The following is a 57,671-nucleotide window of genomic DNA, read 5'->3' on the forward strand; positions in this document are numbered from 1 at the left end:
ACGAACACTTGATGCTGGTACGTGACGTGACCCGTATCCACCAGCTGGAACAGATGCGCAAGGACTTCGTCGCCAACGTCTCCCACGAGTTGCGCACGCCCTTGACGGTGATCTGCGGCTACCTGGAGACGTTGCTGGACAATGTCGATGAGATCAACCCGCGCTGGAGCCGCGCCCTGCAGCAGATGCAGCAACAAGGCTCACGCATGCAAACCCTGCTCAACGACCTGCTGTTGCTGGCCAAGCTTGAAGCCACGGACTACCCCTCGGATAACCACCCCGTGGCGGTGCAGAGCCTGTTGCAGACGATCAAGAACGATGCCCAGGCGCTCTCAGGCGAACGCGGGCAGCAGATCACGCTGGAGGCCGACCCAACCGTATTGCTCAAGGGCAGTGAAGGCGAACTACGCAGCGCCTTCTCCAACCTGGTGTTCAACGCGGTGAAGTACACCCAGGACAAGGGCAATATCCGCATTCGCTGGTGGGCCGACGAGCATGGCGCACACCTGAGTGTGCAGGACTCGGGTATCGGTATCGACGCCAAGCACCTGCCGCGCCTGACCGAGCGCTTCTACCGTGTCGATTCCAGCCGTAACTCCAATACCGGCGGCACCGGGCTGGGCCTGGCCATCGTCAAGCATGTGCTGCTGCGCCATCGGGCCCGCCTGGAAATCAGCAGCGTGCTGGGGCATGGCAGTACCTTTACCTGCCATTTTCCGCCGGCGCAGGTAAACCGTTCGCGAGCGGTCGAGGCCGATGATTAAGTGGAAGTGAGCACGGCCCACTGTGGGAGCTGGCTTGCCTGCGATGGCGGCGGGTCAGCCAAATTATCGGTAGCAGGCAGACCGCCATCGCAGGCAAGCCAGCTCCCACACGGGTTCTGCGACACGACTTTGCAGCCCCGCCCGGCAGCGGGCACTAGGCAAGCGCCCCGTCAGCCGCTACATTGGCCGACTTGCGCCTGCCTTTCAGGCCTACCTGTCACCCTTATTGAACACACGGAACCTGCAAAACCCCATCATGGACCCTTCCCCTGGCATTACCCTCGCGACACTCTTCGCCGATTTCGGCATGATTCTTTTTGCACTGATCCTGGTACTGCTCAACGGTTTCTTCGTTGCGGCGGAATTTGCCATGGTCAAACTGCGCGCCACCCGCGTCGAGGCCATCGCCCATAAGAACGGCTGGCGCGGGCAGATCCTGCGTACCGTGCACAGCCAGCTCGACGCCTACCTGTCGGCTTGCCAGTTGGGTATCACCCTGGCGTCCCTGGGCCTGGGCTGGGTCGGTGAACCGGCCTTTGCGCACATCCTCGAGCCGATGCTGGGCGCGGTCGGCGTGCAGTCGCCTGAAGTGATCAAGGGCGTGTCGTTCTTTGCCGCCTTCTTCGTGATTTCCTACCTGCACATCGTGGTCGGTGAGTTGGCCCCAAAATCCTGGGCGATTCGCAAACCCGAGCTGCTGTCGCTATGGACGGCCGTGCCGCTGTACCTGTTCTACTGGGCGATGTACCCGGCTATCTACCTGCTCAACGCCAGTGCCAACGCGATCCTGCGTATCGCGGGCCAAGGCGAGCCTGGCCCCCACCATGAGCACCATTACAGCCGCGAAGAACTCAAGCTGATCCTGCACTCCAGCCGCGGCCAGGACCCCAGCGACCAAGGCATGCGCGTACTGGCCTCCGCCGTGGAAATGGGCGAGCTGGAAGTAGTGGACTGGGCCAACTCCCGGGAAGACCTGGTGACCCTGGACTTCAACGCCCCGCTCAAGGAAATCCTCGCGCTGTTCCGTCGCCATAAATTCAGCCGCTACCCAGTGTATGACGCGGTGCGCAACGAGTTCGTCGGCTTGCTGCACATCAAGGATTTGCTGCTGGAACTGGCGGCCCTGGACCATATCCCCGAATCGTTCAACCTGGCCGAATTGACCCGCCCATTGGAACGCGTATCGCGACATATGCCGTTGTCGCAACTGCTGGAGCAGTTCCGCAAAGGCGGCGCGCACTTCGCCCTGGTGGAAGAGGCCGACGGCAAGATTATCGGTTACCTGACCATGGAAGACGTGCTGGAAGTGCTGGTGGGCGATATCCAGGACGAACACCGCAAGGCCGAGCGCGGCATCCTCGCCTACCAGCCCGGCAAACTGCTGGTGCGTGGGGACACGCCGTTGTTCAAGGTGGAACGCCTGCTGGGCGTCGACCTGGACCACATCGAAGCCGAAACCCTGGCCGGCCTGATCTACGACACGCTCAAGCGCGTGCCGGAAGAAGAAGAAGTGCTGGAAGTTGAAGGCTTGCGGATCATCATCAAGAAAATGAAAGGACCGAAGATCGTGTTGGCCAAGGTGCTGCTGCTGGACTAACTGCAGGCGCAGTGCTGCGTGTGGGAGCGGGCTTGCCCGCGATAGCGGTGGGTCAGCCAGCGCATCGTTGACTGAGAGATTGCTATCGCGGGCAAGCCCGCTCCCACATGGACTAAGCGTCGCCTTGAAGGGTCACGCACCCGGCACGAAATGCTTCTGCGCCGTGCCACGGGCGATCAGGCGGGAAATGTAGTCCAGCTTCTGCGCATCCTGGTCGATAAAGCGGAAGGTCAGCTGCAACCAGTCGCTGTCGGGCTTGGGCTCGTAGGCGACGATGGCGTGCAGGTAGCCGTTGAGCCGTGCGACTTCGGCGTTGTCGCCCTGCTCAAGGTCGAGCACGGCGCTTTCCAGCACCTGAGGCAAGACCTCGCCACGCTTTACCACCAGCAACGCTTCCTTGATGCTCAGGGCCTTGATCACGCATTGCTGGGTGCCGCTTGCGAGGCGCAACTGGCCCTGACCGCGACTGCCAGCCGGCGCCGCTGCGGCGGGGGCCTTGACTGGCGGTGTATTGAGCAAACCTTTGCTGGGCGCCGCCACCGGGGCCGGCTTGACGGCTTCGGGTTTGCCGCCGGTCAGGGCGCTCAGGGAGTCGTTGCCGAAGGCTGAGTTCATCTTGGTCGGCGCGCTGGCAATCAGCGCATCGAGGCGACCGATCTTGTGCAGGGCTTGCTTGACCTTGTTCAGCAACTGCTCGTTGGTGAACGGCTTGCTCACGTAGCCGGAAACGCCGGCCTGGATGGCCTGCACCACGTTTTCCTTGTCGCCACGGCTGGTCACCATCACGAACGGCATGGCCTTCAGGTGCGCTTGCTCGCGGCACCAGGTCAACAGCTCAATACCGGACATTTCCGGCATTTCCCAGTCACACAGCACCAGGTCGAAGGTTTCGCGCATCAGGATGGATTGCGCCTTTTTGCCGTTCACCGCATCTTCGATCTTGATTCCGGGGAAGTAATTGCGCAGGCACTTCTTCACCAGGTCGCGAATAAACGAGGCGTCATCCACCACCAACACACTGACTTTACTCATCGACCCTTCATCCTATAAAAACGTCTGCAAAACGCCTGACTGATGGCATTTTGCCAAAACTCGCGGGTCACAGAAGGACTTTATGGCGCCTGCTGTGCAAAAAATTCAGATGCCACAAACGAAAACGCCCGGCCAGAGGCCGGGCGTTAATTTCTCGGGCAACCTTACTTATCGTCAGATTCGCCCGAAACATTAGGGATTAGATCAGCAGTCCCTTCAACTTCGGCTTTCATGCGCTTGAGGCCCATGTGCCGCACATCGGTGCCGCGCACCAGATAAATCACCAATTCCGAGATATTGCGCGCGTGGTCGCCGATACGCTCCAGGGAACGCAGCACCCAGATAATGTTCAAGACCCGCGAGATCGAGCGCGGGTCTTCCATCATGTAAGTGGCCAACTCGCGCAGCGCGGTCTTGTATTCGCGGTCGATGATCTTGTCGTACTGGGCCACCGACAACGCCAGTTCGGCGTCAAAGCGGGCGAAGGCGTCGAGGGCATCGCGCACCATGTTGCGCACCTGATCGCCGATATGGCGCACCTCCACGTAGCCACGGGGGGCTTCACCCTCTTCGCACAGCTGGATGGCGCGGCGGGCAATCTTGGTGGCTTCATCACCGATGCGTTCCAGGTCGATCACCGACTTGGAAATGCTGATGATCAAACGCAGGTCCGAGGCCGCTGGCTGGCGGCGGGCAAGAATGCGCAGGCACTCCTCGTCGATATTGCGTTCCATCTGGTTGATCTGCTCGTCAATCTCACGCACCTGCTGGGCCAGGCCCGAGTCGGCCTCGATCAGCGCGGTGACCGCATCATTGACTTGCTTCTCCACCAGCCCGCCCATCGCCAGGAGGTGGCTGCGCACTTCCTCAAGCTCGGCATTGAACTGCGCGGAGATGTGGTGGGTAAGGCCTTCTTTGCTAATCATGTTGGCGTCCTTGGAGCGTCCGGTAAGGTGCGGAAAACCGCAGCGTCAGTGCAATCAGAACCACAGCTTCCTAGCCGTAGCGACCGGTGATGTAGTCTTCGGTCTGCTTCTTCGCCGGATTGGTGAACAGGGTGTCGGTGTCGCCGAACTCCACCAGCTTGCCCATGTACATAAACGCGGTGTAGTCGGAAACCCGCGCCGCCTGTTGCATGTTGTGGGTCACGATGACGATGGTGAACTTGGACTTGAGCTCGTAGATCAGCTCTTCGACTTTCAGGGTGGAGATCGGGTCGAGGGCCGAGCACGGTTCGTCGAGCAGCAGCACTTCCGGCTCTACGGCGATGGTACGGGCGATCACCAGACGCTGCTGCTGGCCGCCGGACAAGCCGAGTGCCGATTCGTGCAGGCGGTCCTTGACCTCGTCCCACAATGCCGCGCCCTTGAGCGCCCACTCAACGGCTTCATCGAGGATGCGTTTCTTGTTGATACCCTGGATACGCAGGCCGTAGACCACGTTTTCGTAGATGGTCTTGGGGAACGGGTTGGGCTTCTGGAACACCATGCCCACGCGGCGACGCAGCTCGGCCACGTCCTCGCCCTTGCGGTAGATATTGGTGCCGTAGAGGTTGATTGCACCTTCTACACGGCAACCGTCCACCAGGTCATTCATGCGGTTGAAGGTACGCAACAACGTCGACTTGCCGCAGCCCGACGGGCCGATGAAGGCGGTCACACGCTGTTTGGGGATGTTCATGCTGACGTCGAACAGCGCCTGCTTGTCACCGTAGTACAGACTCAGGCCCGGTACTTCGATGGCCACGGTTTCCTGGGCCAGGCTCAGGCTCTGCTTGTCGCGACCCAGGGCAGACATGTTGATGCCGTGGGATTGGGTTTCGTGTTGCATGGGATGCTCCCTGTGCTACCAATTCATTTCGTTGAACCGCCGGGGCGGCTTACTCAAATTCTGTGTCTGTGGGAGCTGGCTTGCCTGCGATGGCATCACTGCGGTCTTACTGATACACCGCGTCGTCTGCATCGCAGGCAAGCCAGCTCCCACAGTGGATCGCATTAGCTGTCCAGCGCTTTGTATTTTTCGCGCAGGTGGTTACGAATCCACACTGCCGACAGGTTGAGCGTGGCGATCACCAGTACCAGCAGCAAGGCGGTGGCGTACACCAGAGGCCGTGCCGCTTCGACGTTGGGGCTCTGGAAGCCGACGTCATAAATATGGAAGCCCAGGTGCATGATCTTCTGGTCCAGGTGCAGGTACGGATAGTTGCCGTCCAGCGGCAGCGACGGCGCCAGTTTCACCACACCCACCAGCATCAGCGGCGCCACTTCACCGGCGGCGCGGGCCACGGCGAGGATCATGCCGGTCATCATCGCCGGGCTGGCCATTGGCAGCACGATCTTCCACAACGTTTCCGCCTTGGTCGCGCCGAGCGCCAGGGAGCCTTCACGCACGGTTCGAGGGATCCGCGCCAGGCCCTCTTCGGTGGCCACGATCACCACCGGCACCGCCAGCAGCGCCAGGGTCAGCGAAGCCCAGAGCAGCCCCGGCGTACCGAAGGTCGGCGCAGGCAGCGCTTCAGCGAAGAACAGACGATCGACCGAGCCCCCCAATACATACACGAAGAAGCCAAGGCCGAACACGCCGTAGACGATCGCCGGTACACCGGCCAGGTTGTTCACGGCGATGCGGATGATGCGGGTCAAAGTGTTCTGCTTGGCATACTCACGCAGGTACACCGCGGCCAGTACGCCAAACGGGGTCACGATCATTGCCATGATCAGGGTCATCATCACGGTGCCGAAGATGGCCGGGAAGATCCCGCCTTCGGTGTTGGCTTCCCGTGGGTCATCGCTGAGGAATTCCCAGACCTTGCTGAAGTAGAAACCGATCTTGGTCATCGTGCCCATGGCGTTCGGCTGGTAGGCGTGCACCACTTTGCCGATGCCGATTTCCACTTCCTTGCCGTTGCCGTCACGCGCCGTCAGGGCGTCGCGGTTGAATTGGGCATGCAGGTCGGCCAGGCGCGCTTCGATGTCCTGGTAGCGCGCATTCAGCTCGGCGCGGTCGGCGTCCATGTCGGCCTGGGCGGCAGCGTCGAGCTTGCCTTCCAGTTCCAGTTTGCGACCGTGCAGGCGGATGCGCTCCAGCCCTGCGTTGATCGCGCCAATATCGGTTTTTTCCAGGCTCTTGAGCTGAGCGGCCAGCTTGTTCACGCGGTCCACGCGAGCTTGCAGCTCCGGCCACGCGGCCTCGCCTTCGGCAATCACCTTGCCGTCCTGCTTGACGTTGACCAGGGTGCCGTAGAAGTTGCCCCACTCACGACGCTCGATGGCCATCAGGTTCGCAGGCTTGCTCTGGTCCTTCAGCCACTCGCCGACAATCCAGGTGAAGTCGTTGCCGTTCAAATCGCGGTTGCCGACCTTGATCAGCTCACGGGTCATGAATTCCGGGCCTTGGTCCGGCACTGGCAGGCCCGCGCTTTTCAGACGCTCACGCGGCACTTCTTCTTTCTGGACCACTTCGCCGATGACGATGTGGTTGGCCTGGCCTGGCACGTTGTAGTTGGCCTGGATCAGGTCGGCCGGCCAGAAATGGCCCAGGCCCCGCACCGCAATCACAGCCAGCAAACCAATGGTCATGATGACCGCGATGGACACCGCGCCACCGCTGATCCAGACGCCGGGGGCGCCGCTCTTGAACCATCCATTCAGGGAGTTCTGTTTCACAGACTTCTACCTTTCTTAAAGCGACGAGTATTTCTTGCGCAGACGCTGACGAATCAGCTCGGCGAGGGTGTTCATGATGAAGGTGAACAACAGCAGCACCAGCGCCGAGAGGAACAGCACGCGGTAATGACTGCCGCCCACTTCCGACTCGGGCATCTCCACCGCAACGTTGGCCGCCAGGGTGCGCAGGCCCTCGAACAGGTTCATCTCCATCACCGGGGTGTTACCGGTGGCCATCAGTACGATCATGGTCTCGCCCACGGCGCGGCCCATGCCGATCATCAGCGCCGAGAAGATGCCCGGGCTGGCGGTGAGGATGACCACGCGGGTCATGGTCTGCCACGGCGTGGCGCCCAGTGCCAGGGACCCCAGGGTCAGGCCGCGTGGCACGCTGAACACGGCGTCTTCGGCGATGGAGTAGATGTTCGGGATCACGGCAAAACCCATGGCCAGGCCGACCACCAACGCGTTGCGCTGGTCGTAGGTAATGCCCAGATCGTGGGAGATCCACATGCGCATGTCACCGCCGAAAAACCAGGTTTCCAGGTACGGGCTCATGTACAGCGAGAGCCAACCCACGAACAGGATCACCGGAATCAGGATCGCGCTTTCCCAGCCATCGGGAACGCGCAGGCGGATCGACTCAGGCAAGCGGCTGAAGACAAAGCCGGCGACCAGGATGCCAATCGGCAACAGCATCAACAGGCTGAAAATGCCCGGCAGATGCCCTTCCACATACGGCGCCAGGAACAGGCCGGCGAAGAATCCGAGGATCACCGTCGGCATGGCTTCCATCAGTTCGATCACCGGCTTGACCTTGCGGCGCAGGCTCGGCGCCATGAAGTAAGCGGTGTAGATCGCTGCAGCAACCGCCAGTGGCGCCGCCAGCAACATGGCGTAGAACGCGGCCTTCAAGGTGCCGAAGGTCAGCGGGGCCAGGCTCATCTTGGGTTCAAAATCGGTGTTGGCGGCCGTGGATTGCCAGACGTATTTAGGCTCGTCGTAGTTCTCGTACCAGACCTTGCTCCACAACGCGCTCCACGACACTTCCGGGTGCGGGTTGTCGAGCAACAACGGTTGCAGCTTGCCACCCGCCTCGACGATCACACGGTTGGCCCGTGGCGACATGCCGAACAGACCCTGACCGTCGACCACCGGGTCGACCAGCAAGGTGCGGTGAGCGGTGCTGTGGAACACGCCGAACTGGCCAGCGGCATCCAGGGCGGTGAAGCCTTTGCGGCGCTCTTCAGCGCTGATTTCGACGATGGGTGCAGTGCCCATCTGGAAGGTGCGGATCTGCTTCAGGCGTTGCTCGCCATCCGGGTCACGGGCCATGAACCACTGGGCCAGGCCGCCTTTGGAGTTACCCAGGATCAGCGAGATGCCGCCGACCAACTGGGTGCTGGCGGTGATTTCCGTGTCGGCGTCTTCCAGCAGCTTGTAGCGCCCGTTGAGGCTCTTGTCGCGCAGGCTGAACACGTCGGCCAGGGCACGGCCGTTGATCACGTACAGCCACTGCTGGCGTGGGTCGATGAAGATCGCCTTCACCGGCTCTGTCATCTGCGGCAGCTCGACACGCTTCTGCTCGCTGGTGACCTCACCGGTCATCATGTTTTCTTCACGGCTCAGGGTCAGCACGTTCAAGTGCGAACCGGCGGAACCTGCCACCACCAGGGAGGTATCGGTGGCGTTGAGCGCGACGTGCTCCAGCGGGCGACCGGCGTCATCCAGCACGATCGGCGTTTCGCCGTAGGGGTACTCGATCGCTGGGGTGATGGTTTTCTTGCCGTCCGGGTACGACACCTTATAGGTGTGGCGGAACACCAAAGACTGGCCATTGGACAAGCCGAGAATCACCAGCGGGCTGCCCGGCTGATCTTCACCAATGGAAGCAACACTGGTACCGGCCGGAATCGGCAGGTCGACACGCTTGAGCTCGGCACCGGTGTCCACGGCAAAGAACAGCGCCTGGCCCTTGTCGGAAACCCGCATGGCGACCTGGTTCTGTTCTTCGAGGGAGATCATCAACGGCTTGCCGGCGTCCTGCATCCAAGCGGGCGTCAACGCGTCTTCCTTGGTCAACGAGGCGCCCTGGAACAATGGCGCAACCACATAGGCGAGGAAGAAGAAGATCAGGGTAATGGCGGCCAGCACGGCGAGGCCGCCGACCAGCACATACCAACGGGTGAAGCGATCCTTGAGCGCGCGGATTCGGCGCTTGCGTTGCAGCTCAGGCGTATTGAAATCAATGCGCTTGGGAGGGGAAGTCGTCGTCATGGTGGAATTGGCCAGATCATTCATGCGCACACCCTAGCGATCCTGTATGACAGAAAGATGACAGTGCAGTGACGCAACAAATCCGCCGCGAAGCAGGGCTGGCAGCGGATAAAAATTAGGGATGCAGACTGCTTATGTGGGAGCAGGCTTGCCCGCGATGGCATCAACACGGTTTCAACGCTAAACCGCGTCGCCAGCATCGCGGGCAAGCCCGCTCCCACAGAAAAGCATGCGTCTACATCAGGTATCGCAGGCTTAGTTGCCTTCTTTCAGACCCAGGTCAGCCAGGGCCTTGGCGGCGACTTTGGCTGGCAGCGGGATGTAGCCGTCTTTGACCACCACTTCCTGGCCCTGCTTGGACAGCACCAGTTTCACGAACTCAGCTTCCAGCGGCGCCAGTGGCTTGTTCGGGGCTTTGTTGACATACACGTAGAGGAAACGCGACAGCGGATACTTGCCGTTCAGGGCGTTTTCTTCAGAGTCTTCGATGTAGTCAGTGCTGCCTTTCTTGGCCAGTGGCACGGTCTTCACGCTGGCGGTCTTGTAGCCGATACCCGAGTAACCGATGCCGTTCAGCGAGGAGCTGATCGACTGCACGACCGAAGCCGAGCCCGGTTGTTCGTTCACGTTTGGCTTGTAGTCGCCTTTGCACAGGGCTTCTTCCTTGAAGTAGCCGTAGGTGCCGGATACCGAGTTACGCCCGAACAGTTGCACTGGCTTGTTGGCCAGGTCGCCGGTCACGCCCAGGTCACCCCAGGTTTTCACATCGGCTTTGGCGCCGCACAGACGCGTCGAGGAGAAGATCGCATCGACCTGTTCCATGGTCAGGTGCTGGATCGGGTTGTCCTTGTGCACAAATACCGCCAGAGCATCCACCGCAACCGGGATTGCCGTTGGCTTGTAGCCGTACTTCTGCTCGAAGGCCGCCAGTTCGGTGTCCTTCATCTTGCGGCTCATCGGGCCCAGGTTGGAGGTGCCTTCAGTCAACGCAGGTGGCGCAGTAGCGGAGCCGGCAGCTTGAATCTGGATGTTGACGTTCGGGTATTCCTTTTTGTAACCCTCGGCCCACAGGGTCATCAGGTTAGCCAGGGTATCGGAACCGACGCTGGACAGGTTGCCCGACACACCAGTGGTCTTGACGTAAGCCGGGATTGCCGGATCAACACCAGCGGCCACCGCGTTGGCGGTCGCAACGCCAGCAGCGACAAAAGTCATTGCCGCCATCAAACGTTTCAGTTTCATGCCTTGCTCCTAGCAGATAGGGATAATTGGATCGGGGCCAAGTATCGGCAGGCCGTGTGAACACTCTATGTCTGAAATATGACAATTAGATGAAAGGCCACTATCTGAATGTGCAGACTTCAGCGACCGCGTTTCCACAGATACCCGCCCACCAGCATCCCCATCACACACAGGACGGCCACATAGTAAGCCGGGCCCATCGGGCTCTCCTTCATCAGCAGCGACACCGCCAAGGGCGTCAACCCGCCGAACACGGCATAAGCAACGTTGTAGGAGAACGACAGACCGCTGAAGCGCACCACCGGCGGGAAGGCTTTGACCATCACGTAGGGCACCACGCCGATGGTGCCGACAAACAAGCCGGTCAGGGCATACAACGGGAACAGCCAGTCCGGGTGGGCCATCAGGCTGTGATACAGCGTCCAGGAGGTCGCCAGCAGCAGTGCGCAACCGGTGACCAGCACGCGACCGGCACCAAAACGGTCGGCCAGCGCACCTGCGGCGATGCAACCCAGGCTCAGGGTCACGATCGCCAGACTATTGGCTTGCAGCGCAACCGTAGGGCTGAAGTGGTAGATGGTTTGCAGCACGGTCGGGGTCATCAGGATGACTACCACCACGCCGGCCGACAATAGCCAGGTCAACAGCATCGACAGCACAATGGCGCCACGGTGATCGCGCAACACTGCGCGCAAGGGCAGTTCAGCGGCCAGGCTCTTGCGTTGCTGCATCTCGGCGAAGATCGGGGTTTCATGCAGCCAACGACGCAGATACACCGACAGCAGGCCGAATACGCCGCCGAGTAGGAAAGGAATCCGCCAGGCGTAATCAGAGACCTGTTCCGGTGTATAGGCGCTATTGATGGCGGTAGCCACCAACGAGCCCAGCAGAATACCGGCGGTGAGGCCGCTGGTCAGGGTGCCGCAGGCGTAGCCGATGTGGCGCGGCGGCACGTGCTCGGAGACGAACACCCAGGCGCCCGGTACTTCGCCGCCAATCGCAGCGCCCTGGATGATGCGCATCAGCAGTAACAGGACCGGCGCCCACAGGCCGATCTGCGCGTAGGTCGGAAGCAAGCCCATGATCAGGGTGGGCACGGCCATCATGAAGATGCTCAAGGTGAACATTTTCTTGCGGCCCAGCAGGTCACCAAAGTGCGCCATGATGATGCCGCCCAAGGGGCGGGCCAGGTAGCCGGCGGCGAAGATGCCGAAGGTCTGCATCATGCGCAGCCATTCGGGCATGTCGACGGGGAAGAACAGTTTCCCGACCACGGTGGCGAAAAACACAAAGATGATGAAGTCGTAGAACTCCAGCGCCCCGCCCAAGGCAGACAGCGACAGGGTTTTGTAGTCGTTGCGGGTCAGCGGGCGCGAGGGTTGCGCACTGCTTGCAGGCACGGAGGACATGGCAAGGCTTCTCTTATAGTAATCATCGTAAAGGACTGCACGCCCGTGACTTGCGGCGGGTTTGGCAAGATAGCAAATCGCCTGAAAAAGCACAGCGCCAGGAGCACAGTTGCGCGCAAAAGCCCCAATACAGCGTCTATTTACCGACCAAATGAGCGTCGGAAGGTCGTCGTGGCGCCAGGGTCTCGATATACTCGCCGGTGCAAGCGCCAGACCCGCTGTCTTGAGGGGCTGCTGTGCCAAAACGCTGTTGGGTACCATCCAGCCGATTTGGCAGAGTTTCCCTTTAGTTCGCCTTACGAGAAACGCATCGAGCGGTGTATGTTGGTGCTGAAACGTTTTTCTGAGAAGACGGCTATCCACTTGAAATACCCATGAAGCGTCACGGGTCAGAGGCACCCTCGGCATGATCGAACTCGAACAAGAAGATCCTATCCCGCAAGGCGATCTCGCCCTGCAAATCACCGCGCTTCCGCGTGAAACCAACGGTTTTGGCGATATCTTCGGCGGCTGGCTGGTCGCGCAGATGGACCTGGCCGGCACGGCAATGGCCAGCAAGGTCGCCGGTGGGCGCGTGGCCACCGTGGCCATTGATCGCATGGCGTTCCTGGTGCCGGTAGCCGTGGGCGCGCAGCTTTCCTTCTATACCCAGGCCCTGGAAATCGGCCGCAGCTCGATCCAGATGATGGTCGAAGTGTGGAGCGACGATCCGTTGTCCAGCGAATGGCGCAAGGTGACCGAAGCCGTATTTGTGTTCGTCGCCATCGATGGCAGCGGCCGCACGCGCTCGGTACCGTCACGGGCGCGTTAAACCTCGCCGGGTTTTAACGGTCAATTGCCCCATTGCCTGCCACTAAGAGAGCTTTGTCATGCCTACGCCCCACGTTGAGACGGTAAAAATCGACGAGCTGGACTGCTGGCGCATCCGCCACAACGGCGCCGAGTTGATGGTGGCCCAACAGGGTGCGCATATCTTCAGTTACCAGCGCGAGGGCGAACAGCCGCTGATCTGGCCGAACCCTGAGGCCGTGTTCAAGCAGGGCAAAGGCATTCGTACTGGCGTACCGGTGTGCTGGCCGTGGTTCGGGGTGTTCGACCGCAACCCGCAAAGCGTCAAAGCCATGCGTCAGAGTAATCAGCCTGCCGGCGCCCACGGTTTTGTGCGCACCGCCCGCTGGGAATTGGCCACCACCGAACTCGACGGCCAGACGCTGCGAGTGGACCTGGTTTTGCCGGTGCCGGCTGGCGGCTTTCCAGGCTGGCCCCATCAGGTAGACCTGACGCTGAGCCTGCTGTTGGATGACCAACTGCACATCCGCCTGACCAGCCACAACCGCGGCGCCGACATCGTGACCCTCAGCCAGGCATTGCACACCTACTTCGCCGTGAGCGATGTGCGCAAGGTTCAGGTCGAGGGCCTGGATGGCGTGGCTTACATCGATACCGCCGACGGGTGGGCCGAGAAACAACAAGCCGGGCTGCTGCACTTCAGCGCCGAAACAGACCGCATTTACCTGGATACGCCGGCACAGCTGAATATCGTCGATAGCGATTGGCAGCGCCGTATCCAGCTCACCAGCGAAGGCTCGAAATCCACCGTGGTCTGGAACCCCTGGACCGAACGCGCCAAGGCTTTCGACGATATGGCCGATGACGGCTGGCAGGGGATGTTGTGCATCGAGACGGCCAACGTGCTGGACGATGTGGTGAACCTGGCACCCGGGGAAAGCCACACCTTGGGCGTGAGCATCACGGCCCTGGCCTTGTAAACCCAACCCAATGTGGGAGCTGGCTTGCCTGCGATGCAGACAACTCGATGTGTCAGGAACACCGAGGCGCTGTTATCGCAGGCAAGCCAGCTCCCACAGGGGTTATGCTTTGGGCTTTAGAGATCAGACTCCTGCACCACCCGAACCTTCCCGGCCTCCAGCGCATACGCGGCATCCGCCAAGTCGTTATTGACCTTCTCCACCTTCAACGTGCCCGTGACCCACAGCGGCGTGTAGATATCATCCAGCTTCAACCCCTTGGGATAGCGCACCAGCACCAGTTGATTAGGCGGCGGTGGTGGCACGTGTATGCAGGCGCCCGGGTAAGGCACCAGGAAGAACAATGTGCTGCGGCCCTTGGCGTCCGTTTCAAGCGGCACCGGATAGCCGCCAATGCGGATATTTTTGCCGTTCATGGCTGCGACGGTCTTGGTGGAATACATCACCGCAGGCAGGCCCTTGCTCTGCTTCAAGCCACCCTTTTCGGTGAACGTGCCTTGAGCTTCGGGAGAGTTATGGTCGATCTCGGGCATGGCTTCGAGAGCTTTCTGATCCGACAGCGGCATCAGGTCGAGCCAGTCGGTTTCCGGCAGTTCGCCAGCGTGCGCCAGGCCAGAGCCCAGCAGAAGAAGCGTTAACAGAAGACGGCGCATGGAGAGGCTCGGCAAATACAAGTGCCGAGCATTCTAGCCCTCTGCGCCTGCGCAGCGCAGAGGACTTTGTCGGCTGATTACTTCTTTTTGATCAGGCCGTAGATCACCAGCAACACGATGGCACCCACCAGCGCGCCGATGAAACCTGCGCCCTGGCCTGCCTGGTAGATCCCCAGGGCCTGACCGCCGTAGGTCGCGGCCAGGGAACCGGCGATACCCAGCAGGATGGTCATGATCCAGCCCATGCTGTCGTCGCCAGGCTTGAGGAAGCGCGCCAGAAGGCCGACGATCAAGCCGATAAAGATGGTTCCGATGATACCCATGGCATTTCCCTCTGATTGGTATAAGTCATGCCAAAGCCTAGTCAGGCTTTGGCATCCTGCAATCAGAGAGACGCAGAACCCCAATGGTTCCCGCCGTGGCCAGGCTTATTGTTCGGCGATCAGCGCTTCAACCTTGAGAATCTGCGCTTGCAACGTCGCACGATCCTTGCAGCGCAGGTTGGCGTGGCCGACCTTGCGCCCGGCCTTGAAGGCTTTGCCGTAGTGATGCACGTGGCAATCGTCGATCGCCATCACACGCTCCACCGGCGGTACAGAGCCGATGAAGTTGAGCATGGCGCTCTCGCCGACCTTGGCCGTGGAGCCCAACGGCAAGCCCGCCACCGCCCGCAGGTGGTTTTCGAACTGGCTGCACTCGGCGCCTTCAGTGGTCCAGTGTCCGGAGTTGTGAACGCGCGGGGCGATTTCATTGGCCTTGAGGCCACCGTCGACTTCAAAGAACTCGAACGCCATCACGCCGACATAATCCAGCTGCTTGAGCACACGGCTGGAATAGTCTTCGGCCAGGGCCTGGAGCGGGTGGTCAGTGCTGGCTACCGACACTTTCAGGATGCCGTTGACGTGAGTGTTGTGCACCAACGGGTAAAAGCGGGTTTCGCCATCACGGGCGCGTACGGCAATCAGCGAGACTTCGCCAGTGAACGGCACGAAGCCTTCCAGCAGGCAGGCAACGCTGCCCAGCTCGGCAAAAGTGCCGACCACATCGGCCGCGGTACGCAGGACTTTCTGACCCTTGCCGTCGTAACCCAGGGTGCGGGTTTTCAACACCGCCGGCAGGCCGATGCTGGCGACCGCGGCGTCCAGGTCTGCCTGGGACTGGATGTCGGCGAAGGCCGGCGTCGGAATGCCCAGGTCCTTGAACATGCTCTTTTCGAACCAGCGGTCGCGAGCGATGCGCAAGGCTTCGGCGCTCGGGTACACCGGCACGAACTGCGACAGGAAGGCCACGGTTTCGGCCGGGACGCTTTCGAATTCGAAGGTCACCAGGTCGACTTCATCGGCCAGTTGGCGCAGGTGGTCCGGGTCGCTGTAGTCAGCGCGCAGGTGTTCACCCAGGGCCGCAGCGCAGGCGTCCGGCGCCGGGTCCAGGAAAGCGAAGTTCATCCCCAGCGGCGTACCCGCCAAAGCCAGCATGCGGCCCAGTTGGCCGCCACCGATTACACCGATTTTCATCAATAACAACCTCAGGCGATGCGTGGGTCTGGATTGTCCAGCACGCTGTCTGTCTGCTCAGCACGGAATTTTTTCAGCACCGCATGAAACTGCGGGTGCTTGGCGCCCAGGATGCTGGCGGACAGCAAGGCTGCGTTGATCGCGCCGGCCTTGCCGATCGCCAGGGTTGCCACCGGAATGCCAGCCGGCATCTGCACGATGGACAACAGCGAATCCACGCCCGAGAGCATCGACGACTGCACCGGCACGCCAAGCACGGGCAGGTGAGTCTTGGCCGCGCACATGCCAGGCAAGTGCGCCGCGCCGCCGGCACCGGCGATGATCACCTCGATGCCACGGGATTCTGCTTCATCGGCATACTGGAACAGCAAATCCGGGGTGCGGTGGGCGGAGACCACCTTCACTTCGTACGGAATGCCGAGTTTTTCCAGCATATCGGCGGTGTGGCTAAGGGTGGACCAATCGGACTTGGAGCCCATGATCACGCCAACCAATGCACTCATCGTCGTGCCTCTTCTCTCTGGGCGCCCGCAGGCGCGTCAAAAAACAACAAGCCACGCGGGAGACCGGCGTGGCTTGGTGTACGAATTAAGGCCGGTTGGACCGGCCGAAGGCCGCGCAGTATACCGTAATAATCCAGATAAACAGCCCCTGGGATGACCATCTGTCTAGCGGCGCAAAGTGGCGGTTTTATTGACTTAAGAGTCAGCGAAAACACCACGAAATCCTGTGGGAGCTGGCTTGCCTGCGATAGCAGTGGATCAGCGCAAAATAGGTTGGCTGACACACCGCTATCGCAGGCAAGCCAGCTCCCACATGTGTTCTGCGCTGGGCTCAAGCGCTTTGCGCCGCCCCACCTTCAAGCTTCCTCCACAACAACCGCACATTCGCCTTGCGCACCAACGCGCAGCGATACAGACGAATCTCCAGCGGCACGTGCCATTGCGGCCCGCCACACACCACCAGTTCGCCGCGCGCCAACTCTGCACGTACGCTCAACTGCGGTACCCAGGCGATTCCCAAGCCTTCGAGCGCCATGCTCTTGAGGCTGTCGGCCATGGCGGTTTCATAGATGGTGGTAAAGCGCAGAGCCCTCTGGCGCAGCAGCAAATTCACCGAGCGGCCAAGGAACGCGCCGGCGCTGTAGGCCAGCAGCGGCACGCTGCCCTCGCCCTCCAGGTCGAACAGCGGCTTGCCCTCGGCATCGGCGGCGCACACCGGGAGCATTTCGGTGTTGCCCAGGTGCAGCGACGGGAAAATCTCGGCGTCCATTTGCATCGCCGCGTCCGGGTCGTAGAACGCCAGCATCAGGTCGCAACCGCCTTCGCGCAGGGCGTGCACGGCGTCGCCGACGTTGGTGGCCACCAGCCGCGTGGCGATATTCAAGCCCTCGTTGCGCAACTGCGCGATCCAGCGCGGGAAGAACCCCAAGGCCAGGGAGTGGGCGGCCGCCACTTGCATGACTTCGCCCTGCCCGCCTTCCAGGTGATGCAAATGGCGCAGTACTTCACCGAGCTGTTCGACCACGGTGCGCGCCGTCACCAGAAACAACTGCCCGGCCGCTGTCAGTTCCACCGGCGTGCGTGAACGGTTGACCAACGTCAGCCCCAACGCGGCTTCCAGGCTGCGGATACGCCGACTGAACGCCGGCTGGGTGACAAAGCGCCGCTCAGCCGCCTGGGAAAAACTACGCGTCGCCGCCAGGGCGCTGAAGTCTTCCAACCACTTGCTCTCAAGGTTCATCACTGCCTCCCACGGAATGCACCATTTTGGCACACACGCCCGCCAAGATAACCGGGTCACATCCACATTATGCCGTTTGTGCATAGGCCAGTGTTTAACAGCATTGGCCCAAAAAGTTCTACAAGCCTAGCATTCGCAGCGTTCCGGCCAGTTCCGGGTCCATATTGAGATGATTTCCGTCATGTCCTCTGCTGCATCATTCCGTACCGAAAAAGACCTGCTTGGCGTACTCGAAGTACCGGCTCAAGCGTATTACGGCATCCAGACCCTGCGAGCGGTGAATAACTTCCGTCTCTCGGGCGTTCCGATTTCGCATTACCCGAAATTGGTGGTCGGTCTGGCAATGGTCAAGCAAGCGGCCGCTGACGCCAACCGCGAGTTGGGCCAGCTCAGCGAAGCCAAGCACGCTGCCATCAGCGAAGCCTGTGCGCGTCTGATCCGCGGCGATTTCCACGAAGAGTTCGTGGTGGACATGATTCAAGGCGGCGCCGGCACTTCAACCAACATGAATGCCAACGAAGTCATCGCCAACATCGCGCTGGAGGCCATGGGTCACCAGAAAGGCGAATACCAGTACCTGCACCCCAACAACGACGTGAACATGGCGCAGTCGACCAACGACGCCTACCCGACCGCGATCCGCCTGGGTCTGCTGTTGGGCCATGACGCGCTGCTGGCCAGCCTCGACAGCCTGATCCAGGCGTTCGCCGCCAAAGGCGCCGAGTTCAGCCATGTGCTGAAAATGGGCCGCACCCAGTTGCAAGACGCCGTGCCGATGACCCTCGGCCAGGAATTCCGCGCCTTCGCCACTACTTTGGGTGAAGACCTGGCCCGCCTGAAAACCCTGGCACCGGAGCTGCTGACCGAAGTGAACCTGGGCGGCACCGCCATCGGTACCGGCATAAACGCCGACCCACGCTACCAGGCCCTGGCCGTACAACGCCTGGCCACCATCAGCGGCCAGCCGCTGGTACCGGCGGCCGACTTGATCGAAGCCACCTCCGACATGGGCGCCTTTGTACTGTTCTCCGGCATGCTCAAGCGTACTGCCGTGAAGCTGTCGAAGATCTGCAACGACCTGCGCCTGCTGTCCAGCGGCCCACGCACCGGCATCAACGAGATCAACCTGCCGGCTCGCCAGCCAGGCAGCTCGATCATGCCCGGCAAGGTCAACCCGGTAATCCCGGAAGCGGTCAACCAGGTAGCGTTCCAGGTCATCGGTAACGACCTGGCCCTGACCATGGCAGCCGAAGGCGGCCAACTGCAGTTGAACGTGATGGAGCCGCTGATCGCCTTCAAGATCTTCGACTCGATCCGCCTGCTGCAACGCGCCATGGACATGCTGCGCGAGCACTGCATCGTCGGCATCACCGCCAACGAAGCGCGCTGCCGCGAACTGGTGGAACACTCCATCGGCCTGGTCACCGCGCTGAACCCGTACATCGGCTATGAAAACGCCACCCGCATTGCGCGTATCGCTCTGGAAAGCGGGCGCGGCGTGCTGGAACTGGTGCGTGAAGAAGGCTTGCTCGACGACGCCATGCTCGACGACATCCTGCGCCCGGAAAACATGATTGCCCCACGTTTGGTCCCGCTGAAGGCCTAAGCGTTTGTTGCACCGCTCACCAGGTTGAGGGACTAGACACCTCTCACCTTTTGAGGGCCTGAAGGCTCGTTCTTCAGGCCCTTTTTTTGCCTTGAGGTTGCTCCATGACGCCCATAAAAAATCTAATATCGCACCGCAAACCTTCCTCGCCTTGCGCGACCGCGCTGAAACCTTTAATCGCCCCGTGCAGACGGATCACGCTCGCCTAGGTATAGTGCCGCCCCTCTTCGCGTCTGCGGCTGTCGGTAACGAGGCCCGGGAACCACGCGAAAGCGCATGAATAACAACACCCGCAAAAGGATGGGGATCGAGCGTCGTGCACTGCCTGGTGCCGAGCGATGCGTCGGACCGTCCTGCGTTTGCCATTAGAAAAATCAGCGAGGAACACTCCATGCTCGAAGTCATCAACGACTTCCTCTCAGGGAAAGTACTGATCGTGCTCATAGTCGGGCTCGGCGGTTATTTCACGATCCGCTCGCGTTTCGTGCAGTTGCGTCACTTTTTCCACATGTTCTCGGTGTTTAAAGACAGCCTCAAGAGCAGCGCCGGCCAACTCAGCTCGTTCCAGGCGCTGATGCTCAGCCTGGCCGGCCGAGTGGGTGCCGGTAACATCGCCGGTGTCGGCATTGCCGTGACGTTGGGTGGCCCGGGTGCCGTGTTCTGGATGTGGGTCACCGCGCTGGTGGGCATGTCTTCGAGCTTTATCGAGTGCTCCCTCGGCCAGTTGTACAAGCGCACCGACGCTGAAGGCACCTACCGTGGCGGCCCGGCGTATTACATCCAGCACGGCCTGCAGAAACGCTGGCTGGGGATGGTCATGGCGTTCCTGCTGCTGGTGACCTTCGGCTTTGCCTTCAATGGCCTGCAAGCCCACGCTGTAACACACTCGTTGAATAACGCGTTTGGCCTCGACACCACCTACACCGGCCTGGCGCTGGCGGTGTTGCTGGGCCTGGTGTTCATTGGCGGGATCAAGCGTATTGCCTCGATTGCCGACCTGCTGGTACCGGTCAAGACTCTGGTGTACATCGCCGTGACCCTGTACGTGATCGTGCTGCAATTCGACCACGTACCGGCCATGCTCGCGACCATCGTCAAGAGCGCGTTCGGCCTCGACCAAGCCTTCGGTGGCCTGGTGGGCAGCGCGATCATCATGGGTGTAAAACGCGGCGTGTTCGCCAACGAAGCAGGCTTGGGCAGTGCGCCTAACGTGGCGGCAGTGGCGTCGGTAGAACACCCTATCGCCCAAGGCGTGGTGCAAGCGTTCAGCGTGTTCCTCGACACCTTCGTGATCTGCACCTGTACTGCGTTGCTGATCCTGCTGTCGGGTTTCTACACCCCAGGCTTTGAAGGCGACGGCATTGCCCTGACCCAGAACTCCCTGGCGGCGGTGGTGGGTGACTGGGGCCGCATGTTCATCTCGGTGGCCCTGGCGTTGTTCGTGTTCACCTCGATCATGTACAACTACTACCTGGGCGAGAGCAACCTGCGCTTTCTGGTCGGCAATAACCGCAAGGTGCTGATGGGCTATCGCGCCTTGGTGCTGGTGCTGATTTTCTGGGGCTCGATCGAGAACCTGAGCACCGTGTTCGCCTTCGCCGACATCACCATGACCATGCTCGCGTTCGTCAACCTGTTTGCCCTGGCGTTCCTGTTCAAGATTGCCATGCGCATCCTCAATGACTACGACAACCAGCGCGCAGCGGGCATCAAGACCCCGGTGTTCGACTCCAGCCAGTTCCCCGACCTGGACCTGGACCGCAAGGCATGGCCAGCCAACCCGGTGCAAACCGAGGCGGCTCCGGCAGCTGAACTGAGCGCTCAAGCGCAACGTTAATCACGGTTAGATGACACGCCGCCCGGCCTTGGGCATGCTCTGGGCCCGGCGGCGTTTTTCGTTCAGGAGATTTTCGATGCAATCAGCTAACAACGTCATGGTGCTCTACACCGGCGGCACCATCGGCATGCAGGCCAGCGCCAATGGCCTGGCGCCCGCGTCTGGTTTTGAAGTGCGTATGCGAGAACAGTTTGCCGACGCAGACCTGCCCGCGTGGCGCTTCCGGGAAATGTCACCACTGATCGACAGCGCCAACATGAACCCCGCCTACTGGCAACGCCTGCGCAGCGCCGTGGTCGAGGCGGTAGACGCCGGCTGCGATGCCGTACTGATCCTGCACGGCACCGACACCCTGGCCTACAGCGCAGCGGCCATGAGCTTCCAGCTGCTGGGCCTCCCGGCGCCGGTGGTGTTCACCGGTTCGATGCTGCCGGCCGGTGTGCCCGACAGCGATGCCTGGGAAAACGTCAGCGGTGCGTTGACGGCCTTGGGCGAAGGCCTGAAGCCGGGTGTGCACCTGTACTTCCACGGCGCGCTGATGGCGCCGACTCGCTGCGCGAAGATTCGCAGTTTTGGGCGCAACCCGTTTGCCGCACTGCAGCGCAACGGCGGTGTCGCCCTGGCAGACAGGCTTCCCGCCGCGCTGGCCTACCGCAACGACAAGGCCCCGGCCAACGTTGGCGTCCTGCCGCTCGTTCCGGGCATTGCTGCCGCGCAACTGGATGCATTGATCGACAGCGGCATCCAGGCATTGGTACTCGAATGCTTCGGCAGCGGCACCGGGCCAAGTGAAAATCCGGCCTTCCTCGCCAGCCTGCAACGTGCGCAGGATCAAGAGGTGGTAGTGGTTGCAATCACCCAATGCCATGAAGGCGGCGTGGAACTGGATGTCTACGAAGCCGGCAGCCGCCTGCGCAGCGTGGGTGTACTGTCCGGCGGCGGCATGACCCGAGAAGCAGCCTTCGGCAAGCTCAACGCCTTGATCGGCGCGGGGCTGGACAGCGAAGAAATCCGCCGCCTGGTGGAATTGGACCTGTGCGGCGAGCTGAGCTGACCGGCATGTAACTTGCTCCACTTCCAGCCATCCCCTGGCTGGAAGTTCCCATGCTGCATTCCCACCTCACCACCCTCAATGCCGTGTCCCTGGTGCTGCGTACCTTCGAGGCCGAAGGCTTGCCCCACGAAGCATTGCTGGCGGGCAGCGGCATCTGTGCGGCGGATTTGAGCCGCGCCGACACGCGTATCGCCACACATCAGGAGATGCAAGTGTGCGCCAATGCCGTGGCCCATCAGCGTGATATCGGCTTGATCGTTGGGCGGCGTATGCATGTTTCCTCGTACGGCCTACTGGGCTATGCCCTGCTCACCAGTGCCACTTTCGGTGACGCTTTGCGCCTGGCCCTGCGGTATCCGGCGCTGTTGGGAACACTCTTTGAACTGAGCCTGGACGAAGACGGCGAACGCATCTGGTTCACGGCCGGCGACTACCGCGAAAACCCGGCACTGACTGCCTTCAATGTCGAGCTGTGCCTGGGATCACTGAAGGTCATTTGCGACGACCTGCTCGGCCATCCCCTGCCGTTGTTGGGCGCTCGGTTCGAGCACGAGGCGCCGGATTATCAGGCCCGCTACGCCGAGAGCTTCGACTGCCCGCTCCAGTTTCAGGCGATAGCCAACGCGTTCGCCTTTGATAAACGCTGGCTCGCCCAACCTTTGCCCCTGGCCGACGCGGTCACCCACCAGGCCATGGTCGAACGTTGTCGCAAACAGAACACCGAATTCACCGGGCGCGAGGCCTGGCTGGGGCGAATCCGCCAGTTGCTGGCTGCACAATTGCACGCCGCACCTGGGCTCGATGGCCTGGCCCAGCAGATGAACTGTTCGGCGCGCACCCTGCGCCGGCACCTGCACAACCTGGGTTGCAGCTATCAGGAACTGCTCGATGAGCTGCGCTTCGAACGCGCCAAACAGTTGTTGGCTAACGACCTGTGGCCAATCCACCGGATTGCCGAGACGCTGGGGTTCAGCGAAACGGCGAGCTTCAGGCATGCGTTCGTGCGCTGGAGCGGCGTCACGCCGAGCCAATTTCGAGCATGACGCGCCAATAAGGGGCGAATTGCGGACACACACTTTGGCCATATTTATCTCCTTTTGGCCGCTCCTGTCGTTCTCATAAAGCGCGTGCGCCGCAAGACTGCACTCACGAATACAGCCTGCGGAGAACAACAAATGCTGACGATCTACTCGGACGATCACCACCTGCACCATGGCCGCTGTGAACTGATGGACGGGCAACTGATGCCCTGCTTCGAAATGCCCTCGCGTGCCGATCACGTGCTGCAACGGGTCAAGGACCGTGAACTGGGCCCCGTGCAGGCCCCTCAGGACTTCGGCCTGGCGCCGCTGCAACGTATTCACAGCCGCGACTATCTCGACTTCTTCAAAGGCGCCTGGCAACGCTGGACCGAGTATGGCCAGGACGGCGACCTGTTGCCCTACACCTGGCCCGCTCGTACGTTGCGCCGTGTGCTTCCCACCAGCCTGCACGGCCAATTGGGCTATTACAGTTTCGATGGTGGCGCGCCGATCACCGCCGGCACCTGGCAAGCGGCCTACAGCGCGGCGCAAGTGGCCCTTACCGCGCAGGCCGCCATCGCCCAAGGCGCCCACAGTGCCTTCGCCCTTTGCCGCCCGCCGGGGCATCACGCCGCCAGCGATTTGATGGGCGGTTATTGCTACCTCAACAACGCGGCCATCGCGGCCCAGGCATTCCTTGATCAAGGCTGCAAAAAGGTCGCGATCCTCGACGTGGACTACCACCACGGTAACGGCACGCAGTCGATTTTTTACGCGCGCAGCGACGTGCTGTTCACTTCGATCCACGGCCATCCGGAGGCAGAATTTCCGTTCTTCCTTGGCTACGCCGATGAGCATGGCGAGGGCGCCGGCGTTGGTTTCAACTTCAACTATCCGTTGCCGGCCGGGTCCGGCTGGCAGGCCTGGAGCGCGGCGCTGGAACAGGCCTGCGCCGAGATCGAGCGCTACGCCGCCGATATCATCGTGGTGTCCCTGGGCGTGGACACGTTCAAGGACGACCCTATCTCGCAGTTCAAGCTCGACAGCCCGGACTACCTGGCCATGGGCGCGCGCATTGCCCGCCTGGGCAAGCCCACGCTGTTCGTGATGGAAGGCGGCTACGCGGTGGAGGAAATCGGCATCAACGCCGTCAACGTGCTGGAAGGTTTCGAGGAAGCAGCCCAATGAACATACTCAAGTCGCTCGCCCTGTGCGCCGTGGTTGTCAGCGGCGCAGCCCAGGCCGAAGAAAAAACCCTGAAGGTCTACAACTGGTTCGACTACATCACGCCCAAGGCGCTGGAAGACTTCAAGGCCCAGCACCCGTCGATCAAGCTGGTGTACGACATCTTCGACACCAACGAAGCCCTGGAAGCCAAACTGCTCACCGGCAACTCCGGCTATGACGTGGTGGTACCCTCCAACGTGTTCCTGGCCAAACAGATCGAAGCCGGCGTGTTCCAGCCCCTGGACCGCAGCCAACTGCCCAACTGGAACCACCTCGATCCCAAGCTGATGAAGCTGATCGAGGCCAACGACCCCGGCAATCAATACGCCGTGCCCTACATGTACGGCACCATCCTGATCGGCTTCAACCCAGCCAAGGTCAAGGCGGCCCTGGGCGACAACGCCCCCGTGGACAGCTGGGACCTGATCTTCAAGGAAGAGAACATCAGCAAGCTCAAGCAATGCGGCGTCGCGCTGCTGGACTCGCCCTCGGAGATCCTGCCCCTGGCGTTGCAGCACCTGGGCCTGGACCCCAACAGCAGCAACCCCAAGGACTACGACAAGGCCGAAGCGCTGTTGATGAAGATCCGCCCGTACATCACCTACTTTCACTCTTCCAAATACATGGCGGACATCGCCAATGGCGATATCTGCGTGGCGGTGGGCTACTCCGGCAGTTTTTCCCAGGCCGCCAACCGCGCCAAGGAAGCCAAGAATGGCGTGACCGTGGACATGCGCTTGCCCAAGGAAGGCGCGCCGATCTGGTTCGACATGCTCGCCATTCCCAAGGGCGCTAAAAATCCGGGCGACGCCTACACCTTCATCAACTATTTGTTGCAACCCGACGTCATCGCACCGGTCAGCGATTTTGTCGGTTATCCCAACCCGAACAAGGACGCTACCGAGCGGGTCGACCCGGCCATACGCAACAACCCCAACCTGTACCCGACCGACACGGCCATGACCACGCTCTACACCCTCAAACCCCTGGACAGCAAAGCCGAACGCGCCAGGACAAGGGCCTGGACCAAGATTAAGTCCGGGAGGTGAAGCGCTGTACTGGCGTACGTGCATTTAACAGCAGGCCTATGTAAGCACCGCCTACCTGTCTGGCCGAGCCCTAGCATGGAAATTCCGAACCTATACCTCGGGCTATCTCCATCAACCGGTCAGACAGGGAAGCCACTCTATGACCTCACCCGCTGCAAATAACCACACGAACGCCAAACGGCTGGATGAGCGCTCAGCGCTGTTCACCCAACTCTATGTCGGCCCTTCATTCAGGGAGACCGCATCGGCTCTGTTGCGCCAGTCACTTCGGGAACAGTACCCGACGCTGGATATCAACCCGGACATCGCCATGGTCGGCACGCCGACCTGGCGACTGATTGACGACGAGATTGTCGCGGGGCCCACGGAATATCAGGCACTCAGCGACATCCTCGCTCAACAGGCAGTTCTGTCAGTGCCGACCCTGTACATCGAGGGCGAACACTTTCTCACCCAGCAACCGATCGTCGAGCCGACGGTTCACTTGCCCGTGCGTATCTGTGAAATCGCCAAAACCCTCAACCTGCTGGCTCCTGTCATGCTGCGGGCCTTCCAGCAACAGTTGGTCGCCTACTGGAATCAAACCAACGGCAGCGGCCCGCATTGGCACGAGTTGTCGAGCATGTTGCGGGCAGTCTGGAATGTCGAGACCGCAGACGACTGGAGCGCCACCGAGTGCGCCATGGCGCGCACCCTGTTCACCCACCCCGATAAAGCCGACAGGAAGGGCAAAGACCCTTACAACCTCAAGGCCTGCCTGATCGATATCGACCGCGTCGACGCTGACCACGTGACGCACCAGAATGAAGTGGTGATCGCGGTACTGCTCGGCGAACATGAAGGGCAGCGTTCGATCCTCATGTATTCACTGCTCAAGGGCTATGAAAAATTTCCTTCGCTGGAGCACCTGGGCAATTCATTGTCGTTGCACCTGCCAGCCTCTGCTTCGAACCAGGAAATTCATTGGCGGCTGTTCGAGCCTGATGGCGACTTTTTTGATCATCAGGCCTGCGCAATGGTGTCCGTGCTGGTCGAGGCCGTGGGTGCAATCGACTTCTCGGACCTGCGCCAGACCCATAACGCCGATGTCGTCCTCGGCACGCCGCCAGCCATCGCCCCGCTTGCCCCTGAAAAGGGCCCAGGGCTTGCCTGGTATCAGAACCAGTTGCCCGACTGGCTGACGAAGGCGTCCGTCGCCGACCAGAACTTCTTTGCCCGGCACTTGAAGGACCTCGCCGCCCTGCACAACCAGAACGCCGGCCGCTCTTACCTCGACGACGTTCCCTCCATCGAGGCTTACGCGTTGAAGGTGATCAAGGCGCAAATGATCAAGGATCATCCTGCCAGCGCCAACGTTCCCTTGGATAAAATCCGCCTGACGGTGAAAAGCCCGGTCATCTGGGGCACCTTCGTGGTGCCGGGTCAGTTCGAAACCACCTCTTTGAGCGTGGTAGAACTGGCCTTGCAAAACCTGATTGCGCTGCCGACCGGCAATCGATCTGTCGAGATCGATAAGGGGTTCAGCCTGCCTGGATGGATGACCTCAGGCTATTTTGTAGACTTGGTCACCGATGCCGATATCGGCAGTGCCTATCCCGCGTTGATCAAACAAAAACTGCTGGACGACCCGCAGGAGTCATTACGCCGTAAAACCCTCTATAGCCAGCACCTGCGTATCCAACTGCCTATGCAGGCCTTGCAAGCCAAGATTCGCCAGCAAGAAGGCATTGACGAGCGAGGCTACCGCTATGTGGCGGCGGTGTTACAAGACGAGGCCACTGACCGCCAGGTTGACGGGCAAACCATTGTGCTCAGGCCATTGGCGTTTCGGCCCCTGCGGCGCGCGGAAGCGACATTGGACACCGTTGCCAACATGTACGTGATCGGCCCCGAGGACATGACGGCCGGCCCATGCCTGTTGTATCGACCGATGTTCACACCGCCCCTGATGCAGTTCCCGACTCCGGCCAATCTGATCTATGGGATTTCGCAATCGAGCACCCTGCGCGAGTCGGTACTGGCCTGGCTACCGGATGCGGTGCGTAACGACTACGCCAATTACGTATTCCCCGGCGCACTACCTACGCCTTGGCAGGTGGCCGATTACCTGATCGAGCCTGACAAACTATGGACCATGAGCGGCCCCATGGCGCTGGGTGAACAAGTGCTTAACGGCGACCGATTTTCCACTCTGTTCAAAGCCAACGCCAATGCCTTGATCGAACTGTCGGATCGGCAATCGGTTTCCAATGCCGAAAACCGTTGGGCCACGTTCAAGCAAGCCGGCTGGCTGATATTCAACGCCGTGCTGCCCTTTCTCGGTCGTACCGTGGGCACGGCGGTGTGGATCTGGCAGGTGGTCGATCAACTGCAAAACTTTATCGAGGCCCAGGAGCACGGTGAGCAGCAAGCCGAGTGGTCGGCGCTCACCGATGTCCTGCTCAACCTTGGCATGGCCATCACCCTGCATGTCGCCAGCCGCAGCCACCGTCCAGGCTACCCACGCAAGGCCCAGCCAACCCTGCCGCAGCCGACAAGCGCCACGGACGTCACCGTCAAACAACAGCCGTCCCTGACCCAGGCGTTGGCGTCCAAACATTCACCTCACTTGCACATCAGTGGCGCAATCAAGCGCGCCCCTGGCGAACTTGCCACCCTGCTCGACAGCTTCAAAATCAATAAGCCCGACGGCCTGGGCCCCGCTGAAAGCGCGGCAGGCCAGCACCAGCACCTATTCCGGCATGCACAGCGCTACTACGCCCCCGTGGGGGAGCGCTGGTTTGAGGTGAACACCGATGACGATGAAACAGTGGTCATCATCGACCCCAAGCAACCGGAGCGCACAGGCCCGACGTTGATTCACAACGCCCAGGGCCAATGGTTCATCGACACGCGTCTGCGTCTGCGCGGCGGCGGCCCGAAAAAACAACAGCAAAGGTCCAAATCCGAAGCGGACGTCAAGGCAGTGGAAGCCCAGCGGCGATTGTCAGAATTTGAGCGAGACAAGAGCGCCACGCAATTGGAGATACAGGCGGCCCGCGCTGAGATGGAGGACCCCCAGGCCAGCACTTCGGCCGATGCCCGCCGTGAGATCTACCTGCAAAAGCTCGAGGCCCAGCGAAATAACTACGAAACGGCGCTGCAACAACTCAAGATCTTGAATGTGTTTGCCCCGACTGCGAATTATCAAGAGCAAGTCGTGCGCTACGTCGGCGCCCAGTTGGACCTGACGGAAACCGATATACGCGAAGCTCAAGTCACGTTCACACCGAAGCTTAAAACCGTGCTGGACCAGATTGAGCGCCAGGCCAGCCATCCCGAGGAGCGCCATATCGAGGACGCCCAAACCTTGACCGAGATGAGCCAGGACATGATCGCACGCCTGAACTACACAGAGTCGCGGTTCGCTCAGCTTAGAACGATGGGGCGATCCGGCTTCAAGGCTATCTGCCAACACCGCAAAAGCTTGCCGATTTACACGGCCCGCGACCTCAGGTTCCTGCAAGTGACCCTGGCGCGCAATCTGTGCGTGGACGAAAACAGCATGACCACGGCTCCGGATGCCTGGAACGCCATCGACCGTATTGTCGACAGCGCCAATCTGTCGATTCAGACCTTGCGTGAAACCCTGTTCGAACGCAGCGAGTCGCGTCTGGACGAACGCATCGAAACCGTGGGCAGCCTGGTCGAACAGTTCAATGTCCTTGATGAACGCCTGCAGGACTTTCCAGCGGAATTTACCAACGTTGCACTGACCACCCCCCTTACGCGCCTGCGTGAAAAAATCCGCAGCTTCTACAACGAAACCGTTGGCCACCTGGAGCTGCTGCACAGTGACCGGGACGCCATCAGAAACCGGCCAACTCCGCCGCCGACCCCGCCTAAAGCCAGGAAAAAAGTCATTTATACGCGTTACAACGGTGTGCTGGTCGGTGACCCACGCCTGTCAGCAACAGGCGAGGAAACCGGTCTGGTAGATATCAGATCTCCACTGACTCAGGACATCATGGCGACCTTCCACGAAAAGCCCGCAGGCGTCTGGGTACAGCGCGTAACGCCCGCCGAAACACAACCCAGTGTTGTCGTGGACGTTGCCACCCGCATCAAACAGGCACAGGACCTGTTGGACGCACTGGAGACTTTCAAGCAGCGGACCGCCGAACAAGCGGCCAAGCCGGAGCGCACGGCCATCGGCATAGAAACGTTGTTTCACCAGCACGCATTGGCGCTGGAACAGGCGTCTTCGAATATTAAAGAGGCCCTCACCCAAGGCAACGCAACCGAGAGCCACAAGGACTCGGCTGCGCTTGTGGACAGAAAGCTCAACGAGGCGGCCCAAGCCCTCTACAAGGAGGCTTCACGCTACAAGTCGTTGTTGTTCAAAAAGCATCCACCCACCGTGCATGCTCTGGAATGGCTGCTGAGAAACCAAGAGGTCGTCATCAAGAAAACCGTCACGCGGCGACGGCTCAAAGGCCCGGAGAAGGACTATCTGGACGAGTACACCATCCACAACCGCGAAGACCATAGCGTGCTGTGGTATGCCCACTTTCATTACTCAACCGACTGGGTGCCCGCCAAGGCATTCCTGCGCGCGCGCCTGAAAACCCCGCAGGAGCACGCCCGTGGCGCGGAGTCCGACACCCTCAACGGCCTTGGCGAGAAGCAGAAAACCGCGGTGTATCTCAGTGACATCAATCTAGACCAGGCCCGGCGGTTGTTTTTCACGGTGAAATGACTCCCCCTGAGGCGGGGGCGTTCGCGCCCTCGACTCATGACCGCAGCCAGCCGCAGCGCGACGTATCTACCACCCCTGCGGTAACGTCGCTCGCTACCTTGCGCGTTCCTTAAAGCCCGTACGGGCCATTGAATGCAAAGGAGCTGCGCATGCCCAATGACACTGTCAACAATCACCGTCCACCTACTACCTATGAACTGCTGACCCAGTTAACCAGTGGCCCCACTATCCGCGAAGTGGCCGCAACGGCATTGCGCTCAGCTATCAAGGCGCTATATCCCACGCTGGATATCGAACCCGACCTGGCCATGGTCGTCAGCCCTCAATGGGTGGTGGTCGGCAACGACGTCGTGCGTGCGCCGGCCACTGTCGAATCGCTCACCTCAGTGCTGGCCCGCCAGGCACTGTCCAGCGAGAGAGTGACCTATATCGACGGCCAACATTTCCTCACCTTGCAGCCGTACGCTCTGATTCCTGTGCATCTGGCAGTGAAAATCGATGCCATCGCACGCCTGATCAACGAGCTATCCGACCTGCTGTTCACTGCATTCCAGGAACAGCAACTGGACTTCTGGAACGCGTCCAATGGCACCACCGGTCCGCGCTGGCAATCCTTATCCAGCACACTGAGGAAAGTGTGGAACATCACCGAAGAGCAAGGCCTGAGTGAGCACGAAAGCGCGATGGCACGTGCATTTTTCCAGGAACCCGACCTGGCCAGACGCTCGCTGAAAGACCCTTACAAGACCCACGCGTACCTGGTCGACGTGGACATTCTTGAAGCCGGCCGGTCCACCCATGCCAGCTTCCTGGATATCACCGTATTGGTGGGCGAGCACGCCAATCGCCCGATGATCCTGACGCACTCGTTGGTGAGCGGGTATGAAACGTTCGAGTCACTGGCACAATTGGGTGCCGCGCTGCCTGCGCGAATGAGTGCGCCCGCCAGCGACGCCACCTTGCAATGGCGCTTGTATGAACCCGACGGCAACTTCTTCGATACGCTGGCCTGCAATCTGATCTCGTTGCAAATCTACGCCATAGGCAGTTATGGCGAATCCGGCCTGGGTAACCTGGCCGAAGCAAAGGTGCCCGCGACCACGGTTGCCCGCATCGTGCCCAGTATCGAAGAAATGAGCGATCAACAGCTGTCGAATATCCGCGATATTCACCGACAACTTCCAGACTGGCTGGCTTCGGCAACGGACTCCGATATCGCCGCCTACGGCCGCTATATGATCAACCTGGCCCAACTGCACAGCCATTATCACGGCGAAACGTTTCAGGACGGCATTCCAGCCATTCGTGACTACGCCCGGACACAGCTGCAAAACCTTATCCGCTCCCCCCAAGCGGGGGCGCGCCTGAACTTGGATAACATCGAAATCGTTATCGAGAGCCCAGTGCTGTGGGGCACGTTTATCGTCCCCGGAGCCGTGGACACCACACGACGCAGCCTGATCGACCTGGCCTTGGAAAACCTCACCGGCCTGCCCACCGGCAACGTGACAGTGCACTACAACGGCAGGGGCGGTGACGTGCCCGCATGGCTGACCTACAGCTACCTGAAAGACGTGATCGAGGACATCGACATCGGTCAGCGCTACCCCGCGCTGGTCAAACAGCAACTGCTCGATGACCCCACCCAGTCGAGTCACCGCCAACAGCTCTACATCCGCCACCTGCAGATTCAACTGCCGTTGCTGGCCCTGCAGATGAAAATCCGCAGCCAGGGCGGCTTCGATGAGCTGGGTTATCGCTACGTCGCCGCCGTCATGCATCCCGATGAACATGCGCGCCGTGTCGACGGGCACCCCATTGTCATCCGCCGCCTGGCCTTCGTGCCCAGTCTGCGCCCCGGGCCTGAGCAAGACGTGGTCACCAATATGTTCGTGATTGGCCCGAAGCATTCCGGCAACGGTCCCTGCGTACTCTATCGGCCATTGCTGGAGCCGGCCCTGATGCAATTTGCGTCGCGGCAAAACCTGCTCTATGCCATCAAACATGAGCGCTCCTTGCGCGAGTCGGTGTTGGCCTGGCTACCTGAACCGCAAAGATTCAACTACGCCCAATACGTTTTCCCCGACACCCTTCCTTCGCCCTGGACCGTGGTGCGCGCACTGGTCGAACCGCTCACCGTGCTGTACATGAGTGGCCCGGTGACGTTGAGCGATGAAGAAATGGGCAATGACATTTTTGCCACGCTGTTCAAGGCCAACGCCAATGCCATGGTCGAGTTGGCGACACGCCAGTCGGTGTCCAACGTACAGAAACGCTGGGCGACCTTTCGACAGGCCGGCTGGCAAATTTTCAACGCCGCCCTGCCCTTCCTGGGCCGCACCCTTGGCATCGCCGCTTGGGTCTGGCAAATCATGGACGACCTGCAGGCCGCTGAGGAGGCCGTGAACAAGAGTGACCAGCCCGCCTCCTGGACAGCGTTGGTGGATGTCTTCCTCAACCTCGGCATGGCCCTAACGCTGCACATCGCCCTGCGCCACCCTCGAGCGTCCAAGCGATCCGCTTCCCCCAGGGTCGGCACTGAACCCACGAAAACGACGATTGAAACGGTAGGCAGGCCGTCCGTTACCGAGAAGACATTTACTTCAGTCCAACAGACCACTATTTCCGACAGCCAACTTTCAGCCAAGCATCAAGGCCCCGTGCACACTCGCGGAGCCCTCAGTCACAGCCGCCTCGGACTGGCCAAGACGCTCGACAGCTTCAAGGTCGCCAAGCCCGAAAAACTCGGTGAACAAAATAAAAACCCCGGTCACCATCTCAATCTCTATCCGCTTGCAGATAAGTGGTACGCACCGGTCAGCGAGCGTTGGTTCGAGGTCACGGTGGATGACAACGACAGCGTCGTCATCATCGACCCGAAGGAACCTTCGCGTACCGGCCCACCGCTGATCGGCAACCTCGCGGGGCAATGGTTTGTCGATGTCCGTTTGCGGCTACGCGGCGGCGGTCTTCGAAACCGGCGGCGTGCGGTCAAGATCGATCAGCCGGCGCGCATTGCGGCACTTATGACTCAACTCAACGCCTTCGACGCGGTCGCCGCCCGCCAACAGCTGGACGTGCTTGAGGCAAAGCCTGCGCTGGACGCTGCCCCTGGCCCGTCCACGGACCTGCGACGTACAACGTTCATCGGTAAAGTCGACAGCCGGCTGGCGGCGTATGACGAAGCGATCAGCCAACTGAAGTCCTTGAGCATCATCGACACGGTGCCCACCTACCAGAGCACTATGAGCGGTTACCTGAAACAGCAATTGCAACTGACTCAGATCGCTTTGGAGCAACAAGTGATGAGTTATAGGGAGGCCCTGAAGTCGTCGTCCCCAATCCTCGACGCCGAGGTGGACATCGACTATAAAAACCAGGCTCGCAGCGCCCAAGACCTGTCCACCCTGAACCAGGCAATCATCAAGCGCCTGCAGTTCATCAACGACCGTTTCAACGATCTCAGAGCATTGGGAGATGAGGGTGCAGCCGTCATTCGTAAAACCATCGGGGAGTTGCCACAGCTGACCCTCACTGAACTCAAATCCCTGGAGATCATCCTGGGCCGCTACTTGTGTATCGATGAAGAGCAACGCCAGATCCCCGCCACGCTGCGCGAGCGGATGGGCCAGATCGTCGATAGCGCCGAACTGAACGTCGAGAGTTTCAATGAGATTGTGGAACGCGGTAATGGCGCATCGCTGGATGAGCGCATCGATGTACTCAACAGCCTGGTAGAGCAATTTTCCAGTGCCGACCAGCGCCTGCTCGATCTTCACGCCGATTACCCACAACACTTGCACAAAAGCCGCCTGGAAAGTTTCCGCCAACAGATTGGCGAGTTCAGCCAAAGGGCCGTGCACGACCTGGCGCAATTGCTGCGAACGAAGAAAGCCCTGGAGCCCAAGCCCGGCAGCTCGAAGACCGAGCCCCGCCCGCGGCGCAAAGTAATCAAAACACGCCATCACGGCTTGGTAATGGGTGAACCGCGTGAAACCGACAGTTCCCTGGTAGACGTCAGGGCCGGCATGACCGGCAAGGTGATCGCCACATTCCATGAAAAGTCGCCAGGGGTGTGGGTCACACGGCACAAAACTGCGCTGCACCCACCCGTGCCTGTTTCGGTGGACCTGGACACCAGCATCAACGCTGGGCAAACGCTATTGGAGGGCGAACACGCCGAAATTCGCAAATACAAGGGTTTCTCAACAAAGCCCTGGCATGCTCCGCAAGACATTCAAGATATGTTCGATGACTATGCGAAGACGCTGGAAGACGCGTCAAAGAACATCGAAGAAGCGCTGACCCAGCGCAATCTCACAGAAAGCGAACATACCTCCGCTGCTGTGACCAATCGTCATCTCAAAGACGCGGCACAACGTTTCTATCGGCAGGGCAAAGAAACCTACATCGACATGATCAAGCGCCAGCCCCCAACCGCGGAACGGGTGAACTGGCTGCACAGCCAGGGGCTGATCACCATCGTCAAGGTCATCACTCGGCGTGCCCTCAAGGGGCCCAGAAAGGACTTTCTGGACGAGTACGAGATTCGCGATAACGAGAATGGCACGGCGCTGTGGTACGCGCACTTTCACTATGAAACCAAGAACGCTGCATTGGAGAATTTCACCAAGGATCATCTCAAGACCCGCGAACAACATCGGCTCGGCGGCGCCCACCAACGTACCGGGCCCAGTGACTGGGACATCATAGAAATCCACCGCCGCAGTATCGGTGAGCAACTGGCCAAGTCGCTGTTCTTCAAGAACTGATCGGCTACGCCTTCCACGCTTGACGCAAACGCGCCAGCGCCTGCGCAATGGCCGCCTCCGGCACGGCGGCAAACCCCATCACCAGGCCAGCATGCTGGTCCGGTGGCGGGCGTGTGCCAGCCAGCCAATAGCTGCTCAAACCATTGATCTCGACATCCACTGCACGGGCCTGAGCGAGCAACGCCTGCTCCCGGGCCAGGCTGTCCACCCGCACCGTGATGTGCAAACCCGCCGCGGCATTTGGCAACGCGCCGACCCCGGGCAACCCGGTGGGCCATCCGGCCAACAACGCATTGCGCCGGCTGAGCGCGGCGCGACGCATCCGACGAATGTGGCGCTGGAAGTGCCCCGCCGCCATGAACTCGGCCATCACCGCCTGGGTGCTGACTTCGGAGTGACGCACGTCCACGGCGCGGCGCCGGGTGAAGGCTTGCACCAGGCCCGGTGGCAACACCAGATAACCCAGGCGCAACGCCGGGAACGCCACCTTGCCGAAGGTGCCCACATACAGCACGCGGCCACTGCGATCCAGCGCGGCCAACGGTGACAGCGGCGCGCCGCTGTAGCGGTACTCGCCGTCGTAATCGTCTTCCACGATCCAACCGCCTGAACGTTCGGCCCAGGCCAGCAATTCCAGGCGCCGAGCCAGGCTCATCACCACGCCCAGCGGGTACTGATGGGAAGGCGTGACATACGCCACGCGGCAATCATTGAGGGTACTGAGCACCTGGCAATCCATGCCCTCGCCGTCGACCGGCACGCCATGCAGTCGCCCGCCGGCCAAAGCGAATGCATGGCCGGCCGCGCGATAGCCAGGGTTTTCCACCGCCACGCCATCCCCAGGCTCCACCAGCAACTGTGCACAAAGGCTAATGGCCTGCTGTGCGCCGCTGGTGATCACAATTTGTTCAGCCGTGCATTGCATGCCGCGCGAGCTGCGCAGGTACGCGGCGATCAAACCGCGCAGACGACCGTCACCGGCCGGGTCGCCATAGCACAGCTGTTCCAGGTCGGGTTTGCGCCAGAACGCCCCATTCAGCTTGGCCCATACCTCAAACGGGAACAGATCGAAGGCGGGTACGCCCACGCGAAATGCCCGGGGCGGTCCCAACGGCGGCTGAGGCAGATGATGGTCTTTTACCCGTGCCAAACCGGCGCTGTGGATAACTTCGTCATCTAAATCCTCGGGCAAATTCGCCCATTTTGTGGATAAGCCTGGGGATAAGCCTGTTGACAACCCTGTGGATACTTTTGTGGATAGTTTTTCGGCCATCGGCAATTGGGCAACATAGGTGCCATCACCGACCCGGCTTTCGATAAACCCCTCCGCGTACAGCTGATCGTAGGCGCGCACCACGCTGTTGCGGGAAATCGACAAGGCCGCCGCCAGATCACGGGTAGCGGGCAGCCGCGTGCCACTGACCAATCGCCCATCCAATACCCGCTGGCGCAGGGCCTCATACAGCTGGCGCGTGAGGCCCTGGCGGCGGTCCAGCTCGATACCGGCGGGGTTGAAGGACAACGGTGGCGAAACAGGCGGCATATTGGACCTATAAAAATAGCGCTAGATGGCTCTTACAACGAACCAATAGCCTGCCTAGGATGCAGGCATTCGCCAAGGAAAATCTCCATGTACACACCCCGCGCCTTTGCTCTCGATGACTTGCCCGAAATCCAGCAACTGATCCAGCACACCCGTCTGGCGCAGTTGGTAACCGTGGGTGAAAACGGCCTGCAAGCCAGCCACTTGCCCTTGCTGCTCAACCCCGATGAAGGGCCCAATGGCACGCTGTACGGTCACTTGGCCAAAGCCAACCCGCAATGGCGCGAGCTGCAAAATGGCGGTGAAGCGCTGGTGATCTTCGCCGGTGCCGACGCCTATATCAGCCCGGCGTTTTACCCCGCCAAGGCCGAGCACGGCAAAGTGGTCCCGACCTGGAACTACATCGCCGTGCACGCCTATGGCACGCCTGCGGTATTCAGCGACGCCGAGCGCTTGCTCAAGGTGGTCACCGCCCTCACCGACCGCCATGAAAGCGGCCGCGCCCAACCCTGGCGTGTCAGCGACGCACCGGCGGACTACATTGACGGCATGCTCAAGGCCATCGTCGGCTTTGCCCTGCCGATCGAGCGCCTGGTGGGCAAACGCAAGCTCAGCCAGAACCGCAGCGCCGCCGACATGGCCGGTGTGCGTGACGGCCTGGCCGCCAGTGCCGATGTACGTGACCAGACCCTCGCCCGCTTTATTCCCCAAGGAGTTTCAGAATGAGCTTGATCGACATTCGCCAGGTTACAGCCGCCGACCAAGCCGCCTGGCTGCCGCTGTGGCAGGCCTACTTGGCGTTCTACAACACCGAACTGCCGGACGCCGTCAGCCAAAGCACCTGGCAACGCCTGATCGACCCCCGCGAGCCGACCCATTCGGCACTGGCCTGGCAGGACGGCAAGGCGGTGGGCATGGTCAACTTCATCTACCATCGCTCCAACTGGAGCATCGAGAACTCCTGCTACCTGCAGGATTTGCTGGTGGACCCGACCCAACGTGGCACGGGCGTAGGTCGCAAGCTGATCGAATTCGTCTACGCCACCGCCAAGGCCGATGGCTGCTGCAAAGTGCACTGGTTGACCCACGAGACCAACGCCACCGCGATCCAACTCTACGAGCGCATCGCCGAACGCCCAGGCTTCATCCAATTTCGCAAAGGTCTTTAAGGAGCACAGCATGATCACTTCCCTCGCTGATTGGAAAGGCGTCCCGGCGCCGACTGCGCAACTGCTTGAAGGGCGTTTTATCCACTTGGAAAAGCTCGACCCGGCGCGCCATGCCGATCAACTGTGGCAAGCCCTTGAAGGCCCAGGGGCCGACCCGAAGCTGTGGGATTACTTGCCCTACGGCCCGTTCACCGAGCGCAGTGCCTTCGACGCCTGGTTGAACAACCACGCCGCCCACAGCGACCCGTACTTTTTCAGCGTGATCGACCGCGCAACGGGCCAGGTTCAGGGCATCCTCAGCCTGATGTCCATCGTCCCGGCGCAAGGCCGTATCGAAATCGGCCACGTCACCTTCGGCGCACCGATGCAGCGCTCGCCGAAAAGCACCGAAGCGGTGTACCTGCTGGCCAAATATGCGTTCGAGCAGGGCTACCGTCGGCTGGAGTGGAAGTGCAACAACGGCAACGCGCGGTCCAAGTACGCAGCCGAGCGCTTGGGGTTCAGTTTTGAAGGGGTGTTCCGCCAGCACATGGTGGTCAAAGGGCAGAACCGCGATACGGCGTGGTATTCGATCCTGGATTCGGAATGGCCGAAGGTCGGTGCCGGGTTTGAGACGTGGTTGTCGGAGGCGAACCAGAGTGGGTCGGGCCAGTTGAAGACACTCACAGAGTGTCGGGGTTAATACTCACATGTGTGGGAGCTGGCTTGCCTGCGATACAGACACCTCGGTGTATCAGGCAAAACCAGTTGATGCCATCGCAGGCAAGCCAGCTCCCACAGGTTTGACTAGCGGTGAATCAGTCGGTCAGGCGCTGCGCCAGCACCGCAATATGCTCCGGTCCGATGCCGCAGCATCCACCCAGATGGCTAGCGCCGCGCGCTTGCCAATCGGCCGCCCATTGCAAGTAGCCGGGTGGGTCGAGGTCATCGCGCAACGGGTCCAGGCCATCGTTGGCCGTGGCTTCCTTGGGTTGCGGCGGGAAAGCGTTGGCGTAGGCGCCGATCTGAATCGCTACACCCAAACGGTCGAAGGTCTGGCGGGCAGCGTCAATCGCCGCGCCGATCACTTCCGGCTGGCTGCAGTTGAACAGCAATACCTGCACCCCCAGTTGCGCCGCCGCCTCGGCTGCGTCCGCCACCGGTTCGCCGGAGCGCAGGCGCGGCACCTCGTCGGTGTCTTCGTCTTTCAAGGTAAACGACAGCCAGAACGGCTTGCCATCCTTAGGCAGCCCGGCATGGATCGCCCGTGCTTCAGCGATTGAGCTCTGGGTTTCCGCCAGCCACAGATCGACATGCGGGGCCAGGCCGTTCACCAAGGGGGTGAGCAACTCACTGACGCGCTCGGCCTGGAACAGATCTGGGCGATAAGAGCCAAATAGCGGCGGCAGTGAGCCGGCTACCTGCACGGCTTTACCGGAGGCCTGCACCGCCCGTCGCGCCAACTCACCGGCCAGGGCGGCGAGCGCCTGCCCTTCTTGGGCGAACCGCGCTTCGCCGATATGGAACGGCACCACCGCGTAACTGTTGCTGGTGATCACATTGGCGCCGCTGTCGATGTAGGCCGCGTGCACCGCCTCCACCGCTTGCGGCGCTTCGCTCAAGGCCAGTGCCGACCATTCCGGCTGACGGAACGGCGCCCCACGGCGTTGCAGTTCACGGCCCATGCCACCATCGAGAATTACTGTGCTTACTGCGCCCATATGCTTTTTACTCATATGCTTATGAAAATAACTCACTATGAGAGTCGTTCTTATAACTATTTAATGCGTACCGTTCGGTTAATAACAACCTCTTTTTTATTCAGGTGTTCGATTTTGAAATTCAGACCGCTGTTGGCCCTGGGCCTGACGATGTTGGCTGCTTCAACCCAAGCCTTTGGCGGTGCCACGTTGGATCGTGTCGAGCAGAAAAAAGAACTGGTCGGCGTGCTGATGGAAAGCTATCCGCCGTTTTCATTTCTCAATGACCAGAACCAGCTCGACGGTTTCGACGTGGACGTGGCCAAGGCCGTGGCGCAAAAACTGGGCGTGAAGTTGCGCCTGGAAACTCCGTCCTGGGACGTGATCGCCGCCGGCCGGTGGAGCGGGCGCTACGACATCTGCATCTGTTCCATGACCCCAAGCAAGGCACGCGCCGAGGTGTTCGACTTCCCGGTGGAGTACTACGCCTCGCCCGCCGTGATTGTGGTCAATGCCAAGGACGACCGCATCCACGACGCCCGGGACCTGAGCGGCAAGAAGGTCGGCCTCACCAGCGCCTCTAGCTACGAAAGCTACCTGAACAAGAACCTGGTGATCGAAGGCGCCGAAGACACGCAGTTGCAGTACCCGTTCGAGGAGGTGCAGATCGCCCCGTACGACACCGACAACGTGGCGTTCCAGGATCTGGGCCTGGGCGCTGGCGTGCGCCTGGATGCGATCCTCACCAACCTGGTCACCGCGCAGCCGCGCCTGACCCAGGACAAGCGTTTCAAGCTCGCCGGTGCGCCGCTGTACTCGGAGCCCAACTCGGTGGCCATCGAGAAAGGCGACCCGCAGTGGGACAGCAAAGTGCGTGAGGTCTTCGCCCAGCTCAAGCAGGACGGAACCTTGAGCGCGCTGTCGCAAAAATGGATCGGCGCCGATATCAGCCGATGAGTTTTCGCCTACGGCTTTACCTGACCTGGGCGGCACTGTTCGCGCTGTTTGCGAGTTTCTTCCTGAGCTTTGACCTGAAGTTCTCGATCATCCTCGACAAGCTGCCCAACCTGGTCGGCCTGCACCTTGCGCCCAACGGCTTCCTGCAAGGCGCGGCGCTGACGCTGTTCTTGTGCCTGTGCGCCATTGTCGCGTCGTCGGTGCTGGGCTTTATCACCGCGTTGGGGCGCCTGTCCAAAAGTGCCGTGGCGTTCGGCATCGCCAGTTTCTACGCCTCGTTCTTTCGCGGCACGCCGCTGCTGATCCAGATCCTGTTGATCTACCTGGGCCTGCCGCAATTGGGGCTGGTGCCAGGCGCCATCGTCGCCGGGATCATCGCGTTGTCACTGAATTACGGCGCCTACCTGAGCGAGATTTTCCGCGCCGGCATCCTCGGCGTGCCCCACGGCCAACGCGAGGCCGCGCTGGCCCTGGGCATGCGCGACAGGGCGATCTTCTGGCACGTGACCCTGCCCCAGGCCATGCGCACCATCATCCCGCCGGCCACCAACCAGTTCATCTCGATGCTCAAGGACTCCTCCCTGATCTCGGTGATGGGCGTGTGGGAAGTGATGTTTCTGGCGCAGTCCTATGGCCGCTCAAGCTACCGCTATATCGAGATGCTCACGACCGCGGCGATCATTTATTGGGTGATGTCCCTGGGGCTGGAATTGATCCAGGCGCGGATGGAGCGGCATTTCGGCAAGGGCTACGTGCGGCGCGGTTGACGGTCAGGGCCTGTTGCGCCGCACCTTGACCACGCCCATCTGCAAACCGAAGGGCCGAAACACGGCATTCAGCGATTTCAGGGTTGGGTTGCCATCGCCATGTTCGATATGCACCAGGGTACGCACCGAAATTTTGCACATTCTGGCGAACTGGCTTTGGTGCAGGCCGGTCACTTCGATGCGCAGGCGGCGTACGGCGGAGCCCAGCTCGAGCGAGCCACCGGCCAAGCCTTGTTCGACGCTGTCGATCAACAACGCACGAGCATCCATGCTAATCGTCATCTCAACCCCCACTGCCTGAGACGCAGGTCCAGTTTCCCTAATGGGATGCTTGGGTGATTCAAGGTCACAGCGGGCACGCCACTGGCCACCAGAAGATCCGGTAATGCACGCAGGTGCTCGGCTGTTTGTCGCAGGCGTTCAAAGCTTTGCTCGGGGTCGACGAGGTCGGCCAGAGCCTCGCATACCGCTCGCCAATTGATATCCCCGGCGAGTTCCAAGGGTTTGGGCCATTTGGTGGTTCGAGTGACGGCTTCAGCGTCCATTACCATGGGTGCCAAATCATAAATGGGGGCCAGGCGCAGCGCCTTGGGCTCGCGGATGATCGATGTATTGCGGCCGTGGTTATCCGAATTACCCAGCACTTTATTCAGCAAATCCCGGCGCAGGTACTCTGCGACCAGATCTGCGACGTGGTCCTCTTGTCCCACTGCTCGCCATTGATCGACCAACAGCCTCACCACCTCCAGATGATCCATGTAGCTGCCAGGGGTGGTCACACCGGCCAAGGAATAGATCGACTCGACGGCCAGCCGTTCAACACCGCCCTCACCCAGCCTGCGATCAAAACGATGCATCCACAGGCTGGGTTTTGTCGCCTCTTCCAGCGCCAGCCCTTGGGTGGCGACCGTTTCGATGCCAAGAGACTCAAGCGCCCGGTAATAGTGGTACTCACTTCGCAGGATATCTTGATCAGTCTGCGTAGCCTGGTTGCGCGCGAACTTGATGAACCAGTGCTGAGCGACGTCAGCGTCATTCAGGATCGCGTCTGGATACAGCAAGCCATCTACGCCTTGGGTCATCAACAATTTCGGTGCCTCGCCCCCTGCTCCGGTAGCACCGCCGATGGCAGCACCTTGTTCATAGGCATATTCCAGGAAACGGCTATCGCGACTGACGACCTCATGTCGTGCAAACCCCATCGGGGTTTCACCGCCCAGGGCTTGGATGGACTCCTTGATCCGCATGTTGCCAATCGGCGCCGACGTACTGCGCCCCAGCAAGAACAAGTCGTCATCGATGGCCTGGGGTTTCTCACGACCAAGACGCTGCATCAAAAAGCGCTTGGCCGCGCCGGCTGGCGCGATATCGTGCAAAAAAGCGGGGGCTGACTTGAGCACCGTAACGTCCCAATCCAGCGGGAACCGGGCACTGGCCGCGTAGCAAAAAGGCTGCTGGATCTCTTCGAGGTGATCGGCCAGATAATCCTGGCGGTAATGAAACCTGCAGGGCCCGACAAAACCCCGTTGCGGTTCAGGAAATTCAAGCCGCATAGCATCATGCCAGTGCCCGGCGGTGAAAATTTGCAGCGTCAAAGAGTAAGCGGTGTCTTTCTGCAATTTAGTGCACCTGCTAAGCAGTGATGAGAGCAACACATGCAATATAGTGCATTTCTCACTCATAGAGTGTCTTTATATATGCATTAAAATGCAGATATGGAGGGGAAAGACCTGGAGATATGCAATTTAATGCATACGACTTGACCGTCATCACTGCGACACATTTCTGCAACGACCTTGCGCTATACCAGTCGACTCGCTTGCCATAACAAGGTCGCCCAGCATGCCCCCGTGTCCACAACGCCTCGCGCTCGCCATCACCCTGTTGGCCAGCGGCGGTTTCATTGAAGCAGCCGCAGCCAAGACCCTGCAGATCGACACGCCTACGACACAGGGGCAAACCCTGGGTGGCAGTGATACGTTGACCACGTCGGCGCCTGGCAGCATTACAACCTCCGGGGTGGCGGTGACGCTCAAGGACGGCACCCGCGGTGCGGGGGTGGTGGTGACTAACGCGGGCAAGCTGGTCTCCAGTGGCGGTCGGGGTATCGACAGTTCGGGGAGCGTCAGCGGGGAGCGCAGGTACAGCATTTACAACCTTGCCGGTGGGGTGATTCAAGGTGCCAATGATGCGTTGCGCATCAACAGTAACGTTGTCAGCGGCAGCGTGCTGATCGACAACAGCGGCACCCTTCGCTCGGCCACCGGCCAAGGGCTGGACCTGGATGCGCTGCGCAGCGGCAACGTCACCACCACGATCATCAACCGTGCCGGTGGCTTGATTCGCGGGGAGGCCAGCGACGGCATGAAGACTGGCGCCAACGCCTCTATCACTAACTACGGTGAGATCTCCACCGGCAACACCTTCTCCCGCGATGACAAGTTCGATGGCGTGGACATCGACTCCGCCAGCGGCGTGACGGTGACCAACTATGGCCTGATTTCCGGTGGCCGCCATGGCATCACCACGGACGAGGGCGCCACGCTGACCAACTACGGCACGGTGATCGGCCGCAACGGCTCGGGCTTTGGTTCCGATGGCGACGGCACTGTGATCAACCACGGCACCATCACCGGCGCGTTCTCCGGGCTGCAACCGGATGGCGACGGTGACGGCGTGGACATCGACAAGATCGCCCATATCGAAAACTACGGCGTCATCCAGGGTGTCGGCGCCGGGGGTGTCGACAAGAACGGCTTTGCCAACGGCAGCGAAGGGATCGCCCTGGGCGGTGGCTCTCTCTACAACGCCAAAGGCGCGTTGGTCAGTGGTGCCAACAATGCCATCCTGGTGGACGACGGCAGCGACGGGCCGGGGCTCGCGGCTACCATCCTGGAGAACCACGGCACGATTCAGGGCCTGGATGGCTTTGGCGTGAAGTTCGTCGGCAACTATGCCGACACGGTTATCAATAGCGGCACCATCAGCGGCAGTAATGGCCTGGCCCTGGATTTGGGCGGCGGCGATGACCAGCTGATCTTGCGCAACGGCAGCCGCTTTATCGGCACGGTGGACGGCGGCAGCGGTTACGACCGACTGACCCTGGACGACGTCGCAGGGGGCAGTTTTGGCGACAGCCGCAACCTTGAATGGCTGGAGGTCAAGCAAGGTACCTGGACGTTGACCGGCCAGGGTGATTTCAGCGACGGCGGCAAGATTTCCAGCGGTGCCAAGCTGGTCAACCAAGGCGGGATTACCGGTAACGTGACGGTCGACACAGGCGGTGTGTATGCCGGCGGCGGCTCGGTGGGCAGCCTGGTGGTGAACGGCACCCTGCAGACCAACACCGCGTTGGGCACCGCCACCATCAACCGCGACTTGCGCATGGGCAGCAGCTCGACCCTGGCCTATGGCGTCAACGCCGACGGCAGCAGCGCGCCGATCAAGGTCGGCGGCACCGCTTACCTCAATGGCGCGACCCTGGCGGTCAACCCCGGCGAAGGCACCTACCCCTGGCAAAGCCATTACAGCGTGCTGCAAGCCGGCAGCATCAATGGCACGTTTGGCAAGGTCACCAGCGACTACGCCTTCCTGACCCCAACCCTGGATTACAGCGCCACTCAGGTCGGCCTTACATACACCCGTAACGACATCGCCTTCAACCAATTCGCCAGCACCGGCAATGGCGCCAGCGCCGCCAACAGCCTGGCAGGCCTGGGCACGAACAACCCGCTGTACAACGCCCTGCTCAATACCACCAGCGCCACAGCCGGGGCAGCCATCGAGCAACTGGCGGGCAGTAGCACCGCCAACCTCACCAGCGCCACCCTCAATGCCAGTGCGCAAGTGGGCCACAGCATGCTCGCCGCCATGCACCAGGTGGGTGGCGGTGCGGGACTGCTGGTGGGGCTCAATGACCAAGATACGCCGGTACTGGCCGCCACCGGCGTGCCCGCCGAGGTGCGCAACCTCAATGACCCGAACGCGCGCGGCCGCCTGTGGCTGCAAGGCATCGGCAGCTACGGCAAGCTCGATGGCGAGCACGGCAGTAACGGCTTGACCCAACGCACCAAAGGTACAGTGCTCGGCGCCGATTGGGCGCTGGATAGTGACTGGCGCCTGGGTGTGCTGGGCGGTTACTCCAAGACCGACCTGGACACCACCGGTGTGGACGGCAGCGTCGACAGCTGGCACGCCGGCGTCTATGCCCTGCGCCAGAGCGGCCCACTGGCCTTGCGCCTGGGTGCGGCCTACAGCGGGCATCAGGGCGACAGTAAACGCACGGTGGCCTTCAACGGTTTTAACGACCGCCCCAAGGGCGACTATGACGCCAACAGCCAGCAGGCTTTCGCTGAACTGGGCTACGCCATGGGTAGTGGCCGCTTGAGCGCAGAACCGTTCGCCAACCTCGGCTACCAGCGCTACCAACGCGACGGCTATAACGAAAAAGGCGGCGCCGCTGCGTTGCATGTCGAGGGCCAGACCCAGGACAACTTCAGCAGCACCTTCGGCCTTCGCCTGGCGCACCTGAGCCAGCTGGACAACGGCGTCAGCCTCACACCTCGTGCCAGCGTTGGCTGGAAGCACACCTATGGCGATGTCGACAGCACCACACGCCAGGCTTTCCTGGCCGGTGGCACCGTCTTCAATGTGCAAGGCAGTGCGCTGGATCGGGACAGCCTGTTGCTCGAAGCGGGCCTGGACGTAGGCTTATCCGTCCGTCATCGCCTGGGCCTGGGCTATACCGGCGAAGTGGGCAGCAACAGCCGCAACCATGCGCTGACCGGCCAATGGCAGATGAGTTTTTAATCGCACCGTACTAGAGACAACTCCCGCAAAACGGTGGTCGATAGCCTGACAGTTATCGCCCCGCACCTCGCCTAAATTCCCGGCCTCATTCATCAGAGGTTGGGAATTCATGCCCTTTACACTTCAAAGAACCGCAATCGTCATCGGCCTGGCAGTGGCCGCGAGTTTTCAGCCCGCCCACGCGCGAGGCGATATCGAATACAAGCCCTATGAGAACCATCCCTACGACGCCACCGACTATAGCGGGGCGTTTATACCCAAGTTCGAAGCGCCGCCCATTCCACCGCCCTTCGACGGATTCCTCACCCAGCAGGCCACTTCGCACAACGGCCTGCAGGTCGCCAAGGTGCTGGAGCCGGCAGTGATTCAACTGGTGGCCTCCGGCGAGTTGGACTCGGAAGACCTCAAGGAGCTGCAAAAATCACTTGAGCAATTGAGCAAGCAACCCGGAGGGATCGGCGCAGCCCTTGAGCAACTGGCCGCCAGCCAAAACGCCAACCTGGCCACCGCAACCCAGGCCACCACCCAGCACCTGAGCCGCCAATTGCTCGCCACCCTGCGCACACTGCCTACTGACGACGACGGCCACTTCTGGGTGCAAGGCCTGGGCAACGGCGGCAGCCTAGACGCACAACACGGCAGCGCCGGCTTGAAGCACGATACCCAAGGCCTGTTGCTGGGCGCCGACTGGGCGCTCGACCATGCCTGGCGGGTGGGTGTCATGGGCGCCAAGACCTCCAGCCACTTCGATGCCCCGCGTTATGCCGCCAACCTGGACAGCTGGCACTTGGGCGGCTACGCCGTGCGCCAGGACGGCCCCTTCGCCCTGCGCCTGGGGGCGATCTACAGCAACCATGCCGGGCAGAACAAACGCAGCGTCAGCCTGCTCAATTACCACGACTCGCTCAAAAGCAAATACAACGCCAGCAGCCAGACACTGTTCTCCGAACTCGGCTATCAATTGGGCAGCGGTGATTCCACTGTCGAACCCTTCGTCGGCCTCGGCTACCAACGCTATCAGCGCGACCGTTTCAAAGAGAGCGGCGGCGTAACCGCATTGAACGTCGGCCCACAAACCCAGCGAAACTTGAACAGCACCTTTGGCCTGCGCCTGGCAACGCTGTATCGCTTCGACAACAACATGAGCCTCACGCCTCACCTAAGTACGAGCTGGAAGCACCTGTATGGCGACGTCAATAGCCAGGTCCGCCAAACCTCGCGCTATGCGCCAGGCCTGATCGACGGTTACACCATCACTGGCACCGCCCTGGACCGCGATAGCTTTGACTTGCAAGCAGGCCTGGACCTTGCCTTGTCCACCCAACACAGCGTCGGCCTGACCTATACCAGCCAAGCCGGCAACCATGGCCACGAACAAGGCCTGATGGGCCAGTGGAAAATGAGCTTCTAAGCCCGGGAACGCCTGAATTTCAGGCGAAAAAAAAGGGGAGCACCTGCCCCCCCGAGGATTAAACGTCAGTCTCGAAGGCTGTGATCAGCCTTCGATCTCAATCAGGATTTCGCCAGGATTCACCCGGTCGCCCTTGGCCACATGTACAGCGCTCACCTTGCCGGCAATCGCTGCCTGCACTTCGGTTTCCATCTTCATGGCTTCGGTAATCAGCACGGCCTGGCCGGCCTTGACCACGTCGCCGACCTTGACCAGCACATCGACGATATTGCCCGGCATCGCCGTGCTGACATGGCCCGGTTCGGTGGCATGCTTGCGCTTGCTGCCGCCGCTGCTGACAAACTCGTTGAGCGGTTCGAACACCACTTCTTCCGGCATGCCGTCGATGGACAGGTAGAAGTGACGCTTGCCTTCGGCCTTCACGCCGACACCGGTGATATCCACGCGGTAGCTTTCGCCGTGCACGTCGATAACGAATTCGGTCGGTACGCCTTCGCCGCCAGCACGGGCCACGCCGCCCGCTTCAGGGATCGGCAACAGCACTTCAGGAGCCAAGGTGCCGGCGTCGCGCTCTTCGAGGAACTTGCGCCCGATGTCCGGGAACATGGCGTAGGTCAGCACGTCTTCTTCGGACTTGGCCAATGCGCCGATTTCACCGCGCAGCTTGGTCATTTCCGGCTTGAGCAAATCCGCCGGGCGCACGTCGATCACGTCTTCGCTGCCGATGGCCTGGCGACGCAGTTTTTCGTTCACCGTGCCCGGCGCCTTGCCGTAACCGCCTTGCAGATAGAGCTTCACTTCGTTGGTGATGGTCTTGTAGCGCTCACCGGCCAGCACGTTGAAGAACGCCTGGGTACCGACGATCTGCGAGGTCGGCGTTACCAGCGGCGGGAAGCCAAGGTCTTCACGCACTCGTGGAATCTCGGCCAACACTTCACTCATGCGGTTAAGAGCGCCCTGCTCTTTGAGCTGGTTGGCCAGGTTGGAGATCATCCCGCCCGGCACCTGGTTGACTTGCACACGGGTGTCGACGGCGGTGAATTCGCTCTCGAACTGGTGGTACTTCTTGCGCACGGCGTAGAAGTACAGGCCGATCTCTTGCAGCAGTTCCAGGTCGAGGCCGGTGTCGAACTCGCTGCCTTTAAGGGCCGCTACCATCGACTCGGTGCCCGGATGGCTGGTGCCCCAGGCAAAGCTGGAGATGGCCGTGTCGATATGGTCGGCACCGTTTTCGATGGCCTTGAGTTGGCACATCGCGGCCAGACCGGCGGTGTCGTGGGAGTGGATGAAGATCGGCAGATTCTGCTCGGCTTTGAGTGCCTTGACCAGTTCGCCAGTGGCGTAGGGCGTGAGCAGGCCGGCCATGTCCTTGATCGCGATGGAGTCGCAGCCCATGGCTTCCAATTGCTTGGCCTGGGCCACGAACGCTTCCACGGTGTGCACTGGGCTGGTGGTGTAGGCGATGGTGCCTTGTGCATGTTTGCCAGCGGCCTTGACCGCTTCAATGGCCACGCGCAGGTTACGCACATCGTTCATCGCATCGAAAATGCGGAACACGTCGATACCGTTGACCGCCGCCTTGGCCACGAAGGCCTTGACCACGTCGTCGCTGTAATGGCGGTAGCCCAGCAGGTTCTGGCCGCGCAGCAGCATTTGCAGGCGCGTGTTGGGCAGTGCGGCGCGCAGTTGGCGCAGGCGCTCCCACGGGTCTTCCTTGAGGAAGCGCACACAGGCGTCGAAGGTTGCGCCGCCCCAGACTTCCAGGGACCAGTAGCCGACTTTGTCGAGCTTGTCGCAGATCGGCAGCATGTCGTCGGTGCGCATGCGGGTGGCCAGCAACGATTGGTGGGCGTCGCGCAGGATGGTGTCGGTTACGAAGATCTTCTTGCTCATTGTTATATTCCTCACAGGCCTGCGTGGGCGGCGATGGCGGCGGCGATGGCCAGGGCCAGCTCTTCGGGTTTGCGCTTGATCGAGTAGTTGGTCAGCTCAGGGTGGCTTTCCACAAAGCTTGTATTGAACTGGCCGCTACGGAATTCCGGGTTGCGCAAGATTTCCTGGTAGTAGGCGGCGGTCGTCTTCACGCCTTGCAGGCGCATGTCGTCCAGGGCACGCAGGCCGCGGTCCATGGCTTCTTCCCAGGTCAACGCCCACACCACCAGTTTCAGGCACATGGAGTCGTAGAACGGCGGGATGGTGTAACCGGTGTAGATCGCCGTGTCAGTCCGCACGCCGGGACCGCCGGGGGCGTAGTAACGGGTGATCTTGCCGAAGCTTGGGAGGAAGTTGTTCTTCGGGTCTTCGGCGTTGATACGAAACTGCAACGCGAAACCCCGGTGCTGGATGTCTTCCTGCTTGACCGACAACGGCAGGCCGGAGGCGATGCGGATTTGCTCGCGAACGATATCGATGCCGGTGATTTCTTCGGTGATGGTGTGTTCCACCTGCACCCGCGTGTTCATCTCCATGAAGTACACCTCGCCCTCGGCGAGCAGGAACTCCACGGTACCGGCGTTCTCGTAGCCCACAGCCTTGGCCGCGCGCACCGACAGGTCGCCGATGTAGGCGCGCTGTTCGGGGGTCAGCTGTGGGCTGGGGGCAATTTCGATCAGCTTCTGGTTGCGACGCTGGATCGAGCAATCACGCTCGAACAGGTGCACCACGTTGCCAAAGCTGTCACCGAGGATCTGCGCCTCGATGTGCTTGGGATTGACGATGCATTTTTCCAGGAACACTTCCGCCGAACCGAAGGCCTTGGTGGCTTCGGAAATCACGCGGGGGAAGGCTTGCTCGAGTTCTTCGCGACTGTTGCAACGACGAATGCCCCGGCCGCCACCACCGGAGGTGGCCTTGAGCATCACCGGGTAACCGATACGGTCGCCTTCGGTGAGGGCTTCATGGATGTCGGCAACGTTGCCTTCGGTGCCCGGCGTGACTGGCACACCGGCCTTGATCATGCTGCGGCGCGCTTCGGTCTTGTCGCCCATGCGGCGAATCACTTCTGCCGACGGGCCGATGAACTTGATGCCGCGCTCGGCACAGATATCTGCCAATTCGGCGTTTTCCGACAGGAAGCCGTAGCCGGGGTGTAGCGCATCGCAGCCGGTTTCCACCGCAAGGTTCACCAGCTTGCGCGGGTTCAGGTAACCGGCCAGTGGCTCGGCACCGATGCTGTGGGCTTCGTCGGCACGCTTGACGTGCAACGCGTGGCGGTCGGCGTCCGAATAAACCGCGACCGAGCGAATGCCCATCTCGGCGCAGGCACGCACGATTCGTACGGCAATTTCACCACGGTTGGCGATCAGGATCTTTTTTATCACTTGGAAATTCCCTTGAGCCGATTGCTGCGTTCTTCGACCCGCTTGAGGCGGGTCGGCGCGTGACCAAATGTTTCATGACAGTCGCGAGACACACACTATGCGCACAGGAGAATTAACAAAAATCAATAATTATTGGGTTGTGTATAAGTAAAGACTTATAGTTGGCCGGACGACCGGAGAGCTAAGGGCTTATAAAATGCGTAAGTCATTGATGCGTATGACATTGCGTCAACTGCAGATCTTCAATGAAGTGTGTGATTTGCGTTCCTACAGCCGTGCCGCCGAGGAAATGTCACTCACCCAACCGGCGGTCAGCCTGCAAATTCGCCAGCTGGAAGAACTGGTCGGCCAGCCGCTGTTCGACTATGTCGGCAAAAAACTCTACATGACCGAGGCCGCCGAAGCCTTGCAACGGGCCAGCCGCGATATTTTCGGGCGCTTGGAAAACCTCGATATGCAGCTGTCGGACATGCAGGGTTCACTGCAAGGCCAACTGAAACTGGCGGTGGAGTCCAGCGCCAAGTATTTCGTGCCGCACCTGTTCGCCGCCTTCAAGCGCCAGCATCCGGAAGTGCAATTGCAGCTCACGGTGGTCAACCGTGCCCAAGTAATCCGCCGGCTCTCGGACAACCGTGATGACCTGGTGATCATGTCCATGGTGCCCCAGGACATGGGCCTGGAGTTCCTGCCGTTTCTCAACAACCCGATTGTGGCCGTGGCATTGCCGGATCATCCCTTGAGCCTGCAAGGGCCGCTGCGCCTGCAAGACCTGGAGCCTTATACCCTGCTCATCCGCGAACCGGGCTCTGGCACGCGGCTGGCCTGCGAAGAATACTTCAAGGAAAAACGCGTGCACTTCACCCAAACGGTAGAAGTGGCCTCGGCGGAGGCGCAGCGTGAGTGTGTGGCGGCAGGGTTGGGCGTGGCCCTGCTGACGCGCCACGCCTTGAACCTGGAGCTGGCCACCGGCGGGCTCAAGGAGCTGCCGGTGGAAGAACTGCCGCTGTACCGCAGTTGGTGCCTGGTGCAGGCCAAGGCTAAACGCCTGTCACCGGTGGCCCATGCGTTCCTGGGCTTTATTCGCAGCGAACGGGTGCAGATCAGCGCGTTGGCTGAGCGTTTCGCTGGGCAGCCACGGGTGCCTGCCAATGCAGTTCCGGGTAGTCACTGATGCTCTGGAGCAACTGGCGCTCCTCGCAACGATCTTCGATGGCGCGACGGAACGCCATGCGGCGCTGGTCTTCCTGCTGACGACGGGTCTTGACGGTGCTGTTGCTGTCTTCGTAGGGCCGGGTCATTTGGAGTCTCCCAATGCGAGTACGGGGAGTACAGGATGGGCGCGAGGGATGACGGTTTGGCGGCGCGGGGGTTACAGGATGATGAATCTTGCGAAGCTGGCGCAAATCCATGTGGGAGCTGGCTTGCCTGCGATGGCGGTGTATCAGGCAATGAAGAGGGTAACTGGCAGACCGCTATCGCAGGCAAGCCAGCTCCCACAGACCCTCAGTCGTCGAGGGCTTTGACGGATTTTGGCGAGAGGCGAAGGCTGCGCAAACTGCGCTTCACGCTCTTGAGGTGGTTGACCAGGCTCGGGCCACGGGCCATGGCCACGCCCATTGCCAACACGTCGATGACCACCAGGTGGGCAATGCGCGAGGTCAGCGGCGTGTAGATTTCGGTGTCTTCATGCACGTCGATCGCCAGGTTCACCGTGGAGAGCTCCGCCAATGGCGTCTGGCTTGGGCACAGGGTGATCAGCGAAGCGCCGCTTTCACGCACCAGGTTGGCGGTGATCAGCAGGTCCTTGGAGCGACCTGACTGGGAGATACAGATGGCCACGTCAGTGGGCTTTAAGGTCACCGCCGACATCGCCTGCATGTGCGGGTCGCTGTAGGCCGCGGCGGTCAGCAGCAGGCGGAAGAACTTGTGCTGGGCATCGGCCGCCACCGCGCCGGACGCACCGAAGCCGTAGAACTCGACGCGCTGGGCCTGGGACATCGCGGTCACGGCCTTTTGCAGCTCCACCGGGTCGAGCTTCTCGCGCACTTCCATCAAGGTGTGCAAGGTGGTGTCAAAGATTTTCAGGCTGTAGTCGGCGACGGAGTCGTCTTCATGGATTGCAAACTGGCCGAAGCTCGCACCAGCAGCCAGGCTTTGCGCCAGCTTGAGTTTCAGATCCTGAAACCCGGAGCACCCAATGGCGCGACAGAAGCGCACGATGGTCGGCTCACTGATGCCCACGCTGTGGGCCAGGTCGGCCATGGAACTGTGCATCACGGCCGCAGGGTCAAGCAGCACATGATCGGCAACCTTGAGTTCCGATTTGCGTAACAGGTGGCGCGACTGGGCGATATGTTGCAACAGGTTCAAAGGGCAGGACTCTTGTTATTGGCAGGCGCCAGGGATGTAGCAAGCTTGTAGTTATACTACAAGAATTGTCGTTTTGCCCGTGTGATGCATCACTAAATCGCCCTACTCCCCCCTGATTCAGCGGGCAGGCGCTATGTAGCCATAAAGGCGGCCTACGCTGCGCTAAGAAAAATCTGCATTTTTACGTAACAAATCTGCCAGCCCCTCGGCCCGCATGGGCGGGCTGATCAGGTAACCCTGTACCTCGTCACACTGCTCGCCGCGCAGGAAATCCAGCTGCTGCTGATCCTCCACGCCTTCGGCCACTACCTTGAGCGCCAACCCGTGAGCCATGGCGATGATCGCACGGGTGATCGCCGCATCTTCGCGTCCCTGACCAAGCCCGCGAATAAAGGCCTGGTCGATCTTTACGTAGTCCACCGGGATACGTTTGAGGTAGCTGAGGGATGAGTAACCGGTGCCAAAGTCGTCGATGGCCAGCTTCACCCCCAGGTCACGCAGTTGCTGGAAGGTGGCGATGATGTGTTCAACGCTGTCGAGCAACTGGCTTTCGGTCAGTTCCAGCTCCAGGTATTGCGGGTCCAGTGCGGTTTCTTCCAGCACTTGGCGTACCAGGCTGACCAGCTTGCCCTGGCGCAACTGATGCACCGACAAGTTGACCGACACGCGAATCGGCGCCAGCCCCTGACGCTGCCATTCGCAGGCCTGCCAGCAGGCCTGGCGCAGCACAAATTCACCCAACGGCACGATCAAGCCGGTTTCTTCCGCCAAACCGATAAAGTCGCTCGGCGGCACCATGCCCCACTGCGGATGCTCCCAGCGGACCAACGCCTCGGCAGCCTTCAGCTTGCCCGTGGCCAGGCACAGCTTGGGTTGGTAAAACACCGTGAGCTGACGCTCGTCGATGGCTTTGCGCAGGTGGTTTTCCAGCTGCAAACGCTCCAGGGTGCTGGCTTGCAGGCTGTCGGTGAAGAACTGGAAATTATTCCCGCCCAAATGCTTGGCGTGCTGCATCGCCATATTCGCCTGGCTGACCAGTGCAGAAATTTCCCGTGCGTTATCCGGCAACAGGCTGACGCCCATCGAGGCGCTGACCACCAGTTCATGCCCCTCCACATTCACCGGCACGCGCAATTTCGCCAGCAGCCGGGTCGCCACCCGCGCCAGGCTCGATAGGTTGCCATAGGCGTCAAACAACACGGCGAATTCATCACCGGACAGGCGCGCAATGGTGTCGGCCTCCGGCAGCGCGTTGATCAAGCGCCGCGCCATTTTCTGCAGCAGTTGGTCGGCCACTTCATGGCCCAGGCTGTCATTGAGCAATTTGAAGCGGTCGAGGTTGATATGCAGCAGCGCAAGGCTGCGACCGCCTTGGCGCACGCGCTGGTGAGCCTCGCGCAGCCGTTCGCGAAACAGCGAACGGTTGGCCAGGCCCGTCAACTCGTCGTAGTGGGTGAGGTAGCGCATGCGCTCCTCCGACTCGCGCCGGGCGGACAGATCGGCGAAGAAGCCTACGATATGACTGACGTTTCCCCGCACATCGCGCACCACGTTCAGTTGTAGCCACTGCGGGTACAGTTCGCCGTTCTTGCGCGTCTCCACCAATTCGCCCTGCCAGGTGCCATGGCTGAGCAATGCCTGGCGGATCAGCGGGAAGTGGCGCCGCGCATCGCGACTGCAGGGCAGTTCCACGACGTTGCGGCCAAGCATGTCGTCGATGTCAAAGCCGGTGACGCGGCTGAACGCCTGGTTCACGGCGATCAGCGCGTAGTTCGGGTCGAGGATCACAATGCCTTCGCTGGCCGCCTCGAACACCGTCGAAGCCAGGCGTTGCTGCTCTTCTACGGCCTTGCTGGCACTGATATCGCGACGCGTGCCCAGCATACGGATGACGCGGCCACTGGGCGTGCGCTCCACGGCGCGCCCGCGGTCTTCGATCCACACCCAATGCCCATCGCCATGACGTATCCGGTATTCCACCTGATAGTCCTCGCTGCGACCCTTGAGGTGCTCTACCAGCGCGTGCTTGAGCAGTGGCAGATCGTCGGGGTGCAAGCGCGGTTTGAGGTGGCTGAGCATCGCCGTGACGTATTCGGGCTCCAGGCCAAACAACTCCTTGAGTTGCGTGTGGTGGACCTCGTCGGTTTGCAGGTTCCAGTCCCACAGGCCCAGTTCACTGGCTTGCAGGGCCATGGCCAGGCGCGCTTCGCTTTTACTCAAGGCGAGGCTGGCAGCATCCAATTGCTGGCTGCGTTGCGCCACACGGTCTTGCAAGCCGACTTGGGCTTCACGCAAGTTCTGCTCCACCTCGCGGCGCTGCTCGACTTCGCGCACCAGGTCTTGGTTCAACTGCTCACTGCGTTGCTGCGCCTGCTGTAAATGCTCGATCAGGGCCTGGTTCTGGAAACGGCGCAACAACCCGCGCTGGATCAGGCGGTTGACCTGCCACGCCACCAGGCTCAGGGACGCCAGCAGGATCAGCCCGAGCACGCCCCAGCCTTGTTGCTGCGGTGTGCCATTCCAGAACAGGTAGACGATGGCCGGCACCAGGCACGGCAAGGCAAACGACAGGTAGGCCCAAAAGCTCACGGCATAGGCAACGCTGGCCGACAAGGTGGCGGCGCCGATCAGGCCAAACACCCAGGCTTGATGCATGAAACTGTCCGTGGGCACCAGGGCAATGGCCGCAGCCGAGAGGGTCAGGCCACTGACCGCCGAGCCGAGCATGAACATACGGCGCCACACGGGCTGGGCCTGCCGGCTGGGCATGGCCGCGTCAAAGGCCGCTACTTGAATCACGCGCATCGCCACCAGGGCCAGCAGCCAGAGCAGCCAGACGCTGTCCAGCAGGTATTGATTGGGGTTCCACAGCAACCAGGCGCAGACCAGCCCGTTGACCAGCATCAGCAGCGTCGGCAGCAACGAGCCCTGATAGAGCAGGCGCGTGCGCTCAACCGCGATTTGGGTTGCATAGTGTTTACGGATGACCTGTGCTGGGGCCGGCGAGGGGCCAAACAGGTCGGTGCTAAGGGTCATAGGCGGTGTTCTTATAATGGTGAGCCCGAAACGTCGACGGAGCATACACAAGCAAGCGCCTGGGCCAAACTGCTACAAGTCATAAAAAACCTGCTGCGATTGGCCGCAAACCTTTGGTCCAGACCGCTTGAGCAAGACACGGCACGGGTTGCGGCCGATGACCAACCGGTCATCACCCCCGTCAGAATGTTCGCCGCGTCGCTAGCCTGCAGGTGTTTTGCATCGACCATCCGGCATTGGGATTTGCCCAGGCCCCCCAAGGCCCATAGAATGCGTCGATGCGCGATGATCTCTCTCTTTTGCTGAACTCCCTCAACGATGCCCAACGCCAGGCCGTAGCGGCCCCCGTTGGCCGTCAGTTGGTCCTGGCCGGTGCTGGCTCCGGTAAAACCCGAGTGCTGGTGCACCGTATCGCCTGGTTGATCCAGGTCGAAAACGCGTCCCCGCATTCCATCCTGTCGGTGACCTTCACCAACAAGGCCGCTGCCGAGATGCGTCATCGCATCGAGCAGTTGATGGGCATCAGCCCGGCCGGCATGTGGGTAGGCACTTTCCACGGCCTGGCGCACCGCCTGTTGCGGGCGCATTGGCAGGAAGCGGGGCTGAGCCAGACCTTCCAGATTCTCGACAGCGACGACCAGCAACGCCTGGTCAAGCGCGTGATCCGCGAACTGGGCCTGGACGAACAACGCTGGCCGGCGCGTCAGGCGCAGTGGTTTATCAACGGCCAGAAAGACGAGGGCCTGCGCCCGCAACATAACCAGGCCAGCGGCGACCTGTTCCTGGCCACCATGCGCAGCATTTATGAGGCCTATGAAGCGGCCTGCGTGCGCGCCGGCGTCATCGACTTCTCCGAACTGCTGCTGCGTGCCCTCGACCTGTGGCGCGACAACCCCGGTTTGCTGGCCCATTACCAGAAACGCTTCCGCCATATCCTGGTGGACGAGTTCCAGGACACCAACGCCGTGCAGTACGCCTGGTTGCGCCTGCTGGCCAAGGGCGGCGACAGCCTGATGGTGGTGGGCGATGACGACCAGTCGATCTACGGCTGGCGCGGCGCGAAAATCGAGAACATCTACCAGTATTCCGAAGACTTCCCGGACGCGGTGACCATCCGCCTGGAGCAGAATTACCGCTCCACCGCCGGGATCCTCAAGGCGGCCAACGCCTTGATCGCCAACAACACCGGGCGCCTGGGCAAAGAGTTGTGGACCGACGGCGGGGAAGGCGAAGCGATCAACCTGTACGCGGCGTTCAATGAGCACGATGAAGCGCGCTATGTGGTGGAAACCATCGAAAGCGCACTGAAAACCGGCCTGGCCCGTAGCGATATCGCGATTCTGTACCGTTCCAACGCCCAATCGCGGGTGCTGGAAGAAGCGTTGCTGCGCGAGCGCATCCCCTACCGCATCTATGGCGGCCAGCGCTTCTTCGAACGTGCCGAAATCAAGAACGCCATGGCCTACCTGCGTTTGCTTGAGGGCCGTGGTAACGATGCGGCGCTGGAGCGGGTGATCAATATCCCGGCGCGTGGCATTGGCGAGAAAACCGTTGAAGCGATCCGCGACCATGCGCGCCATGCCGATGTGTCGATGTGGGAAGCCATGCGCTTGCTGATCGCCAACAAAGGCCTGACTGGC

The 57,671-nt window shown here is 60.9% G+C and carries 42 protein-coding genes (2 of these 42 cut by a window edge); 21 read left to right on the plus strand and 21 right to left on the minus strand.

All coding sequences use genetic code 11. From position 1 onward, the window contains the following. Window positions 1-764 carry the 3' portion of a phosphate regulon sensor histidine kinase PhoR gene (gene phoR / locus AB9N64_RS17195; protein WP_178123077.1) on the plus strand. It extends 523 nt beyond the left edge of the window, so 764 of the gene's 1,287 nt are visible here — the last part of the coding sequence; its start codon lies beyond the left edge, outside the window; it ends in the stop codon at window positions 762-764. A gap of 256 nt (window positions 765-1,020) precedes the next feature. Continuing rightward, window positions 1,021-2,361, plus strand: coding sequence for a hemolysin family protein (locus tag AB9N64_RS17200; RefSeq protein WP_003195620.1), 1,341 nt, complete (start codon window positions 1,021-1,023; stop codon window positions 2,359-2,361). A gap of 132 nt (window positions 2,362-2,493) precedes the next feature. Here AB9N64_RS17200 and AB9N64_RS17205 read toward each other — a convergent pair whose 3' ends face one another. The 7 genes from AB9N64_RS17205 to AB9N64_RS17235 all read right to left on the minus strand — a co-directional run bounded on the left by AB9N64_RS17205 (window position 2,494) and on the right by AB9N64_RS17235 (window position 11,986). Beyond that, complete coding sequence (locus AB9N64_RS17205) at window positions 2,494-3,393, minus strand: response regulator (protein WP_014720514.1); 900 nt, start codon at window positions 3,391-3,393, stop codon at window positions 2,494-2,496. A gap of 164 nt (window positions 3,394-3,557) precedes the next feature. Beyond that, window positions 3,558-4,319 carry a phosphate signaling complex protein PhoU gene (phoU, locus tag AB9N64_RS17210; RefSeq protein ID WP_003195624.1) on the minus strand — a complete coding sequence of 254 codons (762 nt, stop codon included), beginning with the start codon at window positions 4,317-4,319 and terminating at the stop codon, window positions 3,558-3,560. Between the two features lie 70 nt (window positions 4,320-4,389). Then, entirely contained in the window at window positions 4,390-5,223 is an 834-nt protein-coding gene (gene pstB, locus AB9N64_RS17215) for a phosphate ABC transporter ATP-binding protein PstB (protein WP_003195626.1), read from the minus strand. Window positions 5,224-5,387: 164 nt separating this feature from the next. Next, window positions 5,388-7,058: a phosphate ABC transporter permease PstA gene (gene pstA, locus AB9N64_RS17220; protein ID WP_014720515.1), complete on the minus strand. Its 1,671-nt coding sequence runs from the start codon at window positions 7,056-7,058 to the stop codon at window positions 5,388-5,390. A 15-nt stretch (window positions 7,059-7,073) separates the two neighbouring features. Beyond that, window positions 7,074-9,107, minus strand: coding sequence for an ABC transporter permease subunit (locus AB9N64_RS17225; RefSeq protein ID WP_172832677.1), 2,034 nt, complete (start codon window positions 9,105-9,107; stop codon window positions 7,074-7,076). A gap of 483 nt (window positions 9,108-9,590) precedes the next feature. Next, window positions 9,591-10,577: a phosphate ABC transporter substrate-binding protein PstS gene (locus AB9N64_RS17230; RefSeq protein ID WP_003195633.1), complete on the minus strand. Its 987-nt coding sequence runs from the start codon at window positions 10,575-10,577 to the stop codon at window positions 9,591-9,593. Between the two features lie 119 nt (window positions 10,578-10,696). Further along, window positions 10,697-11,986 carry an MFS transporter gene (locus AB9N64_RS17235; protein ID WP_014720517.1) on the minus strand — a complete coding sequence of 430 codons (1,290 nt, stop codon included), beginning with the start codon at window positions 11,984-11,986 and terminating at the stop codon, window positions 10,697-10,699. 406 nt (window positions 11,987-12,392) lie between these two features. On the opposite strand from AB9N64_RS17235, the gene AB9N64_RS17240 reads away from it, so the two are divergent. Then, window positions 12,393-12,797: an acyl-CoA thioesterase gene (locus AB9N64_RS17240; RefSeq protein WP_003176975.1), complete on the plus strand. Its 405-nt coding sequence runs from the start codon at window positions 12,393-12,395 to the stop codon at window positions 12,795-12,797. Between the two features lie 58 nt (window positions 12,798-12,855). After that, on the plus strand, window positions 12,856-13,755 hold the full coding sequence (locus AB9N64_RS17245) for a D-hexose-6-phosphate mutarotase (protein WP_371359553.1): 900 nt from the start codon (window positions 12,856-12,858) through the stop codon (window positions 13,753-13,755). 116 nt (window positions 13,756-13,871) lie between these two features. Here AB9N64_RS17245 and AB9N64_RS17250 read toward each other — a convergent pair whose 3' ends face one another. From AB9N64_RS17250 to AB9N64_RS17270, 5 genes are all read right to left on the minus strand, one after another. Next, window positions 13,872-14,408: a DUF3299 domain-containing protein gene (locus tag AB9N64_RS17250; RefSeq protein WP_014720519.1), complete on the minus strand. Its 537-nt coding sequence runs from the start codon at window positions 14,406-14,408 to the stop codon at window positions 13,872-13,874. 77 nt (window positions 14,409-14,485) lie between these two features. Continuing rightward, window positions 14,486-14,731 (minus strand): GlsB/YeaQ/YmgE family stress response membrane protein, encoded by a 246-nt coding sequence (locus tag AB9N64_RS17255; protein WP_005792540.1) that lies wholly within the window; start codon window positions 14,729-14,731, stop codon window positions 14,486-14,488. A gap of 105 nt (window positions 14,732-14,836) precedes the next feature. After that, window positions 14,837-15,922 carry a 5-(carboxyamino)imidazole ribonucleotide synthase gene (locus AB9N64_RS17260; RefSeq protein ID WP_020302828.1) on the minus strand — a complete coding sequence of 362 codons (1,086 nt, stop codon included), beginning with the start codon at window positions 15,920-15,922 and terminating at the stop codon, window positions 14,837-14,839. Window positions 15,923-15,933: 11 nt separating this feature from the next. Then, window positions 15,934-16,425: a 5-(carboxyamino)imidazole ribonucleotide mutase gene (purE, locus tag AB9N64_RS17265; protein ID WP_003195648.1), complete on the minus strand. Its 492-nt coding sequence runs from the start codon at window positions 16,423-16,425 to the stop codon at window positions 15,934-15,936. Between the two features lie 331 nt (window positions 16,426-16,756). Next, window positions 16,757-17,665: a LysR substrate-binding domain-containing protein gene (locus AB9N64_RS17270; protein WP_019818139.1), complete on the minus strand. Its 909-nt coding sequence runs from the start codon at window positions 17,663-17,665 to the stop codon at window positions 16,757-16,759. Between the two features lie 181 nt (window positions 17,666-17,846). Here AB9N64_RS17270 and aspA point away from each other — a divergent pair, with 181 nt between their 5' ends. The 8 genes from aspA to AB9N64_RS17310 all read left to right on the plus strand — a co-directional run bounded on the left by aspA (window position 17,847) and on the right by AB9N64_RS17310 (window position 34,970). Then, the gene (gene aspA / locus AB9N64_RS17275; RefSeq protein WP_003195657.1) at window positions 17,847-19,271 is read left to right on the plus strand and encodes an aspartate ammonia-lyase; all 1,425 of its coding nucleotides are present in this window, start codon (window positions 17,847-17,849) and stop codon (window positions 19,269-19,271) included. A gap of 391 nt (window positions 19,272-19,662) precedes the next feature. Further along, on the plus strand, window positions 19,663-21,108 hold the full coding sequence (locus AB9N64_RS17280) for a sodium:alanine symporter family protein (protein ID WP_014720535.1): 1,446 nt from the start codon (window positions 19,663-19,665) through the stop codon (window positions 21,106-21,108). Window positions 21,109-21,184: 76 nt separating this feature from the next. After that, window positions 21,185-22,162 carry an asparaginase gene (locus AB9N64_RS17285; RefSeq protein ID WP_019818141.1) on the plus strand — a complete coding sequence of 326 codons (978 nt, stop codon included), beginning with the start codon at window positions 21,185-21,187 and terminating at the stop codon, window positions 22,160-22,162. 50 nt (window positions 22,163-22,212) lie between these two features. Beyond that, window positions 22,213-23,205 carry an AraC family transcriptional regulator gene (locus tag AB9N64_RS17290; RefSeq protein WP_014720537.1) on the plus strand — a complete coding sequence of 331 codons (993 nt, stop codon included), beginning with the start codon at window positions 22,213-22,215 and terminating at the stop codon, window positions 23,203-23,205. 132 nt (window positions 23,206-23,337) lie between these two features. Next, window positions 23,338-24,372, plus strand: a complete 1,035-nt coding sequence (locus AB9N64_RS17295) for a histone deacetylase family protein (protein WP_020302826.1) — start codon at window positions 23,338-23,340, stop codon at window positions 24,370-24,372. Further along, the gene (locus AB9N64_RS17300; RefSeq protein WP_019818144.1) at window positions 24,369-25,460 is read left to right on the plus strand and encodes a polyamine ABC transporter substrate-binding protein; all 1,092 of its coding nucleotides are present in this window, start codon (window positions 24,369-24,371) and stop codon (window positions 25,458-25,460) included. Before AB9N64_RS17295 ends, AB9N64_RS17300 begins: the two co-directional genes overlap by 4 nt. Before the next feature lie 139 nt (window positions 25,461-25,599). Next, window positions 25,600-30,198, plus strand: a complete 4,599-nt coding sequence (locus AB9N64_RS17305; RefSeq protein WP_371359554.1) for a dermonecrotic toxin domain-containing protein — start codon at window positions 25,600-25,602, stop codon at window positions 30,196-30,198. 149 nt (window positions 30,199-30,347) lie between these two features. Then, window positions 30,348-34,970 carry a dermonecrotic toxin domain-containing protein gene (locus AB9N64_RS17310; RefSeq protein WP_371359555.1) on the plus strand — a complete coding sequence of 1,541 codons (4,623 nt, stop codon included), beginning with the start codon at window positions 30,348-30,350 and terminating at the stop codon, window positions 34,968-34,970. Window positions 34,971-34,974: 4 nt separating this feature from the next. On the opposite strand, the gene AB9N64_RS17315 is transcribed toward AB9N64_RS17310, so the two are convergent. Then, the gene (locus AB9N64_RS17315) at window positions 34,975-36,513 is read right to left on the minus strand and encodes a PLP-dependent aminotransferase family protein (protein ID WP_019818147.1); all 1,539 of its coding nucleotides are present in this window, start codon (window positions 36,511-36,513) and stop codon (window positions 34,975-34,977) included. A gap of 87 nt (window positions 36,514-36,600) precedes the next feature. On the opposite strand from AB9N64_RS17315, the gene AB9N64_RS17320 reads away from it, so the two are divergent. Genes AB9N64_RS17320 through AB9N64_RS17330 form a run of 3 tightly spaced genes read left to right on the plus strand, consistent with a single transcriptional unit; the run spans window position 36,601 to window position 38,364 of the window. Further along, window positions 36,601-37,239 carry an FMN-binding negative transcriptional regulator gene (locus tag AB9N64_RS17320; RefSeq protein ID WP_019818148.1) on the plus strand — a complete coding sequence of 213 codons (639 nt, stop codon included), beginning with the start codon at window positions 36,601-36,603 and terminating at the stop codon, window positions 37,237-37,239. After that, window positions 37,236-37,682, plus strand: coding sequence for a GNAT family N-acetyltransferase (locus AB9N64_RS17325; RefSeq protein WP_014720543.1), 447 nt, complete (start codon window positions 37,236-37,238; stop codon window positions 37,680-37,682). Before AB9N64_RS17320 ends, AB9N64_RS17325 begins: the two co-directional genes overlap by 4 nt. Window positions 37,683-37,692: 10 nt before the next feature. Further along, window positions 37,693-38,364, plus strand: coding sequence for a GNAT family N-acetyltransferase (locus AB9N64_RS17330; protein WP_371359556.1), 672 nt, complete (start codon window positions 37,693-37,695; stop codon window positions 38,362-38,364). A 115-nt stretch (window positions 38,365-38,479) separates the two neighbouring features. Here the strand turns inward: AB9N64_RS17330 and AB9N64_RS17335 are convergent, their stop codons facing one another. Beyond that, window positions 38,480-39,382 (minus strand): homocysteine S-methyltransferase family protein, encoded by a 903-nt coding sequence (locus tag AB9N64_RS17335; RefSeq protein ID WP_014720545.1) that lies wholly within the window; start codon window positions 39,380-39,382, stop codon window positions 38,480-38,482. Window positions 39,383-39,496: 114 nt separating this feature from the next. Between AB9N64_RS17335 and AB9N64_RS17340 the strand changes: the two genes are divergently transcribed. Both AB9N64_RS17340 and AB9N64_RS17345 read left to right on the plus strand, forming a co-directional pair. Further along, the gene (locus AB9N64_RS17340) at window positions 39,497-40,318 is read left to right on the plus strand and encodes an ABC transporter substrate-binding protein (protein WP_014720546.1); all 822 of its coding nucleotides are present in this window, start codon (window positions 39,497-39,499) and stop codon (window positions 40,316-40,318) included. After that, on the plus strand, window positions 40,315-41,085 hold the full coding sequence (locus AB9N64_RS17345) for an amino acid ABC transporter permease (RefSeq protein ID WP_014720547.1): 771 nt from the start codon (window positions 40,315-40,317) through the stop codon (window positions 41,083-41,085). The genes AB9N64_RS17340 and AB9N64_RS17345 overlap by 4 nt, the downstream gene beginning before the upstream one ends. 3 nt (window positions 41,086-41,088) lie before the next feature. Here AB9N64_RS17345 and AB9N64_RS17350 read toward each other — a convergent pair whose 3' ends face one another. Together AB9N64_RS17350 and AB9N64_RS17355 are read right to left on the minus strand one after the other, a co-directional pair. Further along, the gene (locus tag AB9N64_RS17350) at window positions 41,089-41,367 is read right to left on the minus strand and encodes a helix-turn-helix domain-containing protein (protein ID WP_014720548.1); all 279 of its coding nucleotides are present in this window, start codon (window positions 41,365-41,367) and stop codon (window positions 41,089-41,091) included. Beyond that, a complete protein-coding gene (locus AB9N64_RS17355) occupies window positions 41,364-42,704 on the minus strand; it encodes a type II toxin-antitoxin system HipA family toxin (RefSeq protein ID WP_060766908.1) in 1,341 nt (446 codons plus the stop codon). Before AB9N64_RS17355 ends, AB9N64_RS17350 begins: the two co-directional genes overlap by 4 nt. Window positions 42,705-42,927: 223 nt before the next feature. On the opposite strand from AB9N64_RS17355, the gene AB9N64_RS17360 reads away from it, so the two are divergent. Together AB9N64_RS17360 and AB9N64_RS17365 are read left to right on the plus strand one after the other, a co-directional pair. Beyond that, on the plus strand, window positions 42,928-45,894 hold the full coding sequence (locus tag AB9N64_RS17360) for an autotransporter domain-containing protein (protein ID WP_371359557.1): 2,967 nt from the start codon (window positions 42,928-42,930) through the stop codon (window positions 45,892-45,894). A gap of 109 nt (window positions 45,895-46,003) precedes the next feature. Next, complete coding sequence (locus AB9N64_RS17365; RefSeq protein ID WP_014720551.1) at window positions 46,004-47,305, plus strand: autotransporter domain-containing protein; 1,302 nt, start codon at window positions 46,004-46,006, stop codon at window positions 47,303-47,305. 84 nt (window positions 47,306-47,389) lie between these two features. Here the strand turns inward: AB9N64_RS17365 and oadA are convergent, their stop codons facing one another. After that, complete coding sequence (oadA, locus tag AB9N64_RS17370) at window positions 47,390-49,198, minus strand: sodium-extruding oxaloacetate decarboxylase subunit alpha (RefSeq protein WP_003195730.1); 1,809 nt, start codon at window positions 49,196-49,198, stop codon at window positions 47,390-47,392. Between the two features lie 11 nt (window positions 49,199-49,209). After that, window positions 49,210-50,625 (minus strand): acetyl-CoA carboxylase biotin carboxylase subunit, encoded by a 1,416-nt coding sequence (locus tag AB9N64_RS17375; RefSeq protein ID WP_003195732.1) that lies wholly within the window; start codon window positions 50,623-50,625, stop codon window positions 49,210-49,212. 196 nt (window positions 50,626-50,821) lie between these two features. On the opposite strand from AB9N64_RS17375, the gene AB9N64_RS17380 reads away from it, so the two are divergent. Next, window positions 50,822-51,796 (plus strand): LysR family transcriptional regulator, encoded by a 975-nt coding sequence (locus AB9N64_RS17380; RefSeq protein WP_014720552.1) that lies wholly within the window; start codon window positions 50,822-50,824, stop codon window positions 51,794-51,796. Here the strand turns inward: AB9N64_RS17380 and AB9N64_RS17385 are convergent. The 3 genes from AB9N64_RS17385 to AB9N64_RS17395 all read right to left on the minus strand — a co-directional run bounded on the left by AB9N64_RS17385 (window position 51,726) and on the right by AB9N64_RS17395 (window position 56,031). Next, a complete protein-coding gene (locus AB9N64_RS17385) occupies window positions 51,726-51,923 on the minus strand; it encodes a PA3496 family putative envelope integrity protein (RefSeq protein WP_020302818.1) in 198 nt (65 codons plus the stop codon). The two genes, AB9N64_RS17380 and AB9N64_RS17385, sit on opposite strands and share 71 nt — an antisense overlap. A gap of 205 nt (window positions 51,924-52,128) precedes the next feature. Continuing rightward, complete coding sequence (hexR, locus tag AB9N64_RS17390) at window positions 52,129-52,995, minus strand: transcriptional regulator HexR (protein WP_003177007.1); 867 nt, start codon at window positions 52,993-52,995, stop codon at window positions 52,129-52,131. Window positions 52,996-53,157: 162 nt separating this feature from the next. Then, entirely contained in the window at window positions 53,158-56,031 is a 2,874-nt protein-coding gene (locus AB9N64_RS17395) for an EAL domain-containing protein (RefSeq protein WP_371359558.1), read from the minus strand. A gap of 278 nt (window positions 56,032-56,309) precedes the next feature. Here AB9N64_RS17395 and uvrD point away from each other — a divergent pair, with 278 nt between their 5' ends. Beyond that, a protein-coding gene (gene uvrD / locus AB9N64_RS17400; RefSeq protein ID WP_371359559.1) for a DNA helicase II crosses the window boundary here: on the plus strand, window positions 56,310-57,671 show its 5' portion. It continues 822 nt past the right edge of the window; only the first 1,362 of its 2,184 coding nucleotides appear in the window; the start codon lies at window positions 56,310-56,312; the stop codon falls past the right edge of the window.

Origin of the sequence: Pseudomonas sp. KT_2_4 (genome assembly GCF_041410225.1) — a bacterium.
GTDB classification, from domain to species: domain Bacteria; phylum Pseudomonadota; class Gammaproteobacteria; order Pseudomonadales; family Pseudomonadaceae; genus Aquipseudomonas; species Aquipseudomonas paracarnis.

Bases quoted from the DNA above. Each gene is read 5' to 3' on its own strand.
- AB9N64_RS17260 (WP_020302828.1), bottom strand. From the start codon at position 15,922: ATGAAAATCGGTGTAATCGGTGGCGGCCAACTGGGCCGCATGCTGGCT.
- AB9N64_RS17270 (WP_019818139.1), bottom strand. From the start codon at position 17,665: ATGAACCTTGAGAGCAAGTGGTTGGAAGACTTCAGCGCCCTGGCGGCG.
- AB9N64_RS17335 (WP_014720545.1), bottom strand. From the start codon at position 39,382: ATGGGCGCAGTAAGCACAGTAATTCTCGATGGTGGCATGGGCCGTGAA.
- AB9N64_RS17315 (WP_019818147.1), bottom strand. From the start codon at position 36,513: ATGCCGCCTGTTTCGCCACCGTTGTCCTTCAACCCCGCCGGTATCGAG.
- AB9N64_RS17225 (WP_172832677.1), bottom strand. From the start codon at position 9,107: ATGCAGGACGCCGGCAAGCCGTTGATGATCTCCCTCGAAGAACAGAAC.
- AB9N64_RS17395 (WP_371359558.1), bottom strand. From the start codon at position 56,031: ATGACCCTTAGCACCGACCTGTTTGGCCCCTCGCCGGCCCCAGCACAG.
- AB9N64_RS17240 (WP_003176975.1), top strand. From the start codon at position 12,393: ATGATCGAACTCGAACAAGAAGATCCTATCCCGCAAGGCGATCTCGCC.
- AB9N64_RS17245 (WP_371359553.1), top strand. From the start codon at position 12,856: ATGCCTACGCCCCACGTTGAGACGGTAAAAATCGACGAGCTGGACTGC.
- AB9N64_RS17295 (WP_020302826.1), top strand. From the start codon at position 23,338: ATGCTGACGATCTACTCGGACGATCACCACCTGCACCATGGCCGCTGT.
- AB9N64_RS17325 (WP_014720543.1), top strand. From the start codon at position 37,236: ATGAGCTTGATCGACATTCGCCAGGTTACAGCCGCCGACCAAGCCGCC.
- AB9N64_RS17280 (WP_014720535.1), top strand. From the start codon at position 19,663: ATGCTCGAAGTCATCAACGACTTCCTCTCAGGGAAAGTACTGATCGTG.
- purE (WP_003195648.1), bottom strand. From the start codon at position 16,425: ATGAGTGCATTGGTTGGCGTGATCATGGGCTCCAAGTCCGATTGGTCC.
- phoU (WP_003195624.1), bottom strand. From the start codon at position 4,319: ATGATTAGCAAAGAAGGCCTTACCCACCACATCTCCGCGCAGTTCAAT.
- AB9N64_RS17200 (WP_003195620.1), top strand. From the start codon at position 1,021: ATGGACCCTTCCCCTGGCATTACCCTCGCGACACTCTTCGCCGATTTC.
- AB9N64_RS17360 (WP_371359557.1), top strand. From the start codon at position 42,928: ATGCCCCCGTGTCCACAACGCCTCGCGCTCGCCATCACCCTGTTGGCC.
- pstB (WP_003195626.1), bottom strand. From the start codon at position 5,223: ATGCAACACGAAACCCAATCCCACGGCATCAACATGTCTGCCCTGGGT.
- AB9N64_RS17350 (WP_014720548.1), bottom strand. From the start codon at position 41,367: ATGACGATTAGCATGGATGCTCGTGCGTTGTTGATCGACAGCGTCGAA.
- AB9N64_RS17385 (WP_020302818.1), bottom strand. From the start codon at position 51,923: ATGACCCGGCCCTACGAAGACAGCAACAGCACCGTCAAGACCCGTCGT.
- AB9N64_RS17255 (WP_005792540.1), bottom strand. From the start codon at position 14,731: ATGGGTATCATCGGAACCATCTTTATCGGCTTGATCGTCGGCCTTCTG.
- AB9N64_RS17290 (WP_014720537.1), top strand. From the start codon at position 22,213: ATGCTGCATTCCCACCTCACCACCCTCAATGCCGTGTCCCTGGTGCTG.
- AB9N64_RS17300 (WP_019818144.1), top strand. From the start codon at position 24,369: ATGAACATACTCAAGTCGCTCGCCCTGTGCGCCGTGGTTGTCAGCGGC.
- AB9N64_RS17365 (WP_014720551.1), top strand. From the start codon at position 46,004: ATGCCCTTTACACTTCAAAGAACCGCAATCGTCATCGGCCTGGCAGTG.
- AB9N64_RS17285 (WP_019818141.1), top strand. From the start codon at position 21,185: ATGCAATCAGCTAACAACGTCATGGTGCTCTACACCGGCGGCACCATC.
- AB9N64_RS17305 (WP_371359554.1), top strand. From the start codon at position 25,600: ATGACCTCACCCGCTGCAAATAACCACACGAACGCCAAACGGCTGGAT.
- AB9N64_RS17330 (WP_371359556.1), top strand. From the start codon at position 37,693: ATGATCACTTCCCTCGCTGATTGGAAAGGCGTCCCGGCGCCGACTGCG.
- AB9N64_RS17205 (WP_014720514.1), bottom strand. From the start codon at position 3,393: ATGAGTAAAGTCAGTGTGTTGGTGGTGGATGACGCCTCGTTTATTCGC.
- AB9N64_RS17250 (WP_014720519.1), bottom strand. From the start codon at position 14,408: ATGCGCCGTCTTCTGTTAACGCTTCTTCTGCTGGGCTCTGGCCTGGCG.
- AB9N64_RS17310 (WP_371359555.1), top strand. From the start codon at position 30,348: ATGCCCAATGACACTGTCAACAATCACCGTCCACCTACTACCTATGAA.
- AB9N64_RS17235 (WP_014720517.1), bottom strand. From the start codon at position 11,986: ATGTCCTCCGTGCCTGCAAGCAGTGCGCAACCCTCGCGCCCGCTGACC.
- aspA (WP_003195657.1), top strand. From the start codon at position 17,847: ATGTCCTCTGCTGCATCATTCCGTACCGAAAAAGACCTGCTTGGCGTA.
- AB9N64_RS17345 (WP_014720547.1), top strand. From the start codon at position 40,315: ATGAGTTTTCGCCTACGGCTTTACCTGACCTGGGCGGCACTGTTCGCG.
- AB9N64_RS17380 (WP_014720552.1), top strand. From the start codon at position 50,822: ATGCGTAAGTCATTGATGCGTATGACATTGCGTCAACTGCAGATCTTC.
- AB9N64_RS17320 (WP_019818148.1), top strand. From the start codon at position 36,601: ATGTACACACCCCGCGCCTTTGCTCTCGATGACTTGCCCGAAATCCAG.
- AB9N64_RS17230 (WP_003195633.1), bottom strand. From the start codon at position 10,577: ATGAAACTGAAACGTTTGATGGCGGCAATGACTTTTGTCGCTGCTGGC.
- oadA (WP_003195730.1), bottom strand. From the start codon at position 49,198: ATGAGCAAGAAGATCTTCGTAACCGACACCATCCTGCGCGACGCCCAC.